Genomic DNA, 57,671 nt, shown 5'->3' with positions numbered 1-57,671 from the left:
TACATCTTTCGGCCCTCAGACAGAACATTACTACTTTGTAAAATGGAACCGGCTTAAATGGCCCTATAAAATTTTTAAAAAATAATTTTGCTGATTTGTCCAATTTCATACGAACCGGTTGTTATGGAGGTATCAACATTTAATAACCGTCCTGCGCTAAAGGACACAAAATTGAAATCATGGAACAAAGAATCAAATTCACGGAAACAGGGAAAAATGCTTTAGCCACACTATACCCCGTAGGAAAGTACCTGAAGCAAACCACACTTGATCAGCAACTGTTACATTTGATCTATTACCGCGTGTCACAGATCAATGGTTGCGCTTTTTGCCTGGATATGCATGCAAAAGACCTGAGGGCCGGCGGCGAAACCGAGCAGCGGCTGTATGTATTAGATGCCTGGAGAGAAGCGCCCTTTTACAGCGATAAAGAGCGGGCTGCGCTGGCCTGGGCGGAGGCCCTGACCAAATTGAACAGCAGCCTGGTACCGGATGCTGTTTATAAAGAGGCCGCTGAACATTTTACCGAAAAAGAGATGGTAGACCTGACCCTGGCCGTTACAACCATTAATACCTACAACCGCTTCAACATTGCGTTTGGCGCACCGGTAGGCACTTATAAAGTAGGGCAGTTCGCTTAAATAATATTACAAAATTTAAACCTGCATTTTTATGAAAGATTTTTTATTGCTGTTTCGTGCCGATTATGTGGAATATGCCAAACGCTCTCCGGAAGAGCTGCAATCCATGACCAAAAAATGGATGGATTGGATCGGCGGCATTGCCGCACAAAATAAACTGGCAGATCGGGGCAACCGGCTGGAAACCGGCGGACGTGTAATCAGGTCCGGCAACATGATCACCGATGGCCCCTTTTGCGAAATAAAAGAAAGCCTCGGCGGTTACATCGTAATAAAAACCGCTTCAATTGATGAAGCGACCGAGATAGCACTGGGATGCCCAGTGTATCAGATCGGAGGTTCTGTGGAAGTCCGTGAGATCAGTTTAATGTAGTCCATGGACCAGCAGGAACTCATCCCCCACCTATTCCGTACAGAGTACAGCAAGATCATTGCTGTGCTCTGTAGTCATTTTGGCATCAACTACATTGAAGTGGCGGAGGACATTGTAAGCGACACTTTTTTGACCGCCGCTGAGCTATGGGGTATAAAGGGAATTCCGGAAAACCCGGCCGCCTGGCTGTATACCGTTGCAAAAAACAAAACCCGCAATTACCTGAAACGTCACCAGCTTTTTGAAAAAAAGATTGTTACCGATTTCAAAAACCAGCCGATGGATACAGACCCCGACATCGATCTTTCGACAACAGCTATTGCAGACAGCCAGCTTGCCATGATCTTTACGGTATGTCACCCATCGGTGTCAGAGGAGGCCCAGATCGCCCTGGCATTGAGCCTGCTTTGCGGTTTTGGAGTACAGGAAATAGCGGATGCCTTCTTAACCAATAAGGAAACGGTTTACAAACGGCTGAAACGTGCCAAAGAAAAACTGCGGGAAGAAAATATTGCCATTGCGCCGCCTTCCGTCCGGATGGTGGCAGAACGGATGGAAACGGTGCTGACCACTCTTTACCTGTTATTCAATGAAGGGTATTATTCTGTTTCAGGAGATCACCCGCTGAAAAAGGACTGCTGTATGGAAGCCATGCGCCTTTGCCTGCTGCTACTCGGAAACCCACTTACCGATACACCGGCTACCAACGCGCTAATGGCGCTCATGTGCTTTCATGCATCCCGTTTTGAAGCACGTACCAACAGCAAGGGCGAGATCATTCTTTATGAAGACCAGGATACCCGGCTTTGGAATAAAGACCTGGTTGAAAAAGGCATCTTTTATCTCAATTGCGCTGCAAACGGCAGCCAGTTGAGCAAATTCCACCTGGAAGCAGGCATTGCATACTGGCATACCCATCCTGAAGACAATAAAGAAAAATGGGAAGCCATCCTTCAATTGTACAACAAACTGCTGATGCTGGAATATACGCCCGTTGCCGCATTAAACCGTACCTATGCACTGGCCAAAGCCAACAGCATCGAAGAAGCCATAGCGGAGGCTGAGAAGCTGCAATTGACCGATAACCATTTTTACTTTGTATTGTTGGGCACACTTTACGAGCACCTGGATCCCATAAAAGCGAAAACACTTTTACAAACGGCAAAAGAAATTGCCCGTTCTGAAAGCGACCGTCAGCTGATCCAGAAAAAAATAGCGGAACTGGGAGAGAAACACTAATTTAGGGGAAGTTTCCATCAGATAACACGCTCTACTATGGCATTCAATGAGGCACTGGTCAAAAAAGTATGCACCTGCCTTTCAGGGTTTCACGGTATTGGGGAGAAGACGGCCTTCCCGGGTATTACATTTATGATGAACGATAAAATACGGGCAGGTGTGCGCAATGATGAGCGGACCTTCCGTTTTGCTCCTGAGCTTCATGATGTACCGGCAGCTTCCGGTAATTTCAGGAAAATGATGCGCCGGGATAAAGCGGAGCGGGGCATTAAAAAAAGAAAAAAGTCAATAGACCAATAAACAACAACGGATGAAAGCGATCGTTCTTGAACAATTCGGAAGCATCGATAACCTGCAGTTTAAGGACTTGCCGGTTCCACAGCCGCAGGCGGGTGAAGTTTTAGTCAAAGTGGTCTTCGCCGCTGTAAATCCCTATGATCGTAAAGTAATAGAAGTATACGGGAAAGAAGTAGGCGTTCAGTTGCCGGTAATACCCGGCTCCGAGCTTTCGGGTATCGTGGAAGCCACCGGGGATGGCGTTACAGGTTTTCAGCCGGGTGATGCTGTTTGCGGTACTTTGAGAACCTTTGGCGGCTGCTATGCTGAGTATGCTGTGGTCAAAGCATCTGACGTTGCAAAAAAACCGGGGGCTGTTTCCTTTGAAGCCGCTGCAGCCATTCCGGTCGCAGCGCTGACTGCCTCAAAAGCCATCCTGGATGAAGGCGCATTAAAAGCCGGTGAAACAGTGCTGATCCATGGCGCGTCCGGCGGCATTGGCTCTATGGCAGTACAGCTGGCTAAAGCAGCTGGGGCCTACGTTATAGCTACAGGCTCCGGGAAAAATGAACAACGGATCAAAGACCTGGGAGCGGATATTTTTATCGATTATACTACTCAGGATTTTACAACCATTGCAAAAAACACCGACCTGGTACTGGATACCATTGGGGGCAAAACCCAGGAAGATTCTTTTGCAGTACTCAAACAGGGAGGCCGGCTCATCAGCCTGGTGCAACCCCCTTCAGGGGAAAAGGCTGCGCAGCACCAGGTATATGCAAAGATGATCTTTGGAGGTCCGGATGCCGGCAGGCTGCAGCAGCTCCTGCAACAACTGGCAGATGGCATTTTGAAGGTAAGCGTAGAGAAAGTATATGTGCTGGCCGACACCAAAGAAGCACTTCGTGCGATCAGTACCGGGCATCGCACGGGAAAGCTGCTCTTGAATCCTTAACCCCGCATGCGTGGACTTCCTCCCCCATGCAGGTGCTTTGCTATGCCGGGCTTACCGGCACTAAGCAGGATTTCCGTTCAGTAATTGCTCCGCGATCACCAGGTCGATCGGGTGCGTGATCTTAATATTATTCTTTTCGCCTTCTACCAGTGAAACCTTCATACCAAAAGCTTCCACAACAGAAGCTTCGTCAGTAAATTTCCCTTTTTGTTCAATGGAAAAGGCTGGGATCAGCAGTTTGCTGTGAAAAACCTGGGGGGTTTGCACCAGCACTACGTTCTCACGATCAAGGGCATCACTGCCGTCTTCGGTAAGCAGCCGCACGCTATCGCTGGAAGGAACAACCGGAACGGCACTGCCGGTTTCAACGGCCTGTTCATAACAGCGACGGATCAGTTCCGGTGAAACCAGGCAGCGCACAGCATCGTGCACAAAAATTATTGCTTCATCATCTACCAGCTGCAAGCCATTTTTAACCGATTCAAAACGACTGATACCACCAATAGTGATACGCACACGGTCTTTATCAAAATAAGCATCGATGATCTCCTGGCCCATATCGGTATAAACCTCGGGCAACACCAGTACAATATCCAGGTCATCATACGCCCTTAAAAAGGTATCGATGGTATAATATAAAAGAGGTTTATTTTTTAGCAATAAAAACTGTTTGGGCAGCCCGGCCCCCATCCTTGTTCCCGTACCCCCTGCTACAATAACCGCTATTTTCTTCATCCTGTCCCTAGTTTCCGTTTGTATTTATTGGTAAAATGAAGGGCCACCCGTATATAAAACAGCTCCTCCATCATTCACCTTTACCTACCCGTTTTTCACTATTCCTAATCATCCAGCTTCAGCACCGCCAGGAATGCTTCCTGAGGAACTTCCACATTACCGATCTGCCGCATCCGCTTCTTTCCTTCCTTTTGTTTTTCCAACAGCTTCCGTTTACGGCTGATATCCCCGCCATAACATTTAGCAGTAACATCTTTGCGCATAGCGGAGATGTTTTCCCTTGCCACGATCTTAGCGCCGATAGCAGCCTGTATAGCGATCTGGAACTGCTGGCGTGGCAGTAACTCTTTTAACTTTTCGCAGAGCTTCCTTCCAAAATCCTGCGCACGCCCCCGGTGGATCAATGCACTCAACGCATCCACCTTGTCATTATTCAGCAGGATATCCATTTTTACAATATCACTATCGCGGTATCCCAAAGGATGATAATCAAAGGATGCATAGCCCCTGGTTTGTGATTTCAGCTTATCATAAAAATCAAATACGATCTCCGTTAACGGCATCTCAAAAATCAGCTCCACCCGCGACGTGGTCAGATAACTCTGATTAATGAGGATGCCCCGCTTACCCAGGCAAAGCGTCATAATATTACCAATATAATCCGGCTTGGTAATGATCTGCGCTTTGATATACGGCTCTTCGATGCGTTCTGTTTTTACCGGGTCCGGAAATTCGGTAGGATTATTTACAATGATCTTTTCGTCCCTGGTGGTATACGCAATAAAGCTTACGTTGGGCACCGTGGTGATCACCGTCTGCTTAAACTCCCGTTCCAGCCGCTCCTGGATGATCTCCATATGCAGCATCCCCAGGAAACCGCAACGGAATCCAAAACCCAGCGCCTGTGAGGTTTCCAGTTCAAAGGTCAGTGAGGCATCATTGAGCTGAAGCTTTTCCATACAATCCCGCAGTTCTTCAAACTCATCCGTATTTACAGGGTAAATACCCGCAAATACCATGGGCTTCACTTCTTCAAACCCCTTGATCGCTGTTGGATTTATATTGCTGGCCAGGGTAATGGTATCCCCTACCTTTACTTCTTTGGCATTTTTAATACCGGTAATAATATAGCCCACATCACCCGCGCGTACTTCATTCCGCTCGGTCATTTTCAGCTTCAGGATCCCTATCTCATCGGCTTCATACTCCTGGCCGGTACTTACAAATTTAACCTTATCGCCTTTTTTCAGCACCCCGTTCAGGATCCTGTAGTAAACGATGATCCCCCTGAAGCTGTTAAAAACGCTGTCAAAGATCAGCGCCTGCAGCGGCGCTTCCGGATTTCCTTTAGGGGCTGGTATCTTTTCCACGATGGCCTCCAGCACTTCTTCGATCCCAATCCCGGTCCTCCCGCTGGCCAGCAAAATATCTTCCGGTTTGCAGCCGATCAGGTCAATGATCTGGTCCTTCACTTCATCGATCATGGCGCCATCCATGTCAATTTTGTTGATCACAGGAATAATCTCCAGGTTGTTATCAATAGCCAGGTAGAGGTTGCTGATGGTTTGTGCCTGTATCCCCTGGGTGGCATCAACCAGCAGCAGCGCCCCTTCACAGGCCGCCAGGGCCCGGCTTACTTCATAACTGAAATCCACGTGGCCCGGCGTATCGATCAGGTTCAGCGTATAGTCCTCGCCAGCCTTCGACCGGTAGTTGATCTGGATAGCGTGACTTTTAATAGTGATCCCTTTTTCCCGCTCCAGGTCCATATCGTCCAGCACCTGGTCCATCATTTCACGATCACTGATGGTATTGGTCGTCTGCAGCAACCGGTCTGCCAGGGTGCTCTTTCCGTGGTCGATATGCGCTATAATACAAAAATTCCGTATATTCTTCATGCTGATACCCTCATTTTCAAGGGCTGCAAAGGTACACTTTTCAGAGGAATTTCCGGGAGTTATTGGCTTTTGGGGGTTAAAGCCTGCAGAAACTTAACCACCAAGAGGGAAAAAGCCCCTCAACGTTTGCTAAGTATTTGTATTATAGTTGTTTAATGTGAAGGGGTAGCCAACTCCGGGCACACTCTGCGGTTCAATTTTATCGGGAACATTACCAGGAAAGGACTGCAGACCGGACATAAAAAAAACTGTTGCCATAACCGGAACAGTTTTTTAAATTATATGCTTAGATCCTATTTTTTTGTCTTCAGAGACAGGCACACTTCTTTTACGAAGGCTTCTGTAACGCCCGTTAAGGCTGCTATCTTAGCAACACCAAAATCAGTGCTGGAGAGCAGGTTTCTTACTACTTCATAACTTTTTTGTTCAGCACCTTTTTCCTCTGCGGTCTTTAATACAGAGTATTCGGTCCACTTATCCAAAAGATCCCGTTGATATAACATGTATTCCTCCTTTTTTAAGTTAGCTACTTCTGCTATTTTAAACAGCTTCTGAAATACCTCTGATTGTAAAGTTACCGGAATTTCTTCCAATTTCGGCATGTTTCGCAGCACATACAGCCAGCGTTCCAGATCCGTTTTTATTTCCGCTTCGTCCAGCTTAAAATTAGGCAACTCTAAAAATATGAACCCCAACTTATTGTAAACCTCACACGCACTACCGTCCTCTGTCAGTCTCACCCAATGCAGGTATTTGCCTGTCTGAAAACGGTCAAAATTAAAGTCCGCCAGCCCTATAAAATATACTTCTTTTAACTCAAAATCCCAGTGCATCCTCCCCTTCGGGCCCTGATCATACAACCTGCTGGCCGTATAAAAGACAGCACGATCTGTAAAAAATTTCTGGGCGGCCCGTTGTACTTCGATAATAAAGGTTTCGCCATCACCCCCCATACAGATGATGTCAAAAATGCTTTTGCGGTAATGTTTTGCCGGAATGATGTTTTCCTGCGGGTGGTATACCAGATCACTTTACGCCCTCTGAACAACTCATTCAAAAAAGCGATCAGCAGATCCTTTTGGGAAGATAAGCCAAAGATCCTTTTAAAACCAAAATCAGTCAGCGGGTCAATGTACCTGCCCAACGGTACAGGTACCGGTTTTTTCATATTAGCCATGCTTAAAGATACGAATTTCCTAAAATCGATATTCGTTTCCGAATAGCAGCTGATCAGTCTAAAAATCAACCTGGGACAATGCAATTCCCCACTCGATCCTTCTTTCATGATTCTGTTAAAATTGCCGGCTGTTGATACAAAATCCCAAATTTAGTCATCCGTTTAAAATAAAATGATTAGCTTAGAAGGATTGAACGATTCGGATTTTTTAATTATTATAAACCGCCATTATGAGTACGACAAACGCGCATAATACCCCCCTGGCCAGTCTTGATGAATGGGAAGATGATTTATTGAAGAGATACCCTGACCCGGACGTGATCGCAACCACGAAATCAACCGAAGACTACCGGAATTATGACGATCCCCAACGGGATACGGTAAAGAAATTCTACCGGCTCAACCATACCTTCCAGACCCACGATTTTGTAATGAAAAAAAGGGGCGATTTTCTCAAATTCAACCGGAAGGAAATGACCGTATGGGATGCGTTTGACTTTCTGAACCAGCTGGTGGATGACTCAGACCCGGATACGGACCTTGACCAGTTCCAGCACCTGCTGCAAACCTCGGAAGCCATCCGCAGGGATGGTCATCCTGACTGGATGGTGCTTACAGGGCTGATGCATGATATGGGAAAAGTGCTTTGTCTTTTTGGAGAACCTCAGTGGGCGGTGGTAGGCGATACTTTTCCGGTGGGATGCGCCTATTCTGACAAGATCGTTTATCCCGAATTCTTTAAAGAAAATCCCGATTACGATAACCCCAGATACAGCACCAAGCTGGGCGTATACGACGCCGGGTGCGGACTCCGGAACGTAAACATGTCCTGGGGACATGACGAATACATTTACCAGATCATGAAAGAGCACCTGCCCGAAGAAGGACTGTATATGCTGCGTTATCATTCTTTTTATGCATGGCACCGGGAAGGCGCTTATGAATATTTAACAGACGACCACGATAAAAAGATGTTACGCTGGGTAAAGCTTTTTAATCCCTATGACCTCTATTCAAAGAACCCTGAGCCACCCGATTGGGAAAAGCTGCGGCCTTATTACGAAAACCTGGTTAATGAATACCTGCCAAAGACCTTAAAATTTTAATCATACAAATAAAAAATCCGCTGACGGGTAAAACCGCACCAGCGGATTTTTTATTACGGGAAATGCTTTGCCATGCACCAACTACAACTCCTGGACTACATCGTTTTCCTGGTTTACTTTATTGCGGTATCCGCTTACGGATACTATGTATATCACCGGAAAAGATCGGCCACGGCCGACTCAAAAGACTTTTTTCTTGCCGAAGGTTCATTAACCTGGTGGGCCATTGGCGCATCGCTGATTGCTTCCAATATTTCCGCAGAACACTTTATCGGGATGAGTGGTTCGGGCTTTGCCCTCGGGCTGGCTATTTCTACCTATGAATGGATGGCCGCTGCCACGCTGATCATCGTAGCTGTTTTTATCATACCGGTATATCTCAAAAACAGGATCTTTACCATGCCGCAGTTCCTCTCGGTGCGGTACAACGATAAGGTCAGCACCATTATGGCCATTTTCTGGTTACTGGTTTATGTGTTTGTGAACCTCACTTCCATCATTTACCTGGGTGCTCTGGCCATCTCCTCCATCAGCAGCCTGAGTTTTGAAGCCTGTATCATCGGGCTATGCCTGTTTTCGGTCATTGTCACGCTCGGGGGCATGAAAGTTATCGGTTATACAGATGTGGTGCAGGTGGTCGTGCTGATCATTGGAGGCCTCATCACCACTTACCTTGCCCTGTCGCTCCTCGCAGACCGGTTTGGGTTCGAAGGCAATATCTGGAAAGCGCTGGGCATCTTAAGAAAAGAAGCCCCGGCTCACTTTCATATGATCTTCAAAAAAGGGGATCCGCATTACTATGAATTACCGGGAATGTCGGTGTTAATCGGTGGCATGCTGATCAACAACCTGGCTTATTGGGGCTGCAACCAGTATATTGTTCAACGCGCCCTTGGCGCTGATCTGAAAACGGCACGGAAAGGCATCCTGTTTGCAGCTTTCCTGAAACTGCTGATACCGGTCATTGCCGTATTGCCCGGTATCACCATGTTTGTATTGCATCAGAACGGGATGTTCCGGTCAGAAATGACCGATGCAACCGGAGCCGTCAAGCCGGATCACGCTTACCCCACCCTTATGAACCTGCTCCCTGAGGGGTTAAAGGGGGTGGCTTTTGCGGCCCTTACCGCAGCCATAGTAGCCTCCCTGGCAGGTAAGGCCAATAGCATCTCCACCATTTTTTCACTGGATATCTACAAAAAATTCTTCAATAAAGAGGCCTCTGAAAAAAAACTGGTGCGCGTTGGCCGCTGGGCGGTGATCCTGGCAATGCTCATGGCAGCCCTGGTAACCCCGGCGCTCAGGTCGCTTGACCAGGCCTACCAGTTCATACAGGAATATGTTGGCTTTTTTTCACCGGGTGTGCTGGCCATTTTCCTGCTGGGCATGTTCTGGAAGCGCACCACAGCCAATGCCGCGCTGGCCGGCGCGGTGCTCACCATCCCGATCTCCACTGTGCTGAAATTTTTGCCCGCCTGGACCCGCGGGGCTTTTCCGGACTACCCGTTCCTGGACCGGATGACCATTACTTTCTTTTGTGTGGTGCTGCTGATGACCGGTATCAGCCTGGCATCTCCCCCAAAAGCTGCAGCATCGTCGATAGAAGTAGACAAGCGGCTCTTCAGCGTATCATCGGGCTTCCTGATGGGATCAGTCATTATCTGTGGCATCCTTGCGGCACTGTATACGGTTTTCTGGTAAAACATCTTTCCGCCCCGGCGCAATTTCTCCGGAACTTGATCGCCGACAAGTAAACGCCTGTTTCGGGCGTTTTTTTGTATATCCCCGATATTTTTAGCATAGGGGTGTTGCGTTTCCGTTCATGGCTGCGTTATCGATATCAGAACAATATTTATATCTCTCAAATTATAAAAATGATGAAAAAAATTTCTCTGGGCAGCCTATTATTGTTGACCATCATGTTCCTGAGTTCCTGCTTAAAGGATCGCGATAACTATTACGACAGCCCCGAATTTCAAAATGCAGCAGCCGTAAGTATCATTAACGGCGCCCCGTTGGGGAATCCGTTAGACATCCAGTTCCAGGGAACCCAGCGCTGGCTGCTGAATGAGTTCTACTATACCTACCGGACCAACTATACCCGTGTTTACTCGGGCGCCCGCAAGCTGTACGTTTTTAATCGCGGGGAATCGGACAGCCTGTTCTCGAAAAACGTAACATTCGAGGAGCGGAAGCGCTATTCGATCTTTATCGTGGATACCCTGAGCAAAATGGACGCAGTGTTGGTGCGCGACAGTGTAATGACCCCGAAGGGAGACTCTGTTTTACTGCGTTTTGCCAATATGAGCCCGGATGCCGGTTCTGTAGATCTGTACATACAAGGTAACCCAACCCCGGTTGCGCAGCACATCGGGTACAAAAATGTAAGTACATTTGTAAGCTTTAAGTCGGACAAGGACATCAAATTTGAAGCAAGGGCGGCCGGGAGCAACACAGTTCTGGCAACCTCGGAGGTAAAGAATTTATATAATGGAAATCAATATACTATTTGGACTTCAGGATTTAAGTCAATGCACACTACCAACGGAAAACTGATCGTAGAAACAATGGCGCATTATTACTAGTATATCCCATATTTCCATAAAAAATCAGCCACCGTTGCTTTAAAAAAGGGGTGGCTGATTTTTGGTATATTTAAAAGAAGGTAAAAACATAGCAAGGGAATTGGGTATACAGGACGCCGAACTGGAACTGGTGCTGAAAAAATGTGAGCAGGACTCAGTACCACACAAAGAAGCGCTTTATAAAAGCTATTATGGCTTTATAAAAGGCGTGGTGAGGCGTTATGTAAACGATTATCATGTTATGGAAGAGTTGGTGAACGACTCTTTTGTAAAAATCTTTAATAACCTGAATACATTCAAAGCACCCGGGTATTCGTCAGATATTGAGCAATCCTTTAAAGGCTGGGTAGCCAAGATCGCATCAAGAACGGCTATTGACTTTTTGCGGAAAAAGAAAATGAATTTCCTGCAGGAGGAACCATCAGAGAACCATTTTCCGGAGCAGGCGCCGTCCGGGGTGCATACCAGCGAAGTAAAAGATATCCTGTCATTGCTGAACCAACTACCGGAAGTTCAGAAAACCGTTTTTAATTTATATGAGATAGAAGGATTTAGTCATGAGGAAATAGCCCGTCTGTTGCAGATCTCCGAAAACGTCTGCCGGGTTTACCTTTCAAGGGCAAAAAGTAAATTAAAAGCGCTTTATATAAAACATTTTTAATAAAAAGTCATGGAAGATCATCAGGATGATTTTTTAAAACATATTAAAGGGGTACTCCGGGAGCACGAGGAGGATTACCGGCAGGGTGCCTGGGAACAGTTCTCCCGGCAGCACCTGCAGGCTGCCCCTGCAAAAATAGTGCGGGTCATTCCCCTGTGGAGGCGCGTTGCCGTTGCGGCAGCCGTGCTGGCAGGTATATTCCTGGCCGCTCACTATTTTATGACATCCAACAGCGACCTTCCGCCGGATCTTGTAAAAGATACGCCCGCTCAAACTCAAAATGGTCCTGCTGCTGCAGATCCGGCAAAACCCGGGCAGCCCAATTCCCCGCTGACTCCGGGTACCTCCTCCGATGAGCATTTAAACGCCTTCCCGGCAGAGCAACACGTAGCAGCATCATCCCCTTATAATGGCAACCGGCAGATCGCACAAAACAATACAATAGAGGAGGCGCCCGTTTTCCCTGCAGATACGCCTGCCGGCGTCAAAGAGCCGGCCAGCAACGGCCTGGCTCCGGCCAAGGCAGCACCCGCCGACCGGCAGCCGGAACCGCTCCCTCCCGGCAGGGTTGCACCAGGGAGGGAAAAAATGCAACCCTCCCGGGATCGGTCCTATAATCCCGCGCCTTACTTTGCACACGAGTCATCCGCCTCCCGCGAAGAGAGCCGTTCAAAAAAATGGACCCCCAGCGTATACATTTCACCAATGTTTGGAGAAAGCGACGTGAATATGGGATATGGTGTTGCTTTGGGCTACGCGGTAAATGACAAGATCAAGATCAGTGCGGGAATTGCACACAATAAAATGACCGCTTCCCGCAATTTTGACGTTTCCTTCTCCCCTCCCAATGCGGCGCTAAACAGTGGTGCCAAAGGCGCTCTTGCCGCAGCATCCCCCGCCCGGAGCCTTATGAACAATGACGCAGCAGTGCCGCAGCAACAGTTAGAACGGGTAAATGCCTCGCTGAGCGGCTTTGATATTCCTGTTGACATCAGCTACAACTTCACCAACCGGCTCTATGCCACAGCCGGGGTTTCGGGGATGGTAGTGGTAAAAGACAATGCCTTGTACTACTATAAAGATGCCGAGAACCAGCAGATCTCCGTTGAAAATAACCAGGGTATTCTTAAAGAAGATAAAAATATCCAGGTAATAAAATCTTCCGTTTCCAATGCGGCCCCCGAAGCATCTGAAAAAGAAAGGACCCCGTTCCTTGGGTTCTATAATGTGTCTTTCGGATACAAACAGAAAGTCACCCACAAGAATAATGTAGCTATAGAGCCTTTTCTGAAAGTTCCCATGAAGAATGTATCAGATCAGAAACTGAACTATACAGGTATGGGCATCCGGCTGAAGTTCGATTTTTAGGATCTTGTTTGTTTTTAGTTATAACATCTATGCGGGGTTCTTTACCCCGCATTTTTATTTAAAGATTCCTATCTTTAGAATCAGCCATGAAGTTACTGAGTGCAACACAAATAAGGCAGTGGGATGAATTTACCATTAAAAATGAGCCCATTGTTTCATTGGAACTGATGGAGCGGGCGGCGAATGCCTGCACCCGCTGGCTGTTGCAGAATACGCTTGCCGGCACCTATTATATTTTTTGCGGAAAAGGAAATAATGGGGGCGATGGCCTGGCCATTGCCCGTCTGCTTTATAACGCGGGCAGGGCCATTAAAGTGTTTATCCTGGAGTCGGATGCCAAGGGTTCGGACGACTACATTTCCAACTTCCGGATCCTGCATCACCTGTCGGCTATTCCCATTTACCAGGTCCGGTCAGAAAAAGACCTGCCGGTCATACCGGAAGAATGCATACTGATCGATGCGCTTTTTGGCACAGGGCTGAACCGGGGATTAACAGGACTGGCGGCCCAACTCATTGACCATTTGAATAATGCCGGTGCTCCGGTAATATCTATTGATATACCCAGCGGCCTCTTCTGTGATCAATCCTCCCGTGGCCACAGTATCATCCGGGCAAGGCACACGCTCACCTTCCAGGTACTGAAAATGGCTTTTCTTATTGCAGAGAATGCCGTCTTCTTCGGACAGGTCCACCTCATCGATATCAACCTCCATCCCTCCTACCCGGACCTTGTTGATACCCCTTTTTACATCATCAATCAATCAATGGCCCGGCGCATTTACCGGCCCCGTACCGCCTTTGCACACAAGGGCAATTTCGGTCATGCGCTGATCATTGCCGGAGCTTATGGAAAAACAGGCGCCGCCATACTGAGTACCCGGGCCTGTTTGAGGACCGGGGCAGGACTGGTAACAGCCCATGTACCCGACAGAAGCGTTTCCATACTACAAACCGCGGCACCGGAAGCCATGGTATTCCCGGACCCCGAAGCGGATCATATAGCCACCCTTGGTTATACGCCGGAGCTGTTTTCTGCTACAGGGATCGGACCCGGGATCGGCACCGGTGTCAAAACAAAATTTTTCCTCAGGGGACTGCTGGAACATGAGGCGCTAAAGCTGGTGCTGGACGCAGACGCCCTGAATATCATTGCAGGGAGCCCCGGTCTTTTAAACCACCTGCCCCCGGGTAGTATCCTTACACCCCATCCCAGGGAATTTTCCCGTCTTTTTGGAGAACAGGATAATGATTTTAAAAAAATGGAGATAGCCATATCTAAATCAATGGAATTGAATGTTATAATAATTTTAAAAGGGCACCACACGCTGGTTGCCCTTCCGGACGGGACCGGCTTCTTTAATATAACGGGAAACGCCGGGATGGCCAAGGGAGGCAGCGGGGATGTATTAACCGGGATGCTTACAGGACTGCTGGCCCAGGGCTACTCCTCCAAGGAAGCTGCCATTATGGGTGTTTTCCTGCATGGACTTGCCGGGGATCTTGCAGCCGGAGCCCGGGGTATGGAAGCGATGACCGCCACGGATATCATCGAAAATATCGGAAGCGCCTTTCAGCAATTGTTGTAATAAATGATCCTTAAAGGGGCTCCCGCAATCAAAAACCAGGCCCGGGCATTTTGCCGGAATACACCTACTTGCTCCATCTTTTTCATAGCTTTCAAAAAACCTTTATAAATGATTTAAAAGTTTAAATAAAAACCGTTACTGCTTCAATAATTTGCTAATTGCAGCCTTAAAAATAACCCTTCACTTATTGAATGCAACACTTATATTTGCAGCCTTGCTTATGCCTTTATAATATATTAATGTAGAAAAATTTATATGCAACATCTGATCTATTTAGTACCTCTCATGGCCATCATCGGCCTCATTTACACTTTAATAAAATTCCGATGGGTTGTTAAACAGGATGCAGGAACACCAAGAATGAAAGAGATCAGCAACCACATTGCCGAGGGTGCTATGGCTTTTTTAAAGGCCGAATGGAAGATCCTTGCCTATTTTGTGGTAATCGTTGCCATTTTACTGGGTGTACTGGCCAATGCCAACCCCCACTCCCACTGGATGATTTCCGTTTCCTTTGTCATTGGAGCCGTATTAAGCGCGGTTGCCGGTTATATCGGAATGCGGGCGGCCACATTTGCCAATGTGCGTACCGCCAATGCTGCCAGAAGCAGCCTGCGTAAGGCCCTGAACGTTTCCTTTGGCGGCGGAGCTGTTATGGGAGTGGGCGTAGCCGGACTGGCGGTACTGGGCCTGGGTGGCTTATACATTCTTCTGAAACACTTTTTTGCTCCTGATGCCGATCTGAACTCTTCAGAAATGCTGACCACGATTGAGGTACTGACCGGGTTTTCCCTGGGAGCAGAATCCATTGCCTTATTTGCCCGTGTAGGAGGTGGTATTTATACCAAGGCTGCCGATGTAGGTGCCGACCTGGTAGGTAAGGTAGAAAAAGGCATCCCCGAAGATGATCCCCGCAACCCGGCCACCATTGCCGACAATGTAGGCGATAATGTGGGCGATGTAGCCGGCATGGGTGCCGACCTCTTTGGATCCTATGTAGCTACCGTACTGGCCACGATCGTTCTCGGACAGCAGATCAATGTGGCAGATGGAGCCGATTTCCTGGGAGGCTACTCCCCCATAGTACTGCCGATGCTCATTGCCGGGATCGGTATTTTATTTTCCATTATCGGAACCTTTTTTGTCAAGATCAGCGAAAATGCAGGCATCAGTACCCACACTGTTCAGAAAGCCCTGAACATGGGTAACTGGGGTTCTATTATCTTAACCGCACTTGCGTCAGCCGGATTGGTATACTGGATCCTGCCGGAGCAAATGGAATTGCGCGGCTTTGTATTTACAAAGACCGGGGTACTGGGCGCCATCGTGGTAGGACTGGCTGTAGGTGCTTTAATGACCATTATCACCGAATACTATACAGCGATGGACAAGCGTCCGGTGAACTCAATTATTAAAAAATCGTCCACCGGGCATGCCACCAATGTGATCGGCGGACTGGCTGTAGGCATGGAATCCACATTTCTGCCTATCCTCGTTTTAGCAGCAGGTATTGTGGCCTCTTATAAATGTGCCGGTTTATATGGTGTATCCATTGCAGCCGCTGCCATGATGGCCACTACGGCCATGCAGCTGGCTATCGACGCCTTTGGTCCTATCGCCGACAATGCCGGCGGTATTGCCGAAATGAGCGAACTGCCTAAAGAGGTAAGGGAAAAGACCGACGTACTGGATGCGGTGGGCAATACCACAGCCGCAACCGGTAAGGGCTTTGCCATCGCTTCAGCTGCATTAACCGCCCTGGCATTATTTGCAGCCTTTGTTGGCGTAGCGGGTATTAAGGGTATCGATATTTATAAAGCCAATGTACTGGCCAGCCTTTTCCTGGGCGCCATGATCCCTTTTATTTTTTCGGCGCTGGCCATCCGGGCGGTAGGTGAAGCGGCTATGGCCATGGTAGAAGAAGTAAGACGGCAGTTCCGTACCATTCCCGGAATCATGGAAGGTACAGCAACCCCCGAGTACGATAAATGCGTAGCTATTTCTACAGAAGCATCTCTTAAAAAGATGGTGGTGCCCGGTGCCATTGCCATCGTCTCCCCCATTATCATCGGCTTTTTGCCCGGATTTGGTGCAGAAGCCCTGGGCGGGTTCCTGGCAGGTGCCACCGTATCCGGTGTATTGCTGGGTATGTTCCAGAATAATTCCGGCGGGGCCTGGGACAATGCTAAAAAATCATTTGAAAAAGGTGTAGAGATCAATGGAGAAATGTTCCACAAAAAATCAGATCCGCACAAGGCATCCGTAACCGGAGATACGGTGGGTGATCCGTTTAAAGATACTTCAGGTCCGTCTATGAATATCCTTATCAAGTTAATGTCGATTGTGTCACTGGTTATTGCTCCCACCCTGGCGCAGGTAGAGGGGAATGTAGCCAAACAACCCACACCTGTTAAACAGGAGGTAACCAAAAACGCCGTTACAGCCACGGGCAGGATTGCCGCGCATTTCAGCAGCGTTTCAAAGTAACGGCAATAGCTAAACATATTTCAGGGTTGCTTCTGTCCGGAGCAACCTTTTTTATTTCCGGTAGCCACTTGAGCACTGAACATCCTGGCTTTTTAAATGAACCCAGCGGATCGTTCAGAAATAAAGGCTTTTGCCAGAAGGGGAATCAAAAACCTGTGTTTCTCAGAGCTTCGGTGGCATAACGCGATCTCTGTACCTTATTAACTATTTAATATCCGCAAATACGAAATATACCGCGCCGATCATCAATAGAAAACTCACCAGGTATTTCCAGTGAAAGGCATTATTGGCAAAGGCCACGGCATAGATGGTGAACACCCCCAGTGTGATGACCTCCTGTGTGATCTTCAGCTGGAACAGGTTTACGCCTGCTTTCTGCCCGATACGGTTGGCCGGCACGGCCAGGCAGTATTCAAAAAATGCGATCAGCCAGCTTAGCAAAATCGCCTTCCACAATGGCCAGTTCTCATTCTTCAGATGATGGTACCAGGCCAGTGTCATAAAAACATTGGAGCAGATCAGCAATAGGATGGTTCTGTAAATCATAATTGTGATAATAGGCGGGTTTAAGTTTAGTTCAGTGCTTTTTTAAAAGCAGCAACCGCCAGGGGATCGATCCCCGAATGCCGGATGCTTTCTGCATCGTTGGCAAATGCGGGTGTATTGAATTTCATTTTTGAAGGAATCATTTCCCTGAGCGAACTGTGAAACTGGGTACAGCTGGTAGCAGCAGCCAGCGCCCTTACATTATCTGCCCGCACACCGCTTCCCGGCATAATGATGATCCGCCCGGCAGCCTGCTCATTGAGCTGGCGGATCAGGGGAGCCCCCTGTATGGCCGTTAGTTCCTGCCCGCTGGTGAGGATCCGCTCACAACCCGTATTAATGATCTGTTCTAACGCTGATAATGGATCCTTACACCGGTCAAATGCCCTGTGAAAGGTAACTCCCAGCGGGTAAACCGCTTCAACAACCCGGGCGGTACGTTCTACATCTATTTCACCATTCGCTCTCAGAAAGCCGGTCACCACACCGTCACAATCCAGCTTTTTACAATTAACGGCATCCGCCAGCATGCATTCAAACTCATCTTCGCTGTACAAAAAATCGCCCCCTCTTACCCGGATGATCGGGTAAATCGGGACGTCAAATTTTTCCCGGCAGGTTTTGATCACCCCGTAAGACTGGGTAGTTCCCCCCTCACCCAGGTTGGCACAAAGCTCAATCCGGTCGGCCCCTCCCGCCACAGCATTCTTTGTCGATTCAAAATCCGTGGTAGCGATCTCGATGGTGCATTCATTATATATATGTGGCATATGCTTTTTAGTGAGATGTTGTTAGTAAAATGTTGTTAGTAAGATGTTGTTAGTGAGATGTTGTTAGTGAGACGTTGTTAGTGGGATGTTGTTAGTGGGATGTTGTTAGTGGGATGTTGCCGGTCTGATTTAACCAGGGTCGTTTATTATCAGGAGGTAAAATGATAATTCGAGTCAACAAGGGTTTCTTTTATTTTTGTCTTAATGGCATAGTTAAACCCTTTGTGTATGGCATAAGAGCCTACGATCCCGTTTTTGTTAATGGCAATAAAAGCCACCTGTATTTTCTGCGCATCCGCTTTCTTGATCTTTACAATACGCTCAATGATTTTCCGGCAGGCCACTTCAGGTCCATATCCCTGACGCATCATTTCCACCACGCTGTGCGAGCCGGCCACCCGGATCACATCTTCGCCCTGTCCCGTAGCCACACAGGCGCCCACTTCGTTATCAACAAACAGCCCGGCCCCAATGATGGGCGAATCACCCAGCCGGCCACGCATTTTAAAGCCCATGCCACTGGTGGTACAGCTGCCGCTGAGGTTTCCTTTTGCGTCCATGGCCAGCATCCCGATGGTATCATGATTCCATTCGCCATTATCGAACCGCTGCGGTGCAAAAGGGCCGTGGCCTTTATTTTCGCGGTTGATCGCCGGTTCATATTTTGAATGCTCCAGCCATTTTTTATAGGCGTTCTGTGCATCGGCCGACAGTACCTGCGGCTCTAAGGGGAACCCTTCTTCCACCGCAAACTGCTGGGCACCGCTGCCTACCAGCATTACATGCGGCGTTTTTTCCATCACCCGGCGGGCCACAGAAATGGGATGTTTGATCCGCTCTAAAAATCCCACGCTACCGCAGTTGAACTGGTGATCCATAATACTGGCATCCAGTGTAACAATCCCCTCCCGGTCAGGGTTGGCCCCCAATCCCACACAACAGTTCTGCGATGCTTCCGTTATTTTAACGCCGTTCTCCACCGCATCCAGTGCTGTTCCCCCGCGCGACAGGATATCCCAGGCACCTTTATTGGCTGCCAGTCCCGCATCCCAGGTAGATATCACAACCGGGCCATTCTGGGTTACCACCTGTCCACGGCCGTTTTTCAGTAATAACGATGTTACTCCCGACAGCAGTCCGAGCTGAAGAAAACGCTTCCTGTTGATCATATATCTATTTTTTTTCGAAATTAAACATTCCCGTGCATTCTCCGGAAAATTTGAAGAAGTGAAAATATGGAAATGTTAAACTGAAACAGAAACGGATCTAACGTAAAACCTGAAACCTCCTATTGATCAAAAGAATCAGAAAGATAGGTACGTTTATCGCCCGTTGCAAACAGCGGTTTGGATACAGAAAACCGCTCCAGCCGCCCGCGGTATTCCCGCTGTACCTTCCGTTTCATAAAATTAAGCCAGCCAAAAAACTGACCTCTTAACCCGTAGGCCTGGGCGATCCATTTGGTCAGGCTAAATCCATCGCTGTGTTCTATGATCTTTCCCCCTCCGAAACGCATAAATGATTTGGCATCAAAAACGATCTGTTTCTTTGAGCGGGACGAATACCAGGTTGCCTTCCACTGGCAGGTAGCATATTCGTGGTCAATCTCCTCGCTTTTTATAACGGTTAACCGAAAATCCCGGATATCCCTGCAGATCATCTCCCATTTATCCATAACCTGCTGCCCCTCTAACATTCCAAAAAGCGGGTCGCTGTAAACAATATCATCACTATACAGCGCATTCATGGCCTGGTGGTTCCGGTTTCCAAAGGCTGTAAAAAAAGATTCGATAATTTCAATATTCGTCATCCCTGTATAAAAACTCCTGTAAATTATAATATATACGGTCCCTGTTAACCGCGAAAATAAGACAATCGTTTGCATTGCACCTTCTTAATTTCTAACTCAAAAAATCCTTAACTTGGCGCACAAAACCCAATCATTCATTATGCGTGTCATTTTATGTTTCGTTGCTTGTCTTACGATGTTGAGCCTCCGGTCCCAGGAAATCAGTATTATCCCGCAACCCAAGTCTGTTGTTGTGAAAAGCGGATCCTTTATCCTCAGCCGTACCACCCCGGTTGTGGCCCCATCAAAAGATGATAAGAACATTGCAGCGCTGTTGAATACCTACCTCAAATCCTATTACGGCTTTTCCCTGCCGGTGGTTTCCAAAGGATCAAAAGGCATCCTGTTAATGACAAAGTCTGCCTCCGGTGACGGTTATACCCTGGAAGCCACACCCGCTTCCATCCGGATTTCGGGCAACTCGGCAGCTGGTACCTTTTACGGAACCCAGTCTTTAATACAACTGCTGCCTGTAGAAAAAAGCAACACGCTCTCCATCCCCGCCGTGTCCATCACTGATGCGCCGGACGTGGCCTACAGGGGGCTGATGCTGGATGTAGGCCGTCACTACTTCCCGGTGGATTTCGTAAAAAAATACATCGACTATATTGCCCTTCACAAAATGAACTATTTCCACTGGCATCTTACAGAAGACCAGGGCTGGAGGATCGAAATAAAAAAATACCCCCGGCTTACGGAAGTAGGCGCCTGGCGTAACGGCACCATTGTTGGCAATTTCCCCGGCAAAGGAAACGACAACAAACGCTATGGAGGTTTTTATACCCAGGCAGAGGTGAAGGACATCGTAGCCTATGCCGCTAAACGATATATTACCGTAATTCCTGAAATAGAAATGCCGGGGCATGGCGGCGGCGCTATTGCAGCCTATCCTTATTTGAGCTGTTTTCCGGATAAGCCCACATTTGACTATTTCCCCAAACAGAGTACATGGTCCGGTGATAAAGCCGGAAAACAGGTACAGCAGGCCTGGGGCGTATATGAAGATGTGTTCTGCGCCGGTAAAGAAAGCACTTTTAAATTCCTGGAAGACGTGCTGAACGAAGTATTACCGCTGTTTCCCTCCAAATATGTACATATCGGGGGTGATGAGTGCCCCAAGAAGAACTGGGAAAAATGCCCGTTGTGCCAGAAACGGATCCAGGAGCTGGGTATCAAAGGCAACAAAGAACACAGCCCGGAACATTACCTGCAAAGCTATTTCATCCAGCGGATGGAAAAATTCATCAACTCCAAAGGCAAAAACATTATTGGCTGGGATGAGATCCTGGAAGGCGGCCTGGCCCCCAATGCTACAGTGATGAGCTGGAGAGGCGAAAAAGGCGGAATTACTGCAGCACGCCAGAAACACCAGGTGATCATGACCCCGAATAATTATGTATATTTCGACTACCAGCAATCACCCAAAGAGGATTCTGTCACCATTACCAATAACCGGAGCTCTTTGCCCATTGAAAAAGTATACAACTGGAAAGTGGTACCGGATAGCCTTACTGCCGATGAGCGCCCCCTTATCTGGGGCGGACAGGCAAATCTTTGGACCGAATACATCAGTAACCCCAAAAAAGCGGAGTACATGCTGTTTCCCAGGATGAGTGCCTTAAGCGAAGCCTTATGGAAGCCTGTTCAGGACCGCAATTATGATGATTTTAAAAAACGGCTGGAAACCCAGAAGAAACGGTATGACCTTTGGGGCGCCAACTATTTTGGAAAGTAACCCGCCATCAATCCACCCTATTTACAAAAAATAAAATAATATAAAATGCCTAAGTCACAAACTGCTAAACAAAGCCTGGATACATTGGAAAAAGTTGAGGTGCAGATCGTACCGGATCTGAAGGCAGGTTCACTGGCTATTGCCAAAACCATTGCCGGCCTGATCCGCCAAAAGCAAAAATTAAAACAAAAATGTGTACTTGGCCTGGCTACCGGGTCCAGCCCCAAAACGTTGTACGCCGAGCTGGTGCGGATGCACAAAGAAGAAAAGCTGAGCTTCAAAAATGTGGTCACCTTCAACCTGGACGAATACTATCCCATCAGCAAAGAGGCTATCCAGAGCTACAACCGCTTTATGCAAACGCATTTGTTTGACCACGTCGATATCAATCCCAAGAATATCCATATCCCGGACGGGGAAGTGAAAAAAGAAGATGTGAAGGCTGCATGTACGGCGTACGAGCAATTGATCGACAAGGCCGGGGGCATCGACCTCCAGATCCTGGGGATCGGCAACAACGGCCATATCGGCTTTAACGAACCCGGGTCCGGCATCCATACAAAGACCCGCCTGATCAACCTGGACAATTCTACCCGGATCGCCAACTCCTACGAATTCGCCAACATTTCAGAAGTTCCCCGCATGGCCATTACCATGGGGATCAGTACCATATTAAAGTCCAAACAGATCATCCTGATGGCCTGGGGCGCCGGCAAGGCCAAGGCCGTAAAAGCTGCTGTGGAAGAGGATGAAACCGAACACGTACCGGCATCCCTGCTGCAGGGCCACCCCAATGTAACGTTTATTGTAGATGAGCCGGCAGCTTCCGAGCTCACGCGGCTGAAATCGCCCTGGCTTACCGGGGATGTGGAGTGGACACCCCGGCTGATCAAAAAAGCAGTGGTGCATATGGCCCTGCAACTCAAAAAGCCCGTGCTCTCCCTCACTAATGAAGATTATAATGAATACGGATTAAGCGACCTGCTGGTGGAAAAAGGCAATGCTTACGAGATCAACCTGGAGGTATATTATATGCTGCGCGACAGCATTACCGGCTGGCCCGGCGGAAAACCCAACGCGGTGATCCCCTCGCACCCGGAACGCTCCGTACCTTATCCCAAACGGGTATTGATCTTCTCCCCCCACCCGGATGATGACATCATCAGCATGGGGGGCACTTTTCAGCGCCTGCACGACCAGGGGCATGATGTGCATGTGGGCTACCAGACCTCCGGTAATATCGCCGTAACCGACGAGTTTGTAACCCGCTTCCTGGATTTTGCCGTTGGTTTTAATACCATTGCAAAGATCGATTCCGATAAACCCGCCAAGATCCTTGCCCAAACACGCAAATATGTGGCCGGTAAAAAACCCAACCAGATCGATACTCCCACCATCCGCGAAATAAAAGGGCTGATCCGTCGCGGGGAAGCCAGCGCTACCTGCCGTTATGTAGGAATTCCGGATAGCAATATCCATTTCATGAACCTGCCTTTTTATGAAACAGGGACCATCGAAAAGAAGCCCCTCGGAGAAAAAGACGTCAGGATCACCATGGAATTACTGCGCGAACTAAAGCCGCACCAGATCTATTGTGCAGGCGATTTTGCCGATCCGCATGGTACACACCTTGTATGCTTTAATGCCGTGGTAGCTGCCCTGCAAAGACTCCGCGAAGAAGGCGATGAATGGATCAATGATTGCTGGTTGTGGCTGTATAAAGGCGCATGGCAGGAATGGAATATTGAAGATATTGAAATGGCCATCCCGATGAGCCCGGAGCAGGTATTGAAAAAACGTTTCGGCATCTTTATTCACCAGTCGCAGAAAGATATGGTGCCCTTCCAGGGATCAGACAACCGCGAGTTCTGGCAGCGTGCAGAAGAGCGGAACGCCAATACGGCTGGTATTTACGCCGACCTGGGCCTGACACACTATGCCGCTATGGAAGCGTTTGTGCGCTGGCATTATTAATAAGCAACGATTATAATTCAATAAAAACATCCGCTCCCCGCGGATGTTTTTTTATGCGGCAATAACGCCTCGGGGCATTGCCATTAATAGAAGGGTGGCTGATCCATCCCGATGTTTTTCTTTTGGGTCTCCTGGCCGGCCGCGCTGTTAGGGCATGCAGATCAACGGGGATCGCGCCGCACAGCAACTGGCAGCGCATGCAGGCTACCGGCGATCCGTTTAGGAAAAAACCGGTCTGCCTTTCGATACAACGTGCACATTTATCCACGTGCCGCGAAGGGCCTCTTCAGCCTCCCCCGGCATCATAGAACCCGAACAAACAGGTTTTCCGGGGCAGCAGATCTTTTTTTATTTTTTTAATAAAGAACCCCAAATGATACAATAATTTTTACACAACTCGTTTCTTTATTAAAAAGATTCAAAAAAACAAGCCTGATTATTTTAGTTATTTAATTGGCCGGCTTATCTTTAGCACCAGCATTAACGGTTTACTAACTTCTTAAAGCCATTAAACATTCATATGAACCGCAGAAAATTTATCAAGAACAGTGCTGCATCCTTTGCGGCATTTACGATTGTTCCGTCCTATGTACTGGGAGGTCCCCGGCATATAGCGCCCAGCGACCAGCTGACCAAGGCGATCATTGGTGTAGGATCTATGGGGCAGGGCCATATTGGCTACCCCGGCGCACGCCTGGTTGCTATTTGTGATGTCGATAAAAAGCACCTGGCCCAGGCGCTGGACAAATCCCCGAAGGGAACCAGGACCTATCACGATTACCGGGAGCTGTTGCAGGACCCTGCCATCGACATTGTGCATATTGCCACCCCCCCGCACTGGCATGGTATTATGAGTGTTGATGCGGCCAATGCCGGTAAGGATGTATGGTGCGAAAAACCCATGACGCGCACTATCGGCGAAGGTAAACGGGTGCGGGAAGTGATCCAGCAAAATGAACGCATGTTCCGGCTCAATACCTGGTTCCGTTTTAAAGATAATTTCTACGGGATGAATACCACGGTAAAGCCGATCAAAAAACTGGTGGAGAGCGGTATGCTGGGGTGGCCTTTAAAAGTAACCGTAAATGCGGCCACCGGGTTTAACTGGAAATTCTTCTGGGTGGGAAAGACCTCCCTCGATGTGCAGCCCGTGCCCCAGGAGCTGGATTATGACTTCTGGCTGGGCCCCGCACCTTTTAAACCCTATAATCCCCACCGGGTACACCAGACCTTCCGTGGTTACTGGGACTATGATGGTGGCGGACTGGGTGATATGGGGCAACACTACCTCGACCCGGTACAATATTTCTTAGGGAAAGATCATACCAGCCCGGTACGCATTGACGTAGATGCTCCTGAACAGGACCCGGATGCTGCAGGTACCTGGAAGCGCATTGAACTAACTTATGAAGATGGCTGCAAGATCATCCTGGATGGCGAAAACCGCGACACCAACGCCGCCTATATAGAAGGTCCCAAAGGAAAAGTGTTTAACGGGTTCCGTACAACGATCCCTGACCTGGACAAAAAGCTGGCGGCACTGCCCGACCCCGAACCACAATTGATCGACTTTGCGCAGGCAGTAAAAACCCGTCAGAAATTTGCCCTGAATGAAGACAATGGCTTCCGTTCCTCTACCATGGTGAACCTGGCCATAACAGCCGTACGGCTGGGGCGTTCGCTGGAATTTGATCCGGTAAAACTGGAATTCATAAACGATGCTGCAGCCAACGCACTCATTCACCAACCCATGCGTGGTCCCTGGTCCATTTGATGATCCCTTAAAAAACAGACGATGAAATGGAGCATAAAAATTTTTATGCGAAATTTCCCCGAAGGTTCGGGGGCCAAAATGCAATAAAAATATACACATGAAAAGATTTACAATACTAACTTTTATATTCCTTCTGTTGGCGGGTATTGCCCCTGCCCAGCAAAAAACAGATGTAAGGACCACTGAAACAAAAGTGGCCGATCTCCTGATGAAATTACCGCCGCAAAGTTCGCCGGCACTGGATGCAGCTATCAAAGAGCTGATCAGTATCGGCGAGCCGGGCTATCGCAAGATCATTGCGGCCGTTCAGCCTCCGGGCAAACGCACCGATGAAGCTGCCCGCTATGCCATCAGCGGCCTGGTAAAATACCTTGGAAAAGGAACCGACCGTGCTGCACAACGCAGCGCAGCGCTGGCACTCACCAATGGGTTAAAAACCGCCAAAAGTGAAGAAGTGAAAGACTTCCTGCTGCAGGAACTGCAATACGTAGCCGGGGACGAAGTAGTGCCCGTAGTAAAAAGCTACCTGCTTAACAAACGGCTCAGCGACCCCGCCGCCCGGGTACTGGTACGGGTAAATACAACAACAGCTGCCAACGCATTGTTGTACGCCCTGTCTGGCGCAAAAGGCAGCCAGCAGATCACTTTGATCAAAGCACTGGGCGATATAAAGTATGCTCCCGCCGCCAAAAAGCTGCAGCAGCTTTACCCGTCCCTCCGGGATGTAAATGCACAAAAAGTATTACTGTATTCCCTTGCCGTGATCGGCGATCCGCAATCCGCTGCGCTCTTTAAAGCAGCTGCCCAAAAAGTAAACTATAAAGCAGAAGCTTCCAATACCGTTAACTCCTACCTGCGTTACCTTTATAATACTGCAGAAGGGTCCGGCAAAGCAGCCGCAGAAAAAACAGCCCGTGAGCTGCTGGCCATGAATGATCTTCCGGGCCAGTTCCGGAACGCGGCCCTGGGCCTGCTTTATAAAGCAGGTGGCGAAAATACCCGCCCCGAACTGCTTTCGGCACTTTCTTCCGGTAATAAACAATACCGGGCTGCCGCCGTTGCATTGCTGGAGCAATCCTATAATGCCCAAACTGCTGCACAAATACAGGATGCCGTTAAGAAGACCAGCGATCCTGATCAGCAGGCCGACCTGTTATACGTATTCGGAGCACATAAAGATCAATCGGCATTACCGCTGCTCACCAGCTTTTTAGGATCCGGCAACAGCAAGGTAAAACTGGCTGCCATTGCAGCCATTGCAGCTGCGGGTGAAGGCAAGGCCATTGCGCCACTGCTGAATCTCATTAAAACCGGCGATGCATCTGTTGCGGATGCGGCTAAAAATGCGCTGATGACCATTAAGGGTGCAGATGTTGCCAGCCAGGCAGCCACCCTGCTGCCCCAGACTTCCGGAGCCGCGCGCACGGCATTGCTGGACATTGTAGCCCGCCGCGGTGGCGAAAAATATGCTGCTGCTGTTTTTGCAGACGCTGCCAATACGGATGCCGCCGTACGCCTTGCTGCGATAAAGGTGCTGCCTTATGTTGCATCTTCGGGTGACGAAGCAAAGATCGCCGGCCTGTTAAACAACGCCTCCAATACGGAAGAGACCGACGCGCTACAACAATCGCTGTTCGCCGCTATTAAAGAAAAAAAGACAAAGGCCGAGCAGGTAGCCGCTGTAAAAGAGTTGATGAGTAATGCGGGCGGCAATAAAACCCACTACTACTCAGTATTGGGAGCTATTGGCGGCAAAGAGGCCCTGGATGTGGTACAAAGCGACTTTAATACCGGGGGCCAGGATCAAAAGGCGGCAGCATTGAAAGCACTGGCGTCCTGGAGCGATTTTACTGCGCTGGACGCCCTGTATACTATTGCCAAAGATCCTGCGAATGCTTCGTTCAAAAATGATGCACTGAATAGTTTTATCGCCGGTATCAACCGGTCCAAAAACCCGGTGGATCAAAAGATACTGATGTTCCGTAAAGCCATGGACCTGGCAACAGGCAACGGGCAGAAAACAAATATCCTGAGAGGGATTGCCAATAACAGCTCCCTGCTCTCCCTTGTTTTTGTATCCCGGTACCTGGATGACGCCGCTTTACAACAGGCAGCAGTGCAGGCGGTACTATCCATCGTCACCGATCATACGGACCTCTATGGACCGCTGGTGGAAGACATCGTAAACAAAGCCATTTCGCTGAACAGGGATGGTGAAGCCTCCTATCAGAAAGCAGCATGGGTAAAACAACTGGCCGGCCTTCCAAAAGAGCCAGGCTATGTATCCATGTTTAATGGCAAGGATCTTGCCGGCTGGAAAGGCCTGGTAGAAAACCCGATTGCCCGGGCAAAAATGTCGCCCGAAAAACTGGCCGAAGCACAAAAGAAAGCAGATGAACAAATGCGTAAGGACTGGCGGGTAGAAAATGGGGTACTGGTATTTGATGGCAAAGGTTATGACAATCTTGTTTCAACAAAAAAATATGAGGATTTCGAATTGTTTGTTGACTGGAGAATGGAAGCCAAGGGCGATGGAGGCGTATACTTAAGAGGTTCTCCACAGGTGCAGACCTGGGACCCCTCCCGTACTGACGTAGGCGCTCAGGTTGGCTCCGGCGGCCTGTACAATAACCAGAAAAACCGGAGCACCCCGCTGCTTTTTGCCGATAACCCCATCAATGAATGGAATACCTTCCGCATAAAGATGGCAGGCAACAAGGTTACGGTTTACCTGAACGGCCAGCTGGTGACCAACAACGTGGTGCTGGAAAACTACTGGGACCGTAAGATCCCCATTTTTGAAAAGGAAGCCATTGAGCTGCAGGCACACGGCACCCGCCTCGAATTCCGCGATGTATATGTACGCGAAATTCCCCGGCCCCAGCCCTATGTGCTGAGCAACCAGGAGAAGAAAGAAGGCTTTGTACCCTTGTTCAACGGAGTGGATATGAAGGGCTGGACCGGCAACACGGAAGGCTATTTTGCCCAGGAAGGTGCTATCGTATGTGACCCCAGCATACCGGTTCCGGAAGGCGCCAATCACAATGTATATACCGAAAAGGAGTACGGTGACTTTGTGATGCGCTTTGAGTTCCAGCTTACACCAGGAGCCAACAATGGCCTGGGGATCCGCGCACCATTAACCGGCGACGCCGCCTACGAAGGCATGGAGCTGCAGATACTGGATAACGAAGCTCCCATTTATAAAGACCTCCAGCCTTACCAGTATCATGGCTCTGTTTATGGTATCATACCCGCACTAAGAGGCTATCTAAAGCCGGTAGGTGAGTGGAACTACGAGGAAGTAAGAGCTGTAGGCAACCGGATCACGGTGATCCTGAACGGGAAAACCATTGTAGACGGAGATATTGCCAAAGCCAGCAAAAACAACACGGAAACTCCGGATCATAAAAAGCACCCGGGATTGCTGAACAAAACAGGGCATATCGGATTCCTGGGGCACGGGTCCTTTGTGAAGTTCCGGAACCTGAGAATAAAAGATATGGGTAAGAAATAGTGACGAGAAGTCAGTAGTGAATGACGATCGTAAAAGAGGTTGCCGAATAAAAACAGGCAACCTCTTTTTATTCCGCAAAGCGATAGAGTAGCCAATCAAATACCCGCGATTTTTGAGATCTTCAAAAAACTTTTGATACCGGCTCTTTTTTTGAAGCTGGTCGCTGCGGCATCAGGGTTACCCGGGCGCTCGCTTTCCCCAACCCGTACAAGGTATTGGAGATTGATTGCATTCAGCTATATTTATATCCTGAAACCACAAACGGTATGATCAGCTACATAACCAAGAGGCCACTGATCGGGTGGATTGCAATGGCCTTCTTCATTCCTGTTTTAGGAGCGGGATACTACTTTCAGCAACACCATGAGCTGTTTCTTATGAGAGTGTTTGTTGTGCTGGCAGGCATAGGGCTGGTGGCACTCGCCTTTACAGGCCTTTTCTTTGCGGACCATTTTGGCAAGCCCATCAAAGTTGAATGCAATCACCAGGCCCTTTCCATCGGGTACTTAAACAAGAACGGAGGCATTATACAAAGCAGGGAAGTGCAGTTCTCTTCACTAAAGGGCTATACCCTGCACCCTTTTAATCTCTATGCGGATCGCCTGGTATTTTACTATACTAACGGTACAAAAGCTTCTTTTTTACTGGCAACAAAAAGCCAGGTAAAAGGATTTACGTTAGAAACAGCAAAACTGATCCTGGAGATCGGGAAAAACATCAAGGAATACAATTCCCTTCACAGCCCCGGGCACTGCATTGTGCGCTACCCCAGCTTTATGGCATCGAACGCCGGGCTGGCATCAATCATTATCCTGTTTTGTATGATCGTTGTTTCAATAGCGGTTTCCGTAAAAAACAATACGGCCATTGCCATCACTACTATTGTTGCCTTGCTGAGTATTGTTAACCTGCTCTTATACCGGTACCGGGAGCGCTCCGAAATAAGAGCAACGAACAACTGTGCTTAGCCTGTTTAAAAACCGGCACGAAAGGAATTATTCCCTCCACCAATCACCTCTTTTATCAGAGCTTTACTACCTGCCCCGTCTTTACAGACTCATCGCAGGCAAAGGCAATCCGCAGGCTGTTCACCGCATCATTCATATGATCGGTAAGATCCGTATCATTGAGAATAGCATTATAAAAATAACGTTGTTGCCGGTTACACAGCTCCTGGTGCCCCGGTTCATCCTGCATATCGATCCACTCATCCTTCTTTGTAAACCGGTCTCCGGCATCGATGTCTGCATGGTGCAATAAAATAGATTCCGTCTTTGTATGCGCGTCAATATTTGATGACGAACCTGCCGTGCCCGCATTTTTAGCCACGATAGAAACGGCACCTTGGGGTCCGATCACATCTTTTACAAAAAAAGCGGTCTCGCTGATCATAGGCCCCCACCCTGCCTCATACCAGCCCACAGATCCATCCTCAAAACGGATCTGCAACTGGCCGTAATTGTAATTATCCGCAGGCACCTCCTCAGAAAGCCGGGCGCCTATCGCGGTTACCTGTACCGGTTTGGACCGGGTCATCTGGCACATCACATCAATATAATGTACGCCACAGTCTACAATAGGGCTCATATTCGACAGGAATTTCTTATGCACCTGCCATTCGTGCCCGCTGCTCTGCTGGTTGAGGTTCATCCGCATAACGAGTGGCTTTCCCAGCCCTGAGGCCAGTTCTATAAATTTGATCCAGGAGGGATGATGCCGCAGAATGTAACCGATCACCAGCTTTTTATGATTTTTTTTTGCCGCATCTACCACGCGCACGGCACCGGCAACAGAATCGGCCAGCGGTTTTTCGATAAATACATCGCACCCCGCTTCCAGGGCCGCAATTGCATAAGCTTCGTGCGTATCCTGGTAGGTAGCAATGCAAACTGCATCCGGCTTTGCAACAGCCAGCGCCTCGTAGTAATCGGAATAAAGCGGGTAATCTGTACCCAGTTGCTGATTCAATACCGCATTGCTGTTGCCACGCGTCACCAATCCGCAGATCTCAAATTCGTCCATCTGGTGATAAGCGGCAGCATGGGAGCTACCCATATTTCCGCAGCCCGCAACCAGCACCCGTATCCGTTCTTTGCTCATATGACTTCATTCATTTTATTTCCCGGTAAATACCCAAACTTACAGGAAATCAACGAAAAACCAACAGCCATCAGTGGATAATCTTCAACCACCTGCAGTAATTTTCAATAACTTTATCTTTGATCAGTAAGGCATGAAATGGCGTTGACCAATACCCATCGTCAATAGAGCCGCAAACCTTATTCCCCTGTTTTATACAGCAGCAAATTAAAAATGATAAAGTTTACTTAAAGAAAATCAATGGTGCAACGCTTAAAAATAACAGGGCATCGTATAAGAAGGTACCGGCTCGGGTTTTTTAAGAAACGTCTTTTAAGATAATCTTAAAAGCAGAACCGCTAATTTTGCAGCTTTTGTACCACGAAACCCAAAGTACATGATGAAAATGTTAAGAAAAACCGGGTTGGCCTTACTGGGCAGCGCTTTGCTGATGACAGGATACGGGCAATCTGATGTTCCAAAAGGATGGCACCTTAAAGACCTGAAAACGGACGGGTACTATGGCATCAGCCTGGATAAGGCCTATGATTTCCTGAAGTCGAAAAATAAAAAAAGCCAGCCGGTTATTGCGGGGATCATTGATTCCGGTATCGACACCACCCATGAAGATCTCCGACCCGTGCTTTGGACCAACAAGGGCGAGATCCCCGGTAACGGCATTGACGATGACAAGAACGGCTATATCGACGACGTGCATGGATGGAACTTTATCGGTGCCAGGGACGGGAAAAATGTAACAAAGGACTCTTATGAAGCAGCCCGGATATACTGGAAGTGGAAAAGCAAATTTGATGGGAAGGGTGAAAGCGGGATTCCCCAGGCAGACCAGGAGCAATACCAGATCTGGCTGCGTGCAAAGAACGATGTTTTTAAACCCGATGAAAACGGCTCTGATGACATTTTCCTGGAAACAGCATTGAAGATGATGAAAATGGGCGATGAGATCATCCGTATCGATCTGAAAAAGAAAAAGTATACGCTTAAAGATCTCTCTGCCTACCGGGCTACCACCTATAATGCCAGTCAGTTCAAAGATTTCCTGATTTCTTTTAACAAAGACAATAACAGCGAAGACCTTACGAACAAAGACCTGTTAGAAACTGTAGGGGGAGACGTTGAAAAAATAAACAATAAAAAACGGGCACCCGAGCCCTACCGAGATGAAGTGGTGAAAGATAACTATGACGACATTAACGACCGGTACTATGGCAATAACAACCTCACCGTTGACGACGAATCCTCCATGCATGGCACACATGTGGCCGGGATAGTCGGAGCCGCCCGGAACAATGGAAAAGGAATGGACGGTGTGGCAGATAATGTGCAGATCATGGCCGTACGGACCGTGCCCAACGGAGATGAGCACGACAAAGATATTGCACTTGCGATCCGTTATGCAGTTGACAACGGCGCGCGCGTGATCAATATGAGCTTTGGCAAGGGGTTTTCCCCCGAGAAAAAATGGGTGGATGATGCCGTAAAATACGCTGTTGACAAAGGGGTGTTGCTGGTACATGCCGCCGGAAATGACAATGAGAACAACGACACCACCTATAATTTTCCTTCTGCATATTACCTGGATAAAAGCAGACCCGCTACCTGGCTTACCGTTGGCGCCAGCGGACCCGATGCCAAAAGCGGGCTTGTGGCAAAATTCTCCAATTATGGGAAACGGGAAGTTGATGTTTTTGCGCCAGGTGTATTGATCTACTCCACCCTTCCGGAAGGAGACGTCTATGGCAACCAGCAGGGCACCAGTATGGCAGCACCCGTGGTTACCGGCCTGGCAGCCCTGATCATGAGCTATTATCCGGAGCTGAGCGCTGTGCAGGTAAAAGAGATCATCGAACGGTCTGCTATAAAACCGGCGGAGAAAGTGATCAATCCTGAAACAAAGGCAACCGTTTCGCTTTCAGACCTCTCCGTATCCGGAGGTATCGTTAACGCCTACGAAGCTGTTAAACTGGCAGATACTTACAGGAATAGCGATCATAAAGCTTTAAAACCGGCGGCAAAAAAGCGCAAATAAAGAAATTTTGTTAAGCAAGAGGCTGTTTCCATATATTTGGGGCAGCCTCTTTTGCTGGAAAGAGGGTAAATTGTTAATTCTGTAAAGCAAAAGGCGGCATTGTGCGCCCTTTACAATAAATTTGTTGATTAAAATAGTTTGAATCGATGCCACTGCACCATTTAATTGTTGTTTACCTGATCAGTATCCTGTTAGTATTTCTTCCTTCCTTTGGTTTGGCCCCCCTGTTTAAAAAGGCCGGATATGCATCCTGGAAAGCTTATGTGCCCTTTTACAATACCTGGGTAATCCAGGAAATTACAGGCCGTCCCAAACATTGGGTATTCTGGCAGTTTATTCCGGTTGTAGGTTGGTTCATCACCCCCGGCATCTTCATTGAGTTTGCAAAAGTGTTCTGCCGGTTTTCCTTTGCCGATCATTTCTTTGCGGCCCTGTTTGCGCCCTTCTATTTTCCCTGGCTGGCCCGCAATAAGGATGCGCGTTTCATCAAGGCAGAGGGGGTAAAACATCACCAGAAGCCAGCCTGGAGAGAATGGGTGGACGCCGCCATCTTTGCAGTGGTAGCAGCCACGCTGATCCGTATTTTTGTGTTTGAGGCCTATGTGATCCCTTCCAGCTCGATGGAAAAAACATTGCTCATCAACGATTATCTTTTTGTAAGCAAGTTCAGTTACGGCCCCCGCATTCCCAACACCCCGCTTTCCGTGCCTTTTGTACACAACTACCTGCCCGGAAGCAGTGCCAAATCCTATACCACGCTCATTGAGCTGCCTTATATCCGGTGGTTTGCATCCCCTGTAAAACGGAACGACTGTGTTGTATTTAACTTCCCTGAAGGCGATACGGTGATCAACAAGGATGGCTATCAGTCTGCCCAGCCCTATTACATGTATGAGCGCATGCTGGGCAGGGACCGGGTGCTGAACGATCCCGAATTTCAGCCGCTGGCCGTGCACCCGGTTGATAAAACAGATAACTACATCAAACGCTGCATCGGGGTTGCCGGCGACTCGCTGAAAATTGTAGATGGTATTGTGTACATCAATAACCAACCGGGAAATATCTCCCCTACATCGGCTACCTTCTATACCTTCCGCACCAAGAACAATGCGCCGGTTGACGCCGATTTCCTCCGGGAGTCCGGGATCCGGCTCAATATGGAAAGCAACAGTCCTGATTTTTCCATGATGAGCGGTGGCAGTTACAGTATTAATCTTACACTTCCCGAGCTGGATATTCTTAAAAAGCTGTCCGTGATCGATCCTAACAGCATTGTAAAAGACGTTTATCCGGCAGGGCTTACAGAGCCGGGTGTTTTCCCTTTTGATACCCTGCATTTCAAATGGAATAAAGATAATTTCGGAAGCATCTGGGTTCCCAAAAAGGGCGCTACGATTACTTTAAACCCGCAAAATATTGCCTTATACCGCCGGGCCATCCAGGTATACGAAAAGAATACGCTGGTTGAAAATGCAAATGGTACTTATGTGATCAATGGTACCCCAACCAATCAATACACGTTTAAGATGGACTATTACTGGATGATGGGTGATAACCGCCATAAGTCGCAGGACAGCCGCTACTGGGGCTTTGTGCCCGAGGACCACGTGGTAGGCAAGGCTGCAATGATCTGGTTCAGTTATGAAAATGGTCCCCGCTGGAAACGGTTCTTTAAGATCATTAAATAACCTCCCCGCAACGGCCGGGGACATATAAGAGATCAGGAAATTCCCTAAAAAACAGAAAAGTGGAATGCCCCTTCCCGAAACGGGGAGTACGGAGCGGGCCTTTAGCAACCCTGTTTAAAATCCTGAACACTGCATGTTTGTTTTCGCGGACTTTCGGGATAAGGGTATTACCATAAGCGGAGCTTGCTGGTCCCATCCATTACCCCCTACCCTGTAACAGGACGCATCATAATAGCAACATAACAACAGCTGCCGCAGCGCAGTTGCCGAAACATTCTCAGCATCCATCACAGAAGAAAATATGCCGAAATTCCTGGAAGTGCGTCCCCGCCCGCAAGCCGGCGGCAGAACCGGAAACCAGGTTTTCTGAATTTTACTTTGTGCAGCCCGACCAAAAGATTATCGGGTATCTAAAGTGCTACACCGGTAATGCCCCAACCGGGATAAAGGATGTGAAGGCATCCGAAATTGAATGACGGTATGTGCTGCAGGAATTTTACGGTAAAAAGGTGGGGCAACTGATTTACGAAAAAGCAATGCAGGTGACAAGGGATAACCAGGCCGGGTATGTATATGCCGGGCGCCGGAAAAAATACCAGCACTATGCGTTTTACCAAAAGAACGGATTTACCGTATTTGATAAACATCTTTGCAAACAGGGAAACGGGGAACAGACAGACATTACGATGCAAAAACTCTTAGAGCCTGTTTAAAATTCATTCAATGGCTTTATTATGGCTGTTTTGGGCTGCAACTGCGTTAAATTTTTCGCCATAGTGGCCTACTATGCCTGCAAAATTTTCCTTGTTTCGCTCCAAAATAGCTTCATAATAAATTCCATCAATAAAATTTAAACAGGCTCTTAAAGACAGACGGATAAGCACGGCCAATTATCAGCTGTCAGTTATCAGGGCCCTTAAAACAATATTAAACCATATCCGACAATGTTCCGCCACGTTAAACACGGACCGGAACCTGAAACTTGAGACCAGGAACAAACATAGGAGCTATCAGTGTCATTGAGAATCAGGATTTGATATCCTACAGTAACTTCAAATTATCACCCAGGGCACTCCCCTGTCCAAATCTGTAAGGCAGCCCGCAATTAATGCATTCCCGTTTAACGTAACCGACCATGAACCATTGACTATTGACCTCCTCTTACTGATTGATCAACGGCTTCATCTTTGTTACCATGTCGGCTGCAGACTGGCGCTCCAGGTTTTTGATCTCAAAAGAGGCAAGGGCTGTTTCCAGTTGTTTCAGCTTCACTGTATTGCCGCTTTCCTTATATTGCTTTTTAAGGATCCGGATCTTTTCAAAATCCTGAACTCCTTCAATCATTTTCTCAAAACGGATGGAGGTTACCGGTCCCGGGTACACCTGGTAGGTATCTCCCGCAGGCCAGGTGCGGAAACGGCTGTCATTTGCCGGGTCTGCCACCCAGCTGTTATAAGCCCAGCGCAGGTAGCCCTCCATATTTTTGGCAGCTGTATACCAGCCGATCCATACATGCTCGGCCGGCGGTGAAAACGTAAAGCCATTCGGATATTTTTCAGTGCAGCAGGTATACCAGGTGCTTAGCTGCCCGCGCTGGGCTCTTGCCTCCAGTACCGCTGCCGGGAACTGGTGCGCCGAGGCTATGCAATAGTCATCTATATCTTTTTCGATCTCTGCATGATATTCGCCTGCCAGCGCTATCTTCCAGTCTTTATCAATCTGCTTCAGCAATGTAATAACCGCTTTCATAGCATCCATCGGCCGCTCGTCCATCGCAATGGTAGCCTTTCCAAACCAGCCCTTTGCTTTCAGGTGACGGGTAAAGTCCTTGAGCATAGGTGTCCAGAATGCATTGTAAGCCTCGGAACCGATCTTGCCGGTAAATACCGTGTCGCGGCCCAGGCGCTCGTCATAATACCGGAACGCCACTTTCCAGGGCACCATGCTGTAACAATTGATCCGCTGGTCAATACCCGTGCTCATTACAAACTGGATATATTTATCAAATAAACTATAGTCAAAACTCCAGTTTCCATCCCTCTTTTTGGTCCATTTGATCAGACTCGGATAATCATCATAGGTCTGGTGTCCCCATGGCTCATTTACGATGCTTGCCGTAATGAATTTTTGCCCGGCCTTAGCCAGCATTGTATAGTAAGGCCGCATCAGCTCAAAATGTGCATCGCTCCAGAGGGGCACATTGTGTACACGGGCCACAGCAGCGGGGTGCTGCCACAGATCCAGGTGAAATGCCCATTGAGACGAAGGCGGCAGCACTTTATCCAGCACTTTAATGGTTAGCTTCAGCTGGTATGCTTTGCCCGCTTTTACGGTGATCATCCCTTCATAAGTACCCGCCGGTACCTCTGCGGGTACATCGATGCTTACCCACAGGGGCTGCACCTGGTTCTGCTGCAGTGTGCCGTTGTTTTTTTCAAAATGTATGGCATCTGCTACCAGTGATGAATCAAAATCTTCGGGTTTACGGTATCCGCAACCATTGCGAAACTCATCCGTCATTACATATCCCATGAGCCCGATCTGTACATGGCCGGCCGGGATTTCCACACCGCTTTTTGACTTTATTGCGCCAACAACAGCATCCACGGCCACTGCTTTTGCAGACCACACACCCAGCTGCGTATGCACCCGCTCTCCCTTCCAGGCAACCAGTGTTTCTGCAGTTCTGGATACCGCTTCCGGAATACGATCCTGGGGGTACCGTTTATTACTGTTCAGAAACCCTACGCGTGTACCCCCCTTAAGGGTTTGCCAGCGGGCATTTTTTTCCGCCAGGGTCATTGGTGCTTCTTTCTGAAGGGCAAGGCTGATATCCTGCGCCGTTAAAACACTAAAAGTAAAAAGCAAAGCTGTCGTTAGAAAATATCGCATGATCATGAATTGAATAGGTGGCAAAATAGTACATTCTTCCCTTAAAACCAATGATAGTGGAAACGATTGCGCACCTGTGTATATAGCCTGCAACAGTACTTTTTCTTAGTTCTTCTTAGGAAATACATTGTTTTGAAGCGCCCACTTCTCCCATAATGCACCCCACCTTCAAAAGAAGATGCTTTTGCAAAACGGTACGGTGTATTGGCCACATTGGCCCAGGCTGCGCCAATGGAAGTAAAACTGGTTTGCGGCCCCGGAAGCACCTCCTTATCCGCCGGATAGTGGATGCGCTCACCCGTCCGGATGGCGCCCGGGCGGTCAAACCCCGGCCCGTAGGCCATTGCATTTTCGGGGCTGGCACCGTTATCACTTAAAAAAATGATCAGTGTGTTGTCCAGCTTCCCTTCCTGCTTCAGCGCGGCAATGATCCGTCCAATCCCCTGGTCCATCCGGTCCACCATTGCCGCATGCACAGCCATGGCCCGGGCATCCCAGTCCTTATGCCGGTTAAGTTCCCAACCGGCTGCACCGGCCTCCCTTGAGGAAAGCTTTACAATATTGGTATCGATCAGGCCCAGCGCGGCCATCCTGCGGTAACGTGCCTGGCGAATGGCATCCCAGCCCGCGGTGTAGGTATGCTCATACTTACGGATATCTTCCGGCAGTAGCTTTTACCACTGGATCGCCTGGTCTTCATCCGGTATCTGTGTATTGATCTTTCTCTCCATAATCAGGGACCCACGTACGGTATAATCGATAGACGCATTGGTTGCAGATGTATAATCGGTAAAATTGTAATCGATATTATTGATGGTAACATACCTGTGAACCAGATAGGGCTGAAGTGCATCTTTAACATCCTCAACCGTATAATAAATTTTTTGATTTACATTGAATTTTATGGAAGGGTTATCAGAACCAAGTGTAACTTCCTTGGTCTGATCATCAAAATGTGCGTTTATTTTATAATACCTTCTATCGGTTTTATTTTCATCTACAGTACCTGCGTAGAAAAATACGGAACTTTCATCAACCACATAAGCCTCTATTTCGCTCTTTACTATTGCAGCCCCGCTTTCTTCTCCTTTTAAATAAATTTTGAGCGCTGTGCCGCTATAGATCCCCGAATAATCATTAAACGGTACAATCCTCAACAATGCCTTCGAGTAATTCCTTCTTGGGTTTGGCGTATAACCGGTTGAAGGCTGAATAGCCAGTGGAAGTATCCATTTGTTTACCAGGTCAATATTTTTAAGTGAGAACCCAATATTTATCTTGTTTGTATTCACCTCCTTTGGTATAGACACCGTATCAGGAATCTTAAAATACTGGCTTGTCAGCTCTTTATAATACAGGTCCGTCCTGTTTTGAAAATTCGCATTATTGAAGGCGCTCAGCGTATCGGGATCCACCCCGATATGCACCAGTAAATCTTTGTCGTTGTTCGTTGAACCGCTGACGATTACCGGCAATTGATAATGAACAACGCCCTCCGGTTTGTAGCGGATATAAACAGGCGTAACATCATCTCCGTTTAAAGGTGCTTTGAAGGATACGTAATGTTCAAATTGTTCAGAAATCCAATCCTTATTACAAGCGATACTTCCGAAAACAAACAGGATGGACAGGAATGCAGCTATCTTTTTCATTCGTAAATAGTTTATTGATTTTGGCCGAATGGAACTGATCAGGTATAAAATTTTCATTCCCTGTATAATAAAATGAAAATTTTATTATGAACGTTTCATTCGTAAATGTTTTAATTATTTATAAGTTTGCCAGCCCGGGTTTTGCGTCAAACGGGCATCACGCCTCAATTCATCGATTGCAATAGGCCAAAAATACATTTTGGAAGCGAAGGTGCTTTGAAGCGCAAAAGCTGCCACCGGCTGATGAAACAGATCTCTTTGTGTGGCGGTCATCAGCGTATTGTAGCCATATATAGGAAGGGTTAGCTCAGTGGCTGCATCCTCCCATCTGCGCAAATCGTAGTACCGTTGCTGTTCACCCATTAATTCAATTTGCCGTTCACGTTTTATCGCGGTGCGCAATTGAGTGCTGCTTGAATAGATGGTACCGGAATAATCGGTTAACCCGGCCCTGATCCTGACAGGCCTGATTCCTTTACGCATTTCATCAACGTCCCTGGCAATGGTATAAACCACCGAGCTATCCCAACTGGGTATAGCATAGGAACTATTTAATTCGTTTAAAGATTCGGCGTAGGCCAGTAATATATCTGCATAGCGAATAGCCGGCTCGTACTTTGGTACCACTTTACTCAAACTTCCGTTTTCATAAGTGTCCTGCGGATTTACATATTTCATTACCCCGATGCCGGTTCTTAGCCAAAACATGGTATTGGTATACCCGTTACCTGACCCGCGATAATAAAAAACCTGCTTTTCCCTGTTATTGACCTGCGACTCGTTGGTGAGGTGCCATACGCTGCCATTATAGGCCACCGAGGCATAAAACCGCGGTTCCCTGTTCGCAAACTGCAAGGATACGCCGGACGCCAGGGGCATATACTTTCCACCTGCAACATCCTGATCGGTTACAAAGCCTCCTACCCGCTGACTGCCATCTCCCCTTCCGTACTCCATGCCCTTCCCCGGCACATCGGCACCATCGTTCATGTAATAGGCATCGCACTGTTTTAATGTTAAACCATGTGTGTTCCAGCCGGAAGCTATCCGTGGTAATTGATGCACCACCATCACATTTATACCTTCGGAGGATTGGTTCTGCCCGCGTGTAAAGATCAGCTCCGGGTTTGAGGAGGCAGGTACTTCGCCATCAAAAAGGGCGCGATAAGAATCAAACGGATCTATATCAGCCCATCCCTCCGGCCAGGGCTTATCTGAATAATCGGCGTTATACGGGGGCTTTATTGTAGCTGGATGGGTTATGGTGCCCGAGGATTTATACGGCGAAACGAATAAGGAATAAACACCCAACTGTATCACGTCTTTTGCCGCAGCGGCTGCCCTGGCCCATTTTTGTTCATCATAAGCAAGTGAAAGCAGTGATGTTCCTTTATCATCTACTAATTGTGCTTTATAATCCATACTCAGCTTACCTCCATTCATCAAAGGGCTTGCCGCATACAAAAATACTTTAGCACGGGTTGCCAGCGCTGTTGCTGCTGGGAACGCTGCAGTTTATCAGTAACCGGCAGCAGGAAAAACAACGGCGGCAAATGCAGCTGTTTTCACTCAACAAGGAAAAAGAGCTCAGCCAGGCCAAGATCGATTTCTTTACCACGTTGCGCACGAGATCCGCACACCGCTTACACTGATCAAAGCCCCTATGGATAAGCTGTTAAAAATGACAGACAAGATACCGGAAGCGGAAAAGGAACTGACGGTCATGAACAGGAATACCGAACGGCTGTTGAGGCTTGCCAGCCAATTGCTAAACTTCCGGCGGATCGAGTCCGGCAATTACACCATTCATTTGAGCCCGGTAAATATAGCGGCGCTGACAGAAATAACCTGGGAAAGCTTTCGCCCGGCGGCTGATCAAAAACAGATCAGCTACCGGTTTTACAAAAGCAGCGCAACGATAATGCTGCAGGCAGATGAAGATGCGCTTATAAAAATACTCAGCAATCTCCTCGACAACGCCATTAAATACGGACGCTCCCAGGTATGCTGCGAAGTGCACATGAAAACCGATACCGGAAAAGAAGAGGTACTGATCACTGTAAAGAATGACGGCCGGATGATCTCCCCCAACGCCAGTGCCCGGATCTTTGAGCCCTTTTTCCGCTCAAAAGAGAACGGGAATATACCGGGGGCGGGCATCGGCCTGCCTTTTGCACGGTCACTGGCCCTCCTCCACCAGGGCACCCTTACCTATCACGAGGAGGATCATATGAATGTGTTTACGCTTACATTACCGCTGGCGCCGGGATCATAAAACATCCCTGCATCAGTACGTTTTCAAGCCCGGAGCCGGGAGGAGCAGGCAAAATGGTCCCCGGCAATCTGTGAGGACCGGGGCACGGCACCGGAAGAAGAGCACTGCCCTCCAGGCCGTTTGAGAGGGAGCAGGTACTCATAAAATTAATGCATGCCGTCCTCCTGGCGCCTGTTAAATGCTGCGGTAACCTTATCGATATAGGCCGCCGGGCTGATCTTAAACTGCTTGAGAAAATTTCGCTTAAACTGGCTGGGCGAATTGTACCCGACCAGCCCGGCCACCTCGTTAATCCGGAGATTTCCTTCATTGATAAGGATCGCCGCTTTTTTCAGCCGGGTAAGGTTGATGATATCATGCGGCGCCAATCCGGAAAGGGATTTGATCTTTCTGTATAAAGTAGGGCGGCTTACGTTCATCAACAGGGCCGGTTTTTCTACGTCCAGGTCTGTATCTTCAAGATTCCGGATAATATGCCCATGCAGGTTCTCCAGAAAATCCTGATCCATTTTTGAATATGCCATGCTGTTGATATGTGCCAGCGGCGACCGTGCATAAAAATCTTTTAGCCGGGCCCTCCCTTCCAGGAGGTTCTCCATCTGTACATAGAGATGCTCCAATGAAAACGGCTTTTCAATATAGGCATCCGCGCCGGTCTTCAGCCCCTGTATCTTTGACTGGAGCGTGTCTTTTGCAGTCAGTAAAATCAAAGGGATATGATTAAATTCCAGGCTGGATTTGATCCGCTCGCAGAATGCGAACCCGTCTATATGCGGCATCATAACATCACTTATGATCAGCTGGACAAATGCGGTCTCCAGTACCTGAAGCGCTTCTGCCCCGTCATGCGCGGTAAGTACAGTGTAGCGGCTTTTCAGATCACCGGCAAGATAGTCAAGGATCTCTTCGTTGTCATCAATCAGCAGTACTACCGGCTTTTGCTCTTTTTGGTCGGCGATCCACTCTTCCATATTAAACCCTTTGCCCTGATCATTTTTGGCTGTTTTGATCAAACCTGTAAGTTACAAAAACCGCCGGACTCTTCCAATTTCCAATACCAGTCAACGACCGCAATACTGCTCACAAATTTAACCGGCCGTCACAGACAATCTGCCGTAACCCCTAACTCCCGTAAAGGGGCATGGCCCGGATATTTATGGTGTTGCCAGGCTTACAGAAAAAGGCCGATCGCTCGGCTCCAACCCCCTTTTTTTATTGGGCGTTGCACTCATTTCAAAATGCAGGCGCCCGCCTTTTACAATGTCCTGGTAAGTGATGAAGTTTTTTGAATATACCTTACCATTTAGCAGTGCCCTGTTGATGTAAACATTCTTGGCTGAATTGTTTCCCGCTTCAATGACAAATTGCTTTCCGTTCTCCAGCGTTATGGTCGCTTTTTTAAATAAAGGGCTTCCGATCACATACTCATTGGTACCCGGTGTAACACTGTACAGCCCTAATGCGCTCAATACGTACCAGGACGAAGTTTGCCCCTGGTCTTCATCACCGGGATATCCGTTCTCCGAAGCACTATACAGTCTTTTCATCACTTCCCGGGCATGGTACTGGGCCTTCCAGGGCTCATTGGCATAATTGTACAAATAGACCATATGCTGGATGGGCTGATTGCCATGCGCATATTGTCCCATATCAGCCATCACCATTTCCGTCATCTCATGGATCAGGCCACCATAAGTGCCTACTTTCACGGTATTCGGCACAGAGAAGACCGAATCCAATTTTGCCGTAAACAGCCGGTCACCCCCCAGCAGCTGCTTCAATCCGGCAATATCATGAAATACCGACCACACCCAATGCCAGGCATTTCCTTCTGTATAGGGGCCGCCCCATTCTGTGGGGTCAAAGTTCTTTATCCAGTTACCCTGCTCATCCTTTCCGAGCATAAATCCCTTTGAGGGATCAAAAACATGTTGATAGTTGAACATCTTTGCACCAAAGCGATCCATGTATTCCCGGTTGCCGATGGCTTTTGCAAGATAATACCCGCAAAAATCATCATATGCATATTCGAGTGTCTTGGCTGTAGCTTCGCGGTAACGGGGATAGGGAACGTAACCCAGTTCATTGTATTCTTTATAGCCATCCCTGCCATTGGCGGGCCCCCAGGGGCCTTTATGATTGGCTTCATGATCGTAAGCCTTTAATGCCTTTAGGGGATCAAAAGTATGAAGCCCCTTTGCCCATGCATCCGCCAGCAGCGAAATGGCATGATTACCGATCATGCTTCCCTGTTCATTAGGAAAGGACCAGGCCGGCAGCCAGCCACACTGTTCCTGTGCATCCAGCAACGCACTCACATAGCGGCCGTGCATAGTAGGATGCAGCAACGCATTTAAAGGGAACTGAGCCCGGAAGGTATCCCAGAAGCCGGTATCAGTAAACAGGTATCCTTTATGTACCTTGCCATCATAGGGACTGAAATAATAAGGGTTACCGTCTTTATCCAGCTCATAAAACTTGCGGGAAAAGAGGCTGGCCCGGAAAAAGCAGGAATAGAAGGTCGCTTTATCTGCCTCGGAGCCTCCTTCAACAAGCACCTTCGACAAATGCTCATTCCATATCTTAGCCGCTCTTGCCTTTGTTTGCTCCAGCGTCCTGTCTGCGCCCAGCTCGCGCTCCAGGTTCCGCTCTGCCTGTTCCTGGCTGATATAAGAAGAGGCAACCTTCGCCTGTACATTTACTCCGGCCCTGAACTCCAGATATGCTCCCCTTCCTGCACCTTCGGCTTTTACAGTACCGGCGCTGATGCTATCGGTCCGGTTATCCCAGGTACCATAGGCAGTAAAAGGCTGATCGAACCGGATCACAAAGTAGTTCTTCCATCCCTTTTGAAATCCGCGGCCATTATTGACATAGCCCGTGATCTTACGCGCAGCAGGATCTATTTCCACACCGCTCAAACCGGTGTACCCATCCAGTACCAGGAAGCTTTTATGCCCTTCCGGGAAACGAAACCGCAAATGAGCGCCTCTTTCAGCAGGTGACATTTCTGTGGTGATGCCGTTTTCCAATGCCACCTTATAGTAATGCGGCAAAGCAACTTCTTTTTCATGGCGGAATACAGCCGCCCGGGCCTGCTCATTCACCACAAGGTTATCCACTACCGGCATTAGTGAGAACACCGCATAATCATTGGTCCAGGAGCTGCACTGATGTGCCTGCTGAAACCCGCGGATGGTATTTTTTGTATATTGATATTTCCACCCGTCGCCATTGCGCCCGGTTTGTGCCGTCCAGGTATGCATGCCAAAGGGCAATGCCGTTGTTGGATAAGTATTCCCCCGCGTCAACTCATGTGCGGAATTTGTTCCCTGTAACGTGTTTACATAGTGCACAAGCCCCCCGGGTTGTGAAAAAGCCGTACGCACAAACACTCCGACAATCAATCCAGCAGCAAGAAGCTTTTTCAAAACAGTCATGATAAATCCGGTTTATACCCCTAAGATAGATTACAAAAATATAAAGCGCTCCTGTTACCGTTTATTGAGCTGCTGATCCAACACCTTCATAAAATACCCCCCTACCACGCTCCGCGCCTGGAATCCTACCTGTTTGCCGGTGGTGGTTTCATGCCAGTCGCTCATCGGCACCCTGCTTTTGGTTTCCCTTGCATACCGGTATAGGGGTTCTATGAACTTTTCAAAATCGCCGCGGTTACCCGTCATCGTTGCCGTCCACATGATCCAGTCAGATTTTGTATAAGTTTTCCGCGAATCTAACGGCAGCCCATATTCCTGCTGTTTTGTTAAATAGAACCGGATCTCTTTATCATATACAGATTGCGGAAACAGGTTAAAATTGAGAACCTTATCCCAAACCAGGTTATATTTCTGGCTCCAGGTGCCTTTCTTCTCAAATGCAAGGGTGTAATGATCCCCGTCGTTGGCCAGCTCCATCCATTTGGGCACCATTGGTTTTACCAATGCCAGATATTTCCGGGCGGTTTCCTTTTCCCCCAGCATTTCGGCCAGCATGGCATAGCTGCGCAGCGCCATTATCGCCTTGGCCGAAAGGTTTACATTGCGGGCCATATGACCGGCAAAGTCATCGGTACACAGCTGGTTGGCCGGGTCAAAACCATCCCGGCTCAGGTAGTCGGCCCATGTGGTCAGTGTTTTCCAGTGCGCCCTGGCATAGCCGGCATTTCCATCCACCCGGGCAATCGCCGCCATCAGTATGATCATATTTCCCGCTTCTTCCACCGGCATATCTTCACCATAGGTTTGACCATTTGCCAATGGATAAGTGCCCAGGTCGTGTGCTGCAAAGGGTTTGGTCCATTTTCCGCTTTCACTGTAATAAAAGATACCATTCATCATCCCCTTTTGCAGGGCCGCATTGTACGCCAGAAAAAGCGGCGCCGACGGATAGGTCAGATCCACCGTGTTGATAGACCCGTTACTGAAATTTTCCTTGGAAAGGAAGAGCAGGTCTTTCTGCGGGCTCTCCACGAGCGCATGTGCCGCAATGCTCTGGCGGTATACCAGCTCACAAAGCTTTGCATAAGCGGCGCCACCCGCCCTGAAGGCATCTCCATAAATCACTTTATCAAAATCGTTCACTTTTTTAACCACCGTGTTATAGGAGGCTGCGGCTTCATTCATTATGGCGGTAAATGTTTTATCGCCGTTTTTATTCCACCAGGGCCTCAGGTTATTATGAAAGTACTGGATGGAATAAAGCTCGTCATAACCCAATAACATAAACTGCTCTTTACCGGCGGCTCCTATCTTTCCCATATTCAATACCGTATTCAGTACCAGGTTCTTTCCCCTGATGCCGGATTGGTTGCCAACCGCCCTGTTACCGGTAAACCCGGCAATACCTTCCTCCTGGTTACGGGTAATAAACTGTGTGGTCATTTCTTTGCGGGCACCTACATAAAAATATCCCCAGTCTATACGCAGATCGTCTCCTTTTTTGGCAAGCACCGGCTGGCTGGTAGTGCCCGTCTGCAGCATGTTCAGCGCTCCGTTGCTCACTACATTTGCCATTACTTCCTGGGAGGACTCATTTACGGCAATATTGGAGGATGCGCCCAGGTATACTTTTACATCGTGTTGCCGGCCATCATTCGATTTTACGGCATACGTGATGTAAGACACGGGGCGGGCCATCAGATCCAGTTCCTTTAGTAACAGCGGGGATATAAAACGAACGGTCAGATCCACACCCCCTGCTTTAAAATCGTAAACCGTTTGCAGGGCTTTCACTTCAACATTAGACTGGGTTGCTTTTAACACCTGCTGTGATGCCGGTGGCGGAACTTTCCGCGAAATACCCAGATCCAGGTGACGTCCGCCGGCTGTATTGCGCAGGTGTACCGCCAAAACATTCTTACCTTCTTTCAGGCTCGCTCTCAAAGCCTTGTTCAGCTCCAGGTAGGTCATCCGGTTTACCCAGCCGATCTTATGATAAACCAGGTTCCCGTTCAGGTAAATATCGATATTGTCATCATGATTGATCTTCAGGTACAGGTCACCCTTCACAGGGCCTTTTACATTGAAAGTCCGGCGTACCCAAAGATCATCGGTATCCCAGAAAGTTTTTGCCACCGACCGGTCATCAGAGAAGGGGGCGGCCCCCTTCTTCCAGTTGCGATCATCAAACCCTGGCGCATTCCAACCGGAACCGGGCTCCTGCTCGGTATATTGAACACTATAAGGTGCTTCCTCGCTCGTTGGAGCCACCGCTGCAAAATGTCCCTGTTCCCTGCCGAGGAACCGGTAAAACCGGCCATCAACTTTTACGATACCGATGAGCGACTGTTCTGTGCCGGACCAATGCGTGGTTACCGATTCATTGAGCTGATCCGTATTACTCCAGATGCTAAAATAGGGAGTATGAGTAATAAGGGGGTAGCTGGGAGCCTTCTGTTCCTGGCTATACCCTTCCTGTACACAAAGAAAAAGGACCATCAACAGGACATACGATCGCACTCCCCGATAAACTGACTGAAGCATAAAATGATACATTTCGTTTTTAATGATTGAATACTGTGATCATTGAACAGGCGGTCTGCCATTTCCTGTGCCGGGTTCGTTTATCCCGCACTGCTCCTGATGACAATGCAATTCCCGGCGAAATTCTTAAAAAAAAATCAAACAGGCATCACAAAACGTCTCAATAGTTAGTCAAATCTGTTCATTCTTAAAAAGACCGGTCAACTGTAAAAGACCTGTATCCGGAATGGCAATGCCTTATATCCTTATTAGAAGTACCACAGGTGGTAATGTAACCCCATCTGTTAGTAGCAACAAAAAAGCTATTCCCCGGTGGGGAACAGCTTTTCCCTATTCATTTATACAACTTATTTTCCCGCTTCCAGGCGTACCTTCCTTACAAAACCAACTGTTACCCCTGCAGCTAACATCAAAAACAGCCTTCCGGTAATGCTTTGCAGGACCACTATGCTCCTGGGGCAGCTTCCGGCCTTTGAACAACGCATTCAAAAAAGACACCAGCTGCCGCTTATGAGCTTCCGAACCAAAGATCCTTTTAAATCCAAAATCAGTTAGCGGGTCGATATAGCGCCCTATCGGCGCTATCGCCGGGGTTTTCATAGTTGCCATCCTTAAAGATACGGTTTTTCTTAAGAGAACATATCAGAAGGCCGGCAACTCTCAGGGCAAACGCATCTAAATTGGGTGAAAAGAGCACACCAGGAGCATTTTCAGGCACTGTAAGTGCCGCGTGTTTATAGCAAGATATTAAAGGGGAAACACGCGGCTCCTACAGGAGCCGGGTTGATAAAACAGCAGATTACTATAAACACGCTGCTCCTCCGGAGCTGAACAATGCTGAAATCAGAGGCGTTTGCCCTGCGGCAACTCTGATTACAAGGTTATTTTTTGCTCCGTGCCCGTGCCAGCAGGATCCGCCGCTGCCCTCTTTCCAGATCCCCCTCCTCGCCCATCAGCATTCCCCAGGCATGCAAGCCGTCCACACGGTCAAATATTATTTTTAATATCGCCAGGAAAGGAATGCAAAGGAACATTCCGGAAATGCCCCAAAGCATTTCACCGATAATGATCCCGATAAAAGCGATCATCGGGTTCAATTTTACTTTCGAACCTACAACAATCGGCATTACCACATTGCTGTCAATGGCATGCACGATGATAAAGGCGGTAATGACCAGCAATACCTTCGCACCGCCGATAGTAGCAAAAGTCACCAGGCAGCTAAACAATAGTGCGGTCAGGATCCCCAGGTAGGGTATCACGTTAAAGATGCCCCCCATAAAACCAAGCAGTATCGCGTACTTTACCCCAAGCAGGGAAAGCACGACGATCAACATCGCCGAAACGATCAGCATCTGTATCAGCAATCCTATAATATACTTTTTAATAATGGACTTTACCCGTTTCACAATTTCCGCTACCCGCTGCTTGTGGGCATCACTAAATACCGACACCAGGAACGCGTACAGCACTTTCCGGTAATTCAGTATAAAAAAAGTAAACAAAAGGGTGAACCCCAGAAAAATAAGCGTAGACGAAACGGTAGACAGTGTTGTGCTTACGATAGTAGCACTTTGGGAGAATAGTTTTTCGGCTCCCTGGTTAATATAGGTCCATTGCTTTCCCGCATTGATATGGAATTTTGTACTGATCCAATCCTGTGTGCTATAAAAAGCCTGCAGTCCGTTCTGTTTAAGCCGTGGCCAGTCTTCCGTAAACGAACGGGCTTCAGCACTGAAGAATGTTATTACTCCTGCAAAAATCAATAGCATTAAGATCACCACCGTAGTGGTTGCCAGGGTTCTCTTAAACCGGCATTTCCGCTCCAGGAACAGGGCAAGCGGCAAAAACAGCAGGGCCATCAAAAAAGAAAAAAACAGGGGTGCAAATAAAGTTTGCCCCAGCATCAGCAGGTATCCTATACTGATGATACAGAAAAGGACCAGCGCCAGTCTTGATAAAAAAGAAAGGGATTGATTCATAGACCTAGTATGAGGTTGTTAAATTTAAGGGCACAGGAAAGCTACTCACCCGGCGCCCGCTCTTTCAGTATCCGCAATTCCCTGGGATAATAATTGTTGACCCGGTTGGGCAGCACGTTCATCCAGCCCAGCGGGTGTCCGGCAAAAACAGCCAGCTGCCAGCCTTTTTGTGTCGCTTCCAGCACCAACTCTTTCCGCTGCAGGTAGCGGATCGCTTCTTCACGGGACAGAGCGGCCCGGGCCACCGTATCAGGGGTCAGCCCGCTTAGTGCCAGTGCGTGGTCGGGGATCAGTTTATCACGGACCAGCTCCCCCACCAGTACCCCGGAATATACGACCTTCATCTTCCCCGCTAAAAGATCCAATGCTTCACAAAGCGCATCCGGCCAGGCATAGATCCGGCCACCAAAAATAACAAACTGCCGTTCCGCCGTGCTGATCCATCTGGCAAGCACGCCCGTTTCTTTCACCGAAAGCGGTTTCTGCTTCATCCGGTATTTTTCCGGTCTGCCGGCAGCGCCCTTTTTCCGGAACACACTCATAAAAAATCCTTCTCCCCTTAAAAGATGCGGCCAGAAACGGTATCCAAAATCCGACCCTTCTTTTACCGTTACCACATTCCAACCAGGCTCCGGATCCAATGCTACACCTTCCAGTTCCATCTCCGTCCCGAGCCATTTCAAAATATCCTCATCTTCTTCTTTCGAATAAGAGCAGGTCGAATAAACAAGGAGCCCACCCTCCCGGAGTGCAGGCAGTATATCAGCCAGGATGCGTTGCTGGCGCTGACTGCAAAGTGCCACACTGTGTTCGCTCCATTCTGTAATCGCAGTTTCATCCCTGCGGAACAATCCACTTCCACTGCAGGGAGCGTCTACTACCACTACATCAAAAAAGCCCGGTAATGCCGCAAAGTCGGCCGGATCATTATTGGTTACGGCGATATTAGGAGCCCCCCATTTGATTATATTATCCTTTAGCACGGCGGCACGGCTGCGGATCACTTCGTTACTCACCAAAAGACTATCCTTCGAAAGCAGCGACTGTATATGTGTGGTCTTTCCACCGGGAGCAGCACAAAGGTCCAGTACCTTCAGCGGTTTTGTAAGATCAACGGTCTGCCGCAGCGCCTGCTCCAGGAACATACTGCTGGCCTCCTGTACATAGTAACAACCCGCATGAAAAAGCGGGTCAAAAGTAAACGAGGGCCGGCTGGCCAGATAGTACCCCAGATCCGTCCAGGGAACCGGCTCATAACCTGTCTGAAAAGCCGGGGCAGCAATTTTACGGGGATTGATCCGGACCGATGTAACCTGTACGTCCGACTGGTGTACGGCAACAAATGCAGCCTCATCAAAGCCCGGCAGGTCTCTTAATGAATGTATGAACGGAGGTGGTAATTGCACAGGACAAAACTAATGATTTGCAGCAACCCGCAGCACTTCCGCAAAAACTAAAAACTTTCTGTTGTTTTTTATCTATTTTTATTCGCATTGATGAAGCTCCGTCATATATACCTGTTCCTGCTATTTTTGTTTGGTGGTATCCGTGTTCCGTTTGCCCAAACAATAACGCGGCTCAGCAACTATCCCGAATCCTGGAGCACCTTTGGCAATATGGAACCTCCCATGCAGGACAGCATCGATGACGTACTGGTCCTCTCAAGTAAGCCGCTCTTCGACCATAATGAGCTATTTGGCCTCAGGCTCCAGCTGCTGCTGTCAGATGTGCCACATCCCCGGATCGAGTTTGAAGCAGAGGTATGTGCAGACAGCGGGTTCTTTTATATTGAATCGGAGATCAAAAACATCGCCGGTGAAACCGAATGGATGATAACGGGGAACCCGGTAAACGAGCTGTTTCATCACCTGAATACAGGGAGCCGGTTTAAAAAGTTTTCATTTGAGCTGAATAAGGAATACGATTATGCCAGGACCGTAGGCGGCAAATCGGTTACCCTTTCTATCGGGATAAAAGGTCCCGGCCGGTTCCGGCTCAAACACTTCGCGCTTTTGTCAGACAAAGGCGTGGTAACCCCCGAAGACCGGACCAGGCTTTTTAAGGCCGATACCGCCTTTGAGCAGGCCCCCTATTACAACGGCTCAGGAACCAATGCCCTGCCGGCATCCGTAACTACAGAAGATCTTTTTATCCTTGGAAAAACCTGGGGCTTTCTGAAGTACTACCACCCCGCAATCCGTAGCGGGAGCTATAACTGGGACTTTGAGCTTTTCCGGTTCCTCCCCCGGTTTTTAAAGAGCTGCACCACCCGGGATCAGCGCAATGCCCTCCTTTTGGAATGGGTCCGGAGCCTGGGCTCTTTCGAAACCCGCAACGCCCCGCAGGCAGCTGTTGCCGGCAGCATAAAAATGTACCCGGACTATGGCTGGATCCGTAAAAATGAGCTGGGCCCGGCATTGTACAGGACCTTGATGGAGGTAAGAAACGCCAAAAGAACAAGCACCGGATATTATTCAGGACATACGCCAGACGACAGCACCGTGTCCATTCCCTTTAACGAGCTGGCGTATCCGCACCTGAAATACCCCGATGCCGGGTTCCGGCTGCTGGCCGTTTTCCGGTATTGGGCCTGCCTGGATCATCTGTATGCCTACCGGTATCTTTTGAACAACAAAGACCAGCAGTTCCGGCACAGTATCAGCCGCTTCCGTGCCTGCAAAAATGAGCAGGACTACGATCATGCCGTAAAAGAAGCTGTTGCCTTTTTAAACAGCGGGCACACGATTTTATATGATGTGTATACGGCACCCGCTAAAATGCTGGGCTTTTATGCTGAAAATGTAGCGGGAAAGATCGTGGTAACAAAAGTGAACGAACGGGAAAAAACCATACATCGGGGGGATATCATTGAGCGGATCAACGGGATACCGGTATTTACACGCATCAACCAGTACAAGGGGTTGCTGCCAGCCCCGCGACCGGCCATTTTTTACCGCGAGGCAGTAAGAGCCCTGTTATTCACGGACGACAGCAGCACTACGTTTTCCATTGTCCGGAACGGACGGCCACTGACCCTATCCACCCAGCAGTACCTTACCAACGGATCCGAAGCCAGTCAATTGCTTACGCCTGTGGATACCTCTTTTATGGAATTAAATAAGCATACGGCCTATTTAAACCTTCCCGTTATCCCGGACAGTATCAGCTTCTGTTCCCTTTTTAAAAAAGTGCGAAACTACAAAAACCTGGTCATCGACCTGAGGAGCTACCCTGTACTCTCCTGGGACCTCATAAAAAAACATTTTTTCAACCAGCCATCCGCGGTATTTAAGGCCACTTCTGTTGATCCCCTGACCCCGGGGCTCTTCCGCTTTACCGAAAGTGGTTTGGAGATCAGCCGCCAGCCGGACAGCGACATATACAAGGGCCGCATTGCAGTACTCACAAACGCCTATACACAAAGCTATGCGGAAACACTTGTGATGGCTTTTAAAAAGCGCCCGCAGACCATTACGGTAGGACAAGCTACGGCCGGCGCCAATGGCAATACTTTTGCTGTGGCATTTCCCGGCGGCTATTTTACGCGGATGGAAGGTCTTGGAGTATACACTTTACAAAAAAAGGAAACACAACGAAAGGGGCTGGTTCCGGACTATAGAGCAGCGCCCGCTATCAGGGATATTGCCGAAGGCCGGGATGTATTTATTGAAAAAGCAGTGCAATTGCTCAATGCTCCCTAAAATCGGATCCTGCCGGAAAGTTTTAGCTTTCAGTTTTAACCGTAGGGATCACCAGGTTGGGCAGGACTTGCCCCGCCTCCGGGGTTTTCTTCCGGCCACGTTCCGGATAAATTCGCTTTCTTTGTATGACACAATTCTTAAAATCAATAATAAATTTTATATCATGGCTGAAATTACATTAAAGGGGAACCCTGTTACAACTGTGGGAACATTACCTGAAAAAGGAAGTAAACTAAAGGACTTTACGCTGGTGAACGCAGGGCTGGCAGAGAAAAAGCTGGCCGACTATGCCGGTAAAAAAGTGGTACTGAATATTTTTCCCAGTGTGGATACCGGCGTATGTGCTGCCTCTGTGAGAAAGTTTAACGAAAAAGCAGCAGCGCTTGATAATACCGTGGTCCTGAACATTTCAAAAGACCTGCCGTTTGCGCTGAACCGTTTTTGTGCAGCAGAAGGGATCAGCAATGTAGAAACCCTCTCCGACTTCAGGGGGCATTTTGGCGATGATTATGGGGTAACCTTCGCCGACTCTCCCATGAAGGGCCTGTTGAGCCGCGCGGTGATCGTAGCCAATCCCGATGGGGAAGTAGTATATACCGAGCAGGTGCCGGAGATTACTACAGAGCCTGACTACGAAGCAGCACTGGCCGCATTAAATTAACCACGAAAGGGGGATGAATTTTATATAAAATCATCCCCCTTTTTATTCTTCTTATATATGACCAAATCAAGACTTGAAGCATTCAGTGATGGTGTACTGGCCATCGCAATTACCATTATGGTGCTGGAACTGCGCCCGCCTGAAGACGGATACACACTAAAATCCCTGCTGGAGCTGCTTCCTACGTTTCTGAGTTATGTATTAAGCTTTATTTATGTAGGCATTTACTGGAACAACCACCACCACATGTTCCATCTTGCTGATAAAATAAACGGGGCGGTCCTCTGGAAAAACCTGAACCTCCTGTTTTGGCTGTCGCTCTTCCCTTTTACTACCGCATGGATGGACAAGAACTATATGCAGCCGCTGCCTGTTGCCGTATACGGTTTTGTGCTTACAATGGCCGCCATAGCCTACCTGATCCTTCAGAAAGAATTAATAAAAGCCGGGGGGCCTGATTGTAAACTGGCCCAGGCTGTCGGGACCGATACCAAAGGTAAAATTTCCGGAGTCTTATACCTTGCCGGCATCGGAGCCAGCTTTGTAGCTACCTGGATCAGTATCTCCCTGTATACCATTGTAGCGCTGATCTGGTTCATCCCTGATAAGAGGATCGAAAAGTTTTACCACGAAAACGGCGAGATCTAAAACCGGACAGAGAAGCCCTGTTTCTCCCTGAATTCTTTCCGGAAACTTACAATACCAATATAAAAAAGGTCGATATCACAGGTTACGGCTTCATGTGCAACAATATTTTTCCAGGCGGCTTCCATTTCCCCGCTCCAGTGGATGTCATCAAATACCAGTAACGTATCATTATGAATATGTGGCAGTAACTGGCTGAAATAGCGCTCTGTGGGTTCCTGCCGGTGGTTCCCGTCAATGAAGGCAAAATCAATTTCCGGCATCGATTCCAGCACTGCCGGAAGGGTATCGTCAAAATTTCCCTCTACCATCTCAATGTTCTTCAGTCCCAGGCCCGAAAAATGTTCCCGGGCCAGCGCAGCTACGGACGGCGCCCCTTCCATGGTAATTACCCGGGCGCCGGGATCAGCAGCGGCAAGGTATGAAGTGGTAAGGCCCAGCGAGCTCCCCATTTCCAGGATCCGCTTTGCCCCATAATGACGGACCATCCGGTACATAAGCTGCCCGTATTTTGCAGGTTTAGCTGCATTTTTTGCAATGGAAGCTACTTTTCGTATACGGGACCGGGTCTTTGAGGAGCCCGCACCCATGTCTTCCACGGTAATAACGCCGGGGTCCTTTAAAAGCGCTTTCCGGAGCGCCTCGGTTCTCTCATAATCCGGGTAGCGGGTAAAATCATTCATCACCTGGGTGATAAACTCAAAGACGAAAGGAGAGTGCATTCCATGTCCCTTGCTGTTGGAAGCATGGATATAGTATTTAAAGTATTTGGATGCGGCAACTAAAGGAGAATAAACCATGGAAATGCAGAATATAAAATTTTAAATGCAAAATATAAAATTCAACCCTTTTTGAAAAAGCCCGGCTCATTATGAACATAACAGGGCTTCAATTTTACATTGAATATTGAGTACCCGATATTTTACACCTAATTGCGTTCCCAAAGCTCAAAAGTATAATCAAACAAATGCTTCTCATCTGCCTGGTATTCCTGTTTACTTGTTAAGGTCCAGGCATTCTGATCAAACACAGGGAAAAAAGCATCTCCCTCCAATGCTGTGTCCACCCGGGTCAGGTAAATCCGGTTAGCCCTGGGCAGGTATAATTTATAGATCTCTCCTCCCCCGATCACCATCAGCTCCTTCACATCCATTTCCTTTACCAGCAGTTCTACATCTTTCTGGCTGCGGGCAACAATAGCATTTTCGATCTTCAGGCTTTTATTGGTACTGAGGACGATATTTTTCCGGCCGGCCAGCGGCTGCTTAAATGATTCGAAGGTCTTACGTCCCATTACCACGGGCATTCCCCAGGTCACATTTTTAAAATGCTTCATATCGTTTGGCAACGACCATAACAGTTTATTATCTTTACCAATAACGTTGTTGTTGGATGCCGCGGCTACTAAAGAAATGATCATAAATATTGAATATTAAACACCGAATTGAAAATTTTAAACTATTTACCCCGTTTTTTTTGAGCGGCAGATATGCGGGCGGCAAAAATCGCAATCAACTCATTCCATTCCCGGAGAGCAGTGCCCACTACCGGCTTCTCCTTTATAATCCCAAGATGAATTTTAGTTTCCCTTAGTTCTTTAAGGGCACACTTCATCTTATGAATAAAGCCGGTCTGAGATTCCGCTGCCTGAACCGCTCCATACATCAGCGCAAATGCTGTTCCGTTCTTCGACAACTGATGTTCAAGATTATTTCCCGCCTTTGTTGAAGGCAAGATATCGCAAACATTCAACGCAAGGGCCGCAAAATGAGCCAACGGATCTTCCAGTTCATATCTCCGGGTATTTTCCATATTTCAAATCCCTTATTCTACATTTAGTAAGTATTTATACCGCTACTACCCCCTTAATGCCGGGATGTGCCTGGTAATTGACCAGTTCAAAATCTTCAAACGAAAAATGGAAGATATCTTTTATCTCCGGGTTGATCTTCATTTGCGGCAGCGGATGCGGGGTGCGGGATAACTGTAATTTTACCTGTTCCAGGTGATTGCTGTAAATATGAACATCCCCAAAACTGTGGATGAATTCGCCCGGCTCCAGGTCGCAAACCTGTGCGATCATCATCGTTAACAGGGCGTAGGAAGCGATATTAAAGGGCACGCCTAAAAATACATCCGCCGAACGTTGGTACAGCTGGCAGCTCAAACGGGGCTTTCCGGGTTGCTCACCTGCTGTTTTTGGAGCCGCCACATAAAACTGGAATAAGGTATGACAGGGCATCAGCGCCATCTCCGGCAACTCGCCCACGTTCCAGGCGCTTACGATCAGCCGCCGGCTGTCCGGACTTTTTTTGATCTGCCGGATCAGGTCCGTTATCTGGTCCACCACTTTTCCATCCCTGCCTTCCCAGCTCCGCCACTGCTTTCCGTACACGGGGCCAAGGTCCCCGTTCTCATCCGCCCACTCATCCCATATCCGTACACCATGTTCCTTCAGGTATTTGATATTGGTGTCCCCGTTCAAAAACCAGAGTAACTCATAGATAATACTTTTCAGATGAAGCTTCTTTGTGGTAACAACCGGAAACCCTTTTTGAAGGTCAAAACGCATCTGGTATCCAAATGTGCTGAGGGTTCCTGTTCCAGTCCGGTCCGTTTTCTCAACTCCTTCATTTAAAATATGTTGTAGTAAATCCAGGTATTGCTGCATGGACGCAAGATAATCATTATAATGCCATCTCCGAAATCTGCCGCAGTGCCTGTGTGAAACCTGTGCATAGGAGCATCCTGATTTTAGCTATCAGAGTTATCCGTTTTCGGCCATCAGGGCAGGACATAGCGTCCTT

The 57,671-nt window shown here is 48.3% G+C and carries 48 protein-coding genes and 1 pseudogene (1 of these 49 only partly in view); 26 read left to right on the top strand and 23 right to left on the bottom strand.

Going from position 1 to position 57,671, the window contains the following annotated elements:
* The 6 genes from BLS44_RS15265 to BLS44_RS15240 all read left to right on the top strand — a co-directional run.
* Window positions 1–85: the 3' portion of a hypothetical protein gene (locus tag BLS44_RS15265; RefSeq protein WP_090391069.1), read on the top strand. 830 nt of this gene lie to the left of the window's left edge; 85 of the gene's 915 nt are visible here — the last part of the coding sequence; the start codon falls outside the window, past its left edge; its stop codon occupies window positions 83–85.
* A gap of 94 nt (window positions 86–179) precedes the next feature.
* Entirely contained in the window at window positions 180–641 is a 462-nt protein-coding gene (locus BLS44_RS15260; protein WP_090391067.1) for a carboxymuconolactone decarboxylase family protein, read from the top strand.
* Window positions 642–672: 31 nt separating this feature from the next.
* Window positions 673–1,014 (top strand): YciI family protein, encoded by a 342-nt coding sequence (locus BLS44_RS15255; RefSeq protein WP_090391066.1) that lies wholly within the window; start codon window positions 673–675, stop codon window positions 1,012–1,014.
* A 3-nt stretch (window positions 1,015–1,017) separates the two neighbouring features.
* Window positions 1,018–2,253: an RNA polymerase sigma factor gene (locus BLS44_RS15250; protein WP_090391063.1), complete on the top strand. Its 1,236-nt coding sequence runs from the start codon at window positions 1,018–1,020 to the stop codon at window positions 2,251–2,253.
* 36 nt (window positions 2,254–2,289) lie between these two features.
* A complete protein-coding gene (locus BLS44_RS15245; protein WP_090391061.1) occupies window positions 2,290–2,553 on the top strand; it encodes a hypothetical protein in 264 nt (87 codons plus the stop codon).
* Between the two features lie 10 nt (window positions 2,554–2,563).
* Entirely contained in the window at window positions 2,564–3,484 is a 921-nt protein-coding gene (locus tag BLS44_RS15240) for an NADP-dependent oxidoreductase (RefSeq protein ID WP_090391060.1), read from the top strand.
* A gap of 60 nt (window positions 3,485–3,544) precedes the next feature.
* Here BLS44_RS15240 and BLS44_RS15235 read toward each other — a convergent pair whose 3' ends face one another.
* From BLS44_RS15235 to BLS44_RS15225, 3 genes and pseudogenes are all read right to left on the bottom strand, one after another.
* On the bottom strand, window positions 3,545–4,219 hold the full coding sequence (locus BLS44_RS15235; RefSeq protein WP_090391059.1) for a 2-C-methyl-D-erythritol 4-phosphate cytidylyltransferase: 675 nt from the start codon (window positions 4,217–4,219) through the stop codon (window positions 3,545–3,547).
* 104 nt (window positions 4,220–4,323) lie between these two features.
* Window positions 4,324–6,117, bottom strand: a complete 1,794-nt coding sequence (gene lepA, locus BLS44_RS15230; protein ID WP_090391057.1) for a translation elongation factor 4 — start codon at window positions 6,115–6,117, stop codon at window positions 4,324–4,326.
* A 293-nt stretch (window positions 6,118–6,410) separates the two neighbouring features.
* Window positions 6,411–7,285 (bottom strand): annotated as a pseudogene (locus BLS44_RS15225) (Rpn family recombination-promoting nuclease/putative transposase).
* 239 nt (window positions 7,286–7,524) lie between these two features.
* Here BLS44_RS15225 and BLS44_RS15220 point away from each other — a divergent pair.
* The 7 genes from BLS44_RS15220 (at window position 7,525) to BLS44_RS15190 (ending at window position 17,090) form a co-directional block, all read left to right on the top strand.
* Window positions 7,525–8,400, top strand: a complete 876-nt coding sequence (locus BLS44_RS15220) for an inositol oxygenase family protein (protein WP_090391045.1) — start codon at window positions 7,525–7,527, stop codon at window positions 8,398–8,400.
* A 72-nt stretch (window positions 8,401–8,472) separates the two neighbouring features.
* Window positions 8,473–10,101, top strand: coding sequence for a sodium/sugar symporter (locus BLS44_RS15215; protein ID WP_090391043.1), 1,629 nt, complete (start codon window positions 8,473–8,475; stop codon window positions 10,099–10,101).
* A 173-nt stretch (window positions 10,102–10,274) separates the two neighbouring features.
* Entirely contained in the window at window positions 10,275–10,985 is a 711-nt protein-coding gene (locus BLS44_RS15210) for a DUF4397 domain-containing protein (protein WP_090391041.1), read from the top strand.
* A 61-nt stretch (window positions 10,986–11,046) separates the two neighbouring features.
* Window positions 11,047–11,646, top strand: coding sequence for an RNA polymerase sigma factor (locus tag BLS44_RS15205; RefSeq protein ID WP_245729227.1), 600 nt, complete (start codon window positions 11,047–11,049; stop codon window positions 11,644–11,646).
* Between the two features lie 9 nt (window positions 11,647–11,655).
* The gene (locus BLS44_RS15200; protein WP_090391040.1) at window positions 11,656–13,014 is read left to right on the top strand and encodes a hypothetical protein; all 1,359 of its coding nucleotides are present in this window, start codon (window positions 11,656–11,658) and stop codon (window positions 13,012–13,014) included.
* 86 nt (window positions 13,015–13,100) lie between these two features.
* On the top strand, window positions 13,101–14,603 hold the full coding sequence (locus BLS44_RS15195; protein WP_090391038.1) for an NAD(P)H-hydrate dehydratase: 1,503 nt from the start codon (window positions 13,101–13,103) through the stop codon (window positions 14,601–14,603).
* A 255-nt stretch (window positions 14,604–14,858) separates the two neighbouring features.
* Window positions 14,859–17,090, top strand: a complete 2,232-nt coding sequence (locus BLS44_RS15190) for a sodium-translocating pyrophosphatase (RefSeq protein WP_090391036.1) — start codon at window positions 14,859–14,861, stop codon at window positions 17,088–17,090.
* 204 nt (window positions 17,091–17,294) lie between these two features.
* Here BLS44_RS15190 and BLS44_RS15185 read toward each other — a convergent pair whose 3' ends face one another.
* The 4 genes from BLS44_RS15185 to BLS44_RS15170 form a co-directional block, all read right to left on the bottom strand.
* Window positions 17,295–17,636, bottom strand: coding sequence for a DMT family protein (locus BLS44_RS15185; RefSeq protein WP_090391034.1), 342 nt, complete (start codon window positions 17,634–17,636; stop codon window positions 17,295–17,297).
* 26 nt (window positions 17,637–17,662) lie between these two features.
* Window positions 17,663–18,406 (bottom strand): copper homeostasis protein CutC, encoded by a 744-nt coding sequence (locus BLS44_RS15180; protein WP_090391033.1) that lies wholly within the window; start codon window positions 18,404–18,406, stop codon window positions 17,663–17,665.
* Between the two features lie 149 nt (window positions 18,407–18,555).
* The gene (locus tag BLS44_RS15175) at window positions 18,556–19,575 is read right to left on the bottom strand and encodes an isoaspartyl peptidase/L-asparaginase family protein (protein WP_090391032.1); all 1,020 of its coding nucleotides are present in this window, start codon (window positions 19,573–19,575) and stop codon (window positions 18,556–18,558) included.
* A gap of 119 nt (window positions 19,576–19,694) precedes the next feature.
* Complete coding sequence (locus BLS44_RS15170) at window positions 19,695–20,216, bottom strand: nuclear transport factor 2 family protein (protein WP_090391145.1); 522 nt, start codon at window positions 20,214–20,216, stop codon at window positions 19,695–19,697.
* A gap of 139 nt (window positions 20,217–20,355) precedes the next feature.
* Here BLS44_RS15170 and BLS44_RS15165 point away from each other — a divergent pair, with 139 nt between their 5' ends.
* The 5 genes from BLS44_RS15165 to BLS44_RS15140 all read left to right on the top strand — a co-directional run bounded on the left by BLS44_RS15165 (window position 20,356) and on the right by BLS44_RS15140 (window position 30,223).
* Window positions 20,356–21,990, top strand: a complete 1,635-nt coding sequence (locus BLS44_RS15165; RefSeq protein WP_090391144.1) for a beta-N-acetylhexosaminidase — start codon at window positions 20,356–20,358, stop codon at window positions 21,988–21,990.
* Window positions 21,991–22,035: 45 nt separating this feature from the next.
* The gene (gene nagB, locus BLS44_RS15160; RefSeq protein WP_090391030.1) at window positions 22,036–23,964 is read left to right on the top strand and encodes a glucosamine-6-phosphate deaminase; all 1,929 of its coding nucleotides are present in this window, start codon (window positions 22,036–22,038) and stop codon (window positions 23,962–23,964) included.
* 520 nt (window positions 23,965–24,484) lie between these two features.
* The gene (locus tag BLS44_RS15150; RefSeq protein WP_090391026.1) at window positions 24,485–25,738 is read left to right on the top strand and encodes a Gfo/Idh/MocA family oxidoreductase; all 1,254 of its coding nucleotides are present in this window, start codon (window positions 24,485–24,487) and stop codon (window positions 25,736–25,738) included.
* Between the two features lie 97 nt (window positions 25,739–25,835).
* Window positions 25,836–29,255 (top strand): DUF1080 domain-containing protein, encoded by a 3,420-nt coding sequence (locus BLS44_RS15145; RefSeq protein ID WP_090391025.1) that lies wholly within the window; start codon window positions 25,836–25,838, stop codon window positions 29,253–29,255.
* Between the two features lie 266 nt (window positions 29,256–29,521).
* A complete protein-coding gene (locus BLS44_RS15140) occupies window positions 29,522–30,223 on the top strand; it encodes a hypothetical protein (RefSeq protein WP_090391023.1) in 702 nt (233 codons plus the stop codon).
* A gap of 55 nt (window positions 30,224–30,278) precedes the next feature.
* On the opposite strand, the gene BLS44_RS15135 is transcribed toward BLS44_RS15140, so the two are convergent.
* Window positions 30,279–31,355 (bottom strand): Gfo/Idh/MocA family protein, encoded by a 1,077-nt coding sequence (locus BLS44_RS15135; protein ID WP_090391022.1) that lies wholly within the window; start codon window positions 31,353–31,355, stop codon window positions 30,279–30,281.
* Window positions 31,356–31,731: 376 nt separating this feature from the next.
* On the opposite strand from BLS44_RS15135, the gene BLS44_RS15130 reads away from it, so the two are divergent.
* The 3 genes from BLS44_RS15130 (at window position 31,732) to BLS44_RS15120 (ending at window position 35,785) form a co-directional block, all read left to right on the top strand.
* Window positions 31,732–33,384, top strand: coding sequence for a S8 family peptidase (locus tag BLS44_RS15130; protein WP_090391020.1), 1,653 nt, complete (start codon window positions 31,732–31,734; stop codon window positions 33,382–33,384).
* Between the two features lie 146 nt (window positions 33,385–33,530).
* Entirely contained in the window at window positions 33,531–35,072 is a 1,542-nt protein-coding gene (gene lepB, locus BLS44_RS15125) for a signal peptidase I (protein ID WP_090391018.1), read from the top strand.
* 509 nt (window positions 35,073–35,581) lie between these two features.
* The gene (locus BLS44_RS15120; protein WP_143019793.1) at window positions 35,582–35,785 is read left to right on the top strand and encodes a hypothetical protein; all 204 of its coding nucleotides are present in this window, start codon (window positions 35,582–35,584) and stop codon (window positions 35,783–35,785) included.
* Between the two features lie 3 nt (window positions 35,786–35,788).
* Here BLS44_RS15120 and BLS44_RS26595 read toward each other — a convergent pair whose 3' ends face one another.
* The 5 genes from BLS44_RS26595 to BLS44_RS15100 form a co-directional block, all read right to left on the bottom strand.
* Window positions 35,789–35,962, bottom strand: coding sequence for a hypothetical protein (locus BLS44_RS26595; RefSeq protein ID WP_176954438.1), 174 nt, complete (start codon window positions 35,960–35,962; stop codon window positions 35,789–35,791).
* A 271-nt stretch (window positions 35,963–36,233) separates the two neighbouring features.
* Window positions 36,234–37,964, bottom strand: coding sequence for a DUF4091 domain-containing protein (locus BLS44_RS15115; RefSeq protein WP_245729226.1), 1,731 nt, complete (start codon window positions 37,962–37,964; stop codon window positions 36,234–36,236).
* Between the two features lie 41 nt (window positions 37,965–38,005).
* Window positions 38,006–38,554: a sulfatase-like hydrolase/transferase gene (locus BLS44_RS15110; RefSeq protein WP_245729225.1), complete on the bottom strand. Its 549-nt coding sequence runs from the start codon at window positions 38,552–38,554 to the stop codon at window positions 38,006–38,008.
* Between the two features lie 84 nt (window positions 38,555–38,638).
* Window positions 38,639–39,616 (bottom strand): DUF4973 domain-containing protein, encoded by a 978-nt coding sequence (locus BLS44_RS15105; protein WP_090391142.1) that lies wholly within the window; start codon window positions 39,614–39,616, stop codon window positions 38,639–38,641.
* A 114-nt stretch (window positions 39,617–39,730) separates the two neighbouring features.
* Window positions 39,731–41,038, bottom strand: a complete 1,308-nt coding sequence (locus BLS44_RS15100) for a RagB/SusD family nutrient uptake outer membrane protein (RefSeq protein ID WP_245729224.1) — start codon at window positions 41,036–41,038, stop codon at window positions 39,731–39,733.
* Between the two features lie 59 nt (window positions 41,039–41,097).
* Here BLS44_RS15100 and BLS44_RS26590 point away from each other — a divergent pair, with 59 nt between their 5' ends.
* A complete protein-coding gene (locus BLS44_RS26590; protein WP_176954437.1) occupies window positions 41,098–41,268 on the top strand; it encodes a hypothetical protein in 171 nt (56 codons plus the stop codon).
* Window positions 41,247–41,891 carry a sensor histidine kinase gene (locus BLS44_RS15095; RefSeq protein ID WP_317039723.1) on the top strand — a complete coding sequence of 215 codons (645 nt, stop codon included), beginning with the start codon at window positions 41,247–41,249 and terminating at the stop codon, window positions 41,889–41,891. Before BLS44_RS26590 ends, BLS44_RS15095 begins: the two co-directional genes overlap by 22 nt.
* Before the next feature lie 146 nt (window positions 41,892–42,037).
* Here BLS44_RS15095 and BLS44_RS15090 read toward each other — a convergent pair whose 3' ends face one another.
* The 6 genes from BLS44_RS15090 to BLS44_RS15065 all read right to left on the bottom strand — a co-directional run bounded on the left by BLS44_RS15090 (window position 42,038) and on the right by BLS44_RS15065 (window position 51,263).
* Window positions 42,038–42,904, bottom strand: a complete 867-nt coding sequence (locus tag BLS44_RS15090) for a response regulator transcription factor (protein ID WP_090391015.1) — start codon at window positions 42,902–42,904, stop codon at window positions 42,038–42,040.
* A 141-nt stretch (window positions 42,905–43,045) separates the two neighbouring features.
* Complete coding sequence (locus BLS44_RS15085; protein ID WP_090391013.1) at window positions 43,046–45,331, bottom strand: GH92 family glycosyl hydrolase; 2,286 nt, start codon at window positions 45,329–45,331, stop codon at window positions 43,046–43,048.
* Between the two features lie 54 nt (window positions 45,332–45,385).
* Window positions 45,386–47,875, bottom strand: a complete 2,490-nt coding sequence (locus tag BLS44_RS15080) for a glutaminase family protein (RefSeq protein WP_176954436.1) — start codon at window positions 47,873–47,875, stop codon at window positions 45,386–45,388.
* A 330-nt stretch (window positions 47,876–48,205) separates the two neighbouring features.
* Window positions 48,206–48,484: a PD-(D/E)XK nuclease family transposase gene (locus BLS44_RS15075; protein ID WP_090391010.1), complete on the bottom strand. Its 279-nt coding sequence runs from the start codon at window positions 48,482–48,484 to the stop codon at window positions 48,206–48,208.
* Between the two features lie 272 nt (window positions 48,485–48,756).
* Window positions 48,757–49,857: an AI-2E family transporter gene (locus tag BLS44_RS15070; RefSeq protein WP_090391009.1), complete on the bottom strand. Its 1,101-nt coding sequence runs from the start codon at window positions 49,855–49,857 to the stop codon at window positions 48,757–48,759.
* 41 nt (window positions 49,858–49,898) lie between these two features.
* Entirely contained in the window at window positions 49,899–51,263 is a 1,365-nt protein-coding gene (locus BLS44_RS15065; RefSeq protein ID WP_090391007.1) for a methyltransferase RsmF C-terminal domain-like protein, read from the bottom strand.
* A gap of 90 nt (window positions 51,264–51,353) precedes the next feature.
* Between BLS44_RS15065 and BLS44_RS15060 the strand changes: the two genes are divergently transcribed.
* The 3 genes from BLS44_RS15060 (at window position 51,354) to BLS44_RS15050 (ending at window position 54,867) form a co-directional block, all read left to right on the top strand.
* Entirely contained in the window at window positions 51,354–53,558 is a 2,205-nt protein-coding gene (locus tag BLS44_RS15060) for a S41 family peptidase (RefSeq protein ID WP_090391005.1), read from the top strand.
* A gap of 163 nt (window positions 53,559–53,721) precedes the next feature.
* Window positions 53,722–54,219: a thiol peroxidase gene (gene tpx, locus BLS44_RS15055; protein WP_090391141.1), complete on the top strand. Its 498-nt coding sequence runs from the start codon at window positions 53,722–53,724 to the stop codon at window positions 54,217–54,219.
* A gap of 57 nt (window positions 54,220–54,276) precedes the next feature.
* Window positions 54,277–54,867, top strand: coding sequence for a TMEM175 family protein (locus BLS44_RS15050; RefSeq protein WP_090391003.1), 591 nt, complete (start codon window positions 54,277–54,279; stop codon window positions 54,865–54,867).
* Here the strand turns inward: BLS44_RS15050 and BLS44_RS15045 are convergent.
* The 4 genes from BLS44_RS15045 to BLS44_RS15030 form a co-directional block, all read right to left on the bottom strand.
* Window positions 54,864–55,664 carry an O-methyltransferase gene (locus BLS44_RS15045; RefSeq protein WP_090391001.1) on the bottom strand — a complete coding sequence of 267 codons (801 nt, stop codon included), beginning with the start codon at window positions 55,662–55,664 and terminating at the stop codon, window positions 54,864–54,866. The two genes, BLS44_RS15050 and BLS44_RS15045, sit on opposite strands and share 4 nt — an antisense overlap.
* A 128-nt stretch (window positions 55,665–55,792) precedes the next feature.
* Window positions 55,793–56,284: a dihydrofolate reductase gene (locus BLS44_RS15040; protein ID WP_090390999.1), complete on the bottom strand. Its 492-nt coding sequence runs from the start codon at window positions 56,282–56,284 to the stop codon at window positions 55,793–55,795.
* A gap of 38 nt (window positions 56,285–56,322) precedes the next feature.
* On the bottom strand, window positions 56,323–56,676 hold the full coding sequence (locus tag BLS44_RS15035; RefSeq protein ID WP_090390997.1) for a four helix bundle protein: 354 nt from the start codon (window positions 56,674–56,676) through the stop codon (window positions 56,323–56,325).
* Window positions 56,677–56,710: 34 nt separating this feature from the next.
* Window positions 56,711–57,535, bottom strand: coding sequence for a thymidylate synthase (locus BLS44_RS15030; protein WP_090390996.1), 825 nt, complete (start codon window positions 57,533–57,535; stop codon window positions 56,711–56,713).
* Window positions 57,536–57,671: the final 136 nt, after the last annotated feature.

Source organism: Niabella drilacis (assembly GCF_900101395.1).
Classification (GTDB): Bacteria; Bacteroidota; Bacteroidia; order Chitinophagales; family Chitinophagaceae; genus Niabella; species Niabella drilacis.
This window is presented reverse-complemented; position numbering and strand designations above follow the sequence as displayed.

Coding starts and splice junctions, on each gene's coding strand:
- BLS44_RS15260 (WP_090391067.1), top strand. CDS start 180: ATGGAACAAAGAATCAAATTCACGGAAACAGGGAAAAATGCTTTAGCC.
- BLS44_RS15255 (WP_090391066.1), top strand. CDS start 673: ATGAAAGATTTTTTATTGCTGTTTCGTGCCGATTATGTGGAATATGCC.
- BLS44_RS15250 (WP_090391063.1), top strand. CDS start 1,018: ATGGACCAGCAGGAACTCATCCCCCACCTATTCCGTACAGAGTACAGC.
- BLS44_RS15245 (WP_090391061.1), top strand. CDS start 2,290: ATGGCATTCAATGAGGCACTGGTCAAAAAAGTATGCACCTGCCTTTCA.
- BLS44_RS15240 (WP_090391060.1), top strand. CDS start 2,564: ATGAAAGCGATCGTTCTTGAACAATTCGGAAGCATCGATAACCTGCAG.
- BLS44_RS15235 (WP_090391059.1), bottom strand. CDS start 4,219: ATGAAGAAAATAGCGGTTATTGTAGCAGGGGGTACGGGAACAAGGATG.
- lepA (WP_090391057.1), bottom strand. CDS start 6,117: ATGAAGAATATACGGAATTTTTGTATTATAGCGCATATCGACCACGGA.
- BLS44_RS15220 (WP_090391045.1), top strand. CDS start 7,525: ATGAGTACGACAAACGCGCATAATACCCCCCTGGCCAGTCTTGATGAA.
- BLS44_RS15215 (WP_090391043.1), top strand. CDS start 8,473: ATGCACCAACTACAACTCCTGGACTACATCGTTTTCCTGGTTTACTTT.
- BLS44_RS15210 (WP_090391041.1), top strand. CDS start 10,275: ATGATGAAAAAAATTTCTCTGGGCAGCCTATTATTGTTGACCATCATG.
- BLS44_RS15200 (WP_090391040.1), top strand. CDS start 11,656: ATGGAAGATCATCAGGATGATTTTTTAAAACATATTAAAGGGGTACTC.
- BLS44_RS15195 (WP_090391038.1), top strand. CDS start 13,101: ATGAAGTTACTGAGTGCAACACAAATAAGGCAGTGGGATGAATTTACC.
- BLS44_RS15190 (WP_090391036.1), top strand. CDS start 14,859: ATGCAACATCTGATCTATTTAGTACCTCTCATGGCCATCATCGGCCTC.
- BLS44_RS15185 (WP_090391034.1), bottom strand. CDS start 17,636: ATGATTTACAGAACCATCCTATTGCTGATCTGCTCCAATGTTTTTATG.
- BLS44_RS15180 (WP_090391033.1), bottom strand. CDS start 18,406: ATGCCACATATATATAATGAATGCACCATCGAGATCGCTACCACGGAT.
- BLS44_RS15175 (WP_090391032.1), bottom strand. CDS start 19,575: ATGATCAACAGGAAGCGTTTTCTTCAGCTCGGACTGCTGTCGGGAGTA.
- BLS44_RS15170 (WP_090391145.1), bottom strand. CDS start 20,216: ATGACGAATATTGAAATTATCGAATCTTTTTTTACAGCCTTTGGAAAC.
- BLS44_RS15165 (WP_090391144.1), top strand. CDS start 20,356: ATGCGTGTCATTTTATGTTTCGTTGCTTGTCTTACGATGTTGAGCCTC.
- nagB (WP_090391030.1), top strand. CDS start 22,036: ATGCCTAAGTCACAAACTGCTAAACAAAGCCTGGATACATTGGAAAAA.
- BLS44_RS15150 (WP_090391026.1), top strand. CDS start 24,485: ATGAACCGCAGAAAATTTATCAAGAACAGTGCTGCATCCTTTGCGGCA.
- BLS44_RS15145 (WP_090391025.1), top strand. CDS start 25,836: ATGAAAAGATTTACAATACTAACTTTTATATTCCTTCTGTTGGCGGGT.
- BLS44_RS15140 (WP_090391023.1), top strand. CDS start 29,522: ATGATCAGCTACATAACCAAGAGGCCACTGATCGGGTGGATTGCAATG.
- BLS44_RS15135 (WP_090391022.1), bottom strand. CDS start 31,355: ATGAGCAAAGAACGGATACGGGTGCTGGTTGCGGGCTGCGGAAATATG.
- BLS44_RS15130 (WP_090391020.1), top strand. CDS start 31,732: ATGATGAAAATGTTAAGAAAAACCGGGTTGGCCTTACTGGGCAGCGCT.
- lepB (WP_090391018.1), top strand. CDS start 33,531: ATGCCACTGCACCATTTAATTGTTGTTTACCTGATCAGTATCCTGTTA.
- BLS44_RS15115 (WP_245729226.1), bottom strand. CDS start 37,964: ATGCGATATTTTCTAACGACAGCTTTGCTTTTTACTTTTAGTGTTTTA.
- BLS44_RS15110 (WP_245729225.1), bottom strand. CDS start 38,554: ATGGCCGCGCTGGGCCTGATCGATACCAATATTGTAAAGCTTTCCTCA.
- BLS44_RS15105 (WP_090391142.1), bottom strand. CDS start 39,616: ATGAAAAAGATAGCTGCATTCCTGTCCATCCTGTTTGTTTTCGGAAGT.
- BLS44_RS15100 (WP_245729224.1), bottom strand. CDS start 41,038: ATGGATTATAAAGCACAATTAGTAGATGATAAAGGAACATCACTGCTT.
- BLS44_RS15085 (WP_090391013.1), bottom strand. CDS start 45,331: ATGACTGTTTTGAAAAAGCTTCTTGCTGCTGGATTGATTGTCGGAGTG.
- BLS44_RS15080 (WP_176954436.1), bottom strand. CDS start 47,875: ATGCTTCAGTCAGTTTATCGGGGAGTGCGATCGTATGTCCTGTTGATG.
- BLS44_RS15075 (WP_090391010.1), bottom strand. CDS start 48,484: ATGGCAACTATGAAAACCCCGGCGATAGCGCCGATAGGGCGCTATATC.
- BLS44_RS15070 (WP_090391009.1), bottom strand. CDS start 49,857: ATGAATCAATCCCTTTCTTTTTTATCAAGACTGGCGCTGGTCCTTTTC.
- BLS44_RS15060 (WP_090391005.1), top strand. CDS start 51,354: ATGAAGCTCCGTCATATATACCTGTTCCTGCTATTTTTGTTTGGTGGT.
- tpx (WP_090391141.1), top strand. CDS start 53,722: ATGGCTGAAATTACATTAAAGGGGAACCCTGTTACAACTGTGGGAACA.
- BLS44_RS15050 (WP_090391003.1), top strand. CDS start 54,277: ATGACCAAATCAAGACTTGAAGCATTCAGTGATGGTGTACTGGCCATC.
- BLS44_RS15045 (WP_090391001.1), bottom strand. CDS start 55,664: ATGGTTTATTCTCCTTTAGTTGCCGCATCCAAATACTTTAAATACTAT.
- BLS44_RS15040 (WP_090390999.1), bottom strand. CDS start 56,284: ATGATCATTTCTTTAGTAGCCGCGGCATCCAACAACAACGTTATTGGT.
- BLS44_RS15035 (WP_090390997.1), bottom strand. CDS start 56,676: ATGGAAAATACCCGGAGATATGAACTGGAAGATCCGTTGGCTCATTTT.
- BLS44_RS15030 (WP_090390996.1), bottom strand. CDS start 57,535: ATGCAGCAATACCTGGATTTACTACAACATATTTTAAATGAAGGAGTT.